Source organism: Streptomyces sp. NPDC012510, assembly GCF_042955065.1.
Taxonomy (GTDB): domain Bacteria; phylum Actinomycetota; class Actinomycetes; order Streptomycetales; family Streptomycetaceae; genus Streptomyces.
Window position 1 is genome coordinate 111,170 of sequence record NZ_JBIBEN010000006.1, and the last position, 57,671, is coordinate 168,840.

A 57,671-nucleotide genomic window follows, 5' to 3' on the forward strand; every position below is an offset into this window, starting at 1 on the left:
GAGAGCGGACCCGCGCGCGTGGTCCACCCGCGGGACGGCGGCCCGACCGAGGAGCCGCACGACAAGGTGCACGAGCCGTCACCCACCGAGCACTTGAGCTCGCACGACGCGCCGCAGGACACATCGGCCTCCGACCCGGCCCATCCGGCAGGGCCTGCCGCCGAGGAGGGGGAGTGATGACGTTGGCAACCGAGATCAAGGGCACCAGCCCGGAGAAGCTGCTCGCACCCGTGCTGTCGGCCTTCTGGGACGAGGACAAGCCGTGGTCGCTGGACGTCTACCGAAGGCACGAAGGGTACGAGGGGCTGCGCAAGGCGCTGGCCATGTCACCGGACGACGTCATCGCGTACGTCAAGGAGTCCGGACTGCGCGGCCGAGGCGGCGCCGGATTCCCCACCGGAATGAAATGGCAGTTCATTCCCCAGGGTGATGGAAAACCGCATTATCTTGTTGTCAACGCCGACGAGTCGGAGCCCGGAACGTGCAAGGACATTCCGCTCCTCTTCGCGAACCCGCACAGCCTCATCGAGGGCATGATCATCGCGTGCTATGCCATTCGGTCTTCGCATGCCTTCATCTATCTGCGGGGTGAAGTCGTCCCCGTCCTGCGGCGGTTGCACGAGGCCGTCCGCGAGGCCTACGAGGCGGGCTTCCTCGGCGAGAACATCCTGGGCAGCGGACTCGACCTCGACATCACCGTGCACGCGGGCGCGGGCGCGTACATCTGTGGTGAGGAGACCGCGCTGCTCGACTCGCTCGAAGGCCGCCGTGGTCAACCGCGGCTGCGTCCCCCCTTCCCTGCTGTCGAGGGCCTCTACGCGTGCCCGACTGTCGTGAATAACGTCGAATCCATCGCGTCAGTTCCCGCCATCCTGCAAAAAGGCAAGGAATGGTTCAGGTCGATGGGCAGCGAGAAGTCCCCCGGCTTCACGCTCTATTCACTCAGCGGCCACGTCGCCAGCCCCGGCCAGTACGAGGCCCCGCTCGGTATCACCCTCCGCCAGCTCCTGGAGATGAGCGGCGGCATGCGACCCGGGCATCGCCTCAAGTTCTGGACGCCGGGCGGTTCCTCGACCCCGATGTTCACCGACGAGCACCTCGACGTCCCTCTCGACTACGAAGGAGTGGGCGCCGCGGGTTCCATGCTCGGCACCAAGGCACTCCAGTGCTTCGACGAGACCACCTGCGTCGTACGGGCCGTCACCCGCTGGACCGAGTTCTACGCCCACGAGTCCTGCGGCAAGTGCACCCCCTGCCGCGAAGGCACGTACTGGCTGGTCCAGTTGCTGCGTGACATCGAGGCCGGCAAGGGCGTCATGAGCGACCTCGACAAGCTGAACGACATCGCCGACAACATCAACGGCAAGTCCTTCTGCGCCCTCGGCGACGGCGCCGCCTCGCCGATCTTCTCCTCCCTCAAGTACTTCCGCGCGGAGTACGAGGACCACATCAAGGGCCGGGGCTGCCCCTTCGACCCGGCCAAGTCGACCGCCTGGGCCGACAAGGACAAGCACGCGGAGGTGAACGCATGACCGTACTGCCATCGACCAGCGGCTCCGCCGCGGGCGAGCGCCCCTCCGGGGGCGGCGAGGCGACGGTCCCGCCGGAGGATCTCGTCTCGCTGAAGATCGACGGTGTCGACATCAGCGTGCCCAAGGGCACCCTGGTCATCCGGGCCGCCGAACAACTCGGCATCGAGATCCCCCGCTTCTGCGACCACCCCCTGCTCGACCCGGCCGGTGCCTGCCGTCAGTGCATCGTCGAGGTCGAGGGCCAGCGCAAGCCCATGGCTTCCTGCACGATCACCTGCACGGACGGGATGGTCGTCAAGACCCACCTCACCTCCCCGGTCGCGGAGAAGGCCCAGAAGGGTGTGATGGAGCTCCTGCTCATCAACCACCCGCTGGACTGCCCGGTCTGCGACAAGGGCGGCGAGTGCCCGCTGCAGAACCAGGCCATGTCGCACGGTCATGCAGAGTCCCGCTTCGAGGGTCGCAAGCGGACGTACGAGAAGCCCGTCGCGATCTCCACACAGGTCCTCCTCGACCGCGAGCGGTGCGTGCTGTGCGCCCGCTGCACCCGGTTCTCCAACCAGGTCGCCGGCGACCCCATGATCGAACTGATCGAGCGGGGCGCCCTCCAGCAGGTCGGCACCGGCGAGGGCGACCCCTTCGAGTCGTACTTCTCCGGCAACACCATCCAGATCTGCCCCGTCGGCGCGCTGACCTCGGCGGCGTACCGATTCCGCTCCCGCCCCTTCGACCTCGTCTCCACGCCGTCCGTCTGCGAGCACTGCTCCGGCGGCTGCGCCACCCGCACCGACCACCGGCGCGGCAAGGTCATGCGGCGGCTCGCCGCCGACGACCCCGCGGTCAACGAGGAGTGGATCTGCGACAAGGGGCGGTTCGCGTTCCGGTACGCGCAGCGGCCGGACCGGCTGACCACCCCGCTCGTCCGCAACCCGGAGGGCGTCCTGGAGCCCGCGTCCTGGCCGGAGGCCCTGGAGGCCGCCGCGCGGGGTCTGCTGGCCGCGCGCGGCAGGGCCGGTGTCCTGACCGGAGGCCGGCTCACCGTCGAGGACGCCTACGCGTACAGCAAGTTCGCGCGCGTCGCCCTCGACACCAACGACATCGACTTCCGCGCGCGCGTGCACAGCGGTGAGGAGGCCGACTTCCTGGCCGCCCGGGTCGCCGGACGCGGACGCGACCTCGACGGGACGGGCGTCACGTACGCCTCCCTGGAGAAGGCGCCCGCGGTGCTGCTGGTCGGGTTCGAGGCCGAGGAGGAGGCGCCCGGCGTCTTCCTCCGGCTCCGCAAGGCCTGGCGGAGGCACAAGCAGCAGGTGTTCGCTCTGGCCACCCACGCCACCCGTGGTCTGGAGAAGGCCGGCGGCACCCTGCTGCCCGCCGCACCCGGCACCGAGACCGAGTGGCTGGACGCCCTCGCCAGCGGGTTCGGCCTTGAGGGAGACGGCACCAGGGCGTCCGAGGCGCTGCGCGCCGAAGGCGCCGTGATCGTCGTCGGAGAGCGGCTCGCGGCCGTCGCCGGCGGGCTCACCGCCGCCGTACGGGCCGCGTCGCTGACCGGCGCGAAGCTGGTGTGGATCCCGCGCAGGGCCGGTGAGCGCGCCGCCGTCGAGGCGGGCGCGCTGCCGTCGGTGCTGCCGGGCGGGCGCCCGGCCACCGAGCCACGCGCACGCGCGGAGGTCGCCGCCGCCTGGGGCGTCGCCGAACTCCCCTCGCGATACGGCCGGGACACCGGCCAGATCGTCGAGGCCGCCGCCACCGGAGAGCTCGGGGCCCTGGTGGTGGCGGGCGTGGAGGTCGCCGATCTGCCCGACCCGCAGCGCGCGCGTGAGGCGCTGTCCGCGGTCGGCTTCCTGGTGTCGCTGGAACTGCGGCCCAGTGAGGTCACCGAACGGGCGGATGTCGTCCTCCCGGTCGCCGCCGTCGCCGAGAAGGCGGGCACCTTCGTCAACTGGGAAGGCCGCGTGCGCATGTTCGAGGCCGCGCTGAAGCCCGACCAGATGACCCGCCCGGTGGCACCCACCGACGGACGGGTGCTCCAGATGCTGGCCGACGCCATGGACGTCCACCTGGGGCTGCCCGATCTGCGCACCGCGCGCGCGGAGTTGGACCGGCTCGGGGCATGGGACGGGCCGAGGGCGTCGGAGCCGGTGGAGGTCGCGGCCGCACCTCCGCGTCCCGCCACCGGGGAGGCCGTACTCGCCGGGCACCGGCTGCTGCTCGACCAGGGCCGCCTCCAGGACGGCGACGAGGCGCTCGCCGGGACACGGCACTCCGCCCACGCGCGCGTGTCCGCCGCCACGGCCGCCGAGGTCGGCGTCAAGAACGGCGACGCCCTCGCGGTCAGCGGTCCCGCCGGAACCGTCGCACTGCCGCTGCGGATCACCGAGATGCCCGACCGCGTCGTCTGGCTGCCGCTGAACTCCACCGGCTCGGGCGTCGCCTCCGACACCGGGGCGCTGCCCGGCGCACTCGTCCGTATCGGCCCCGCGACGCTCGCCGCCGAGGCCCCCGAGGAGGTGGAGGCGTGAGCCCCTTGTACCTCGCCGCGGAAGACCTCTCGATGTTCGGCCGCGACCCCTGGTGGCTGGTCGTCGTCAAGGCGGTGTTCTGCTTCGCCTTCCTGATGATCACCGTGCTGTTCTCCATCGTGTGGGAGCGCAAGGTCGTCGCCTGGATGCAGCTGCGCGTCGGCCCCAACCGGCACGGCCCCTGGGGCATGCTCCAGTCGCTCGCCGACGGCATCAAACTGATGCTCAAGGAAGACGTCATCGTCAAACGCGCGGACAAGGTCGTCTACGTCCTCGCGCCGATCGTCGCGGCCATCCCGGCGTTCATGGCGATCGCGGTGATCCCCTTCGGCCCGGCCGGCAACGAGATCTCGATCTTCGGCCAGCGCACCACCATGCAGCTCACCGACCTGCCGATCGCGATGCTGTACATCCTCGCGGTCGCCTCGGTCGGCATCTACGGCATCGTCCTCGCGGGCTGGAGTTCCGGATCCACCTATCCGCTGCTCGGCGGACTGCGTTCCGCCGCCCAGATGATCTCGTACGAGATCGCCATGGGCGCCGCGTTCGCCTCGGTCTTCCTCTACTCCGGATCGATGTCGACCTCGGCGATCGTCGAGGCGCAGCAGGACCGCTGGTACATCGTGCTGCTGCCGGTCTCGTTCGTCATCTACATCGTGACCATGGTCGGCGAGACCAACCGCGCCCCCTTCGACATGCCGGAGTCCGAGGGCGACCTGGTCGGCGGCTTCAACACCGAGTACTCGTCGATCAAGTTCGCGATGTTCATGCTCGCCGAGTACGTCAACATGGTGACCGTCTCGGCCGTGTCGGTGACGCTGTTCCTCGGCGGCTGGCGGGCCCCCTATCCCATCAGCACCTTCTGGGAGGGCGCCAACCACGGCTGGTGGCCGATGCTCTGGTTCGTGGTGAAGGTGCAGCTTCTGCTGTTCTTCTTCATCTGGCTGCGCGGCACCCTCCCGCGCGTCCGCTACGACCAGCTGATGAAGCTCGGCTGGAAGGTCCTCCTCCCGGTCTCCGTGGTCTGGCTGATGCTCGTGGCGACCGTACGGACCCTCAGGAACGAGAACTACGACTTCGCCGAGATCGCCCTGTACGTCGCCGGGGCAGTCGTCGTCCTGTTCCTGCTCTCCGTCGTCGCGGACATGTTCCGCGACCGGCGCGAGGCGCGGGACAAGCCGGCCGAACCGGCCGGCTTCGACCCCATGGCGGGCGGATTCCCCGTGCCGCCCCTGCCCGGACAGACCCTCCCGCCGGTGCCGCGAAGGCGTCCGCGCCGGGAGCGGGAGCTGATTGTCAGTGGCGGGTCCGATACTGACAGTGACGGATCTTCGAATGGGAGGGAGGCGTCCGATGGCTGAGGAGCCGAAAGAGAGCAAGCAGGGGTTCCAGAACCCCGTCGCCGGCTTCGGCGTGACCTTCAAGGCCATGTTCAAGAAGCGGCTGACCGAGCAGTATCCGGAGCAGCAGAAGACCACGGCCCCGCGGTTCCACGGCCGGCACCAGCTCAACCGCCATCCGGACGGCCTGGAGAAGTGCGTCGGCTGCGAGCTGTGCGCCTGGGCCTGCCCCGCCGACGCGATCTACGTGGAGGGCGCGGACAACACGGACGAGGAGCGCTACTCGCCGGGCGAGCGGTACGGCCGCGTCTACCAGATCAACTACGCCCGCTGCATCCTGTGCGGTCTGTGCATCGAGGCCTGCCCCACGCGCGCGCTCACCATGACCAACGAGTTCGAGCTGGCGGACAGCAGCCGCGCCAACCTCATCTACACCAAGGAACAACTGCTCGCCGGCCTGGAAGAGGGCATGGTCGACACGCCCCACTCGATCTTCCCGGGCACCGACGAGCAGGACTACTACCGGGGCCTGGTCACCGAGGCAGCACCCGGTACGGAGCGTCAGGTCGCCACCTCCAAGGGCGAGAAGCCGCAGGACGCGGACTCCACCGCCGGTGAGGGCGAACCGGCGTCGGAGAAGGTGATCCGCCGATGACGCAGCAACTCGCCGCATACACGACCTCCACCGGTGAGGCCTTCCAGTTCTGGGTGCTCGGCACGATCGCCGTGATCGGCGCCCTGTGCACCGTCTTCATGAAGAGGGCCGTGCACAGCGCGCTCTGCCTGGCCGGCACCATGATCATCCTGGCGGTGTTCTACCTCGCCAACGGCGCCTACTTCCTGGGCATCGTGCAGATCGTCGTCTACACCGGCGCGATCATGATGCTGTTCCTGTTCGTGGTGATGCTCGTCGGCGTCACCGCGGCGGACTCCCTGAAAGAGACCATCAAGGGCCAGCGCTGGCTGGCCCTCCTGTGCGGCATCGGCTTCGGCATCCTGCTGATCTCGGGCATCGGAAACGCCGCGCTGACGGAGTTCAACGGCCTCGGCACGGCGAACGCGGGCGGCAACGTGGAGGGCCTCGCGGCCCTGATCTTCACCGACTACGTGTTCGCCTTCGAACTCACCGGCGCCCTGCTGATCACCGCCGCCGTCGGCGCGATGGTCCTCACCCACCGTGAGCGCACCGAGCGCGCCAAGACCCAGCGCGAGCTGGCCGAAGAGCGCGTACGCGAGGGCAAGCACCTCCCGCCGCTGCCGGCGCCCGGCGTGTACGCCCGTCACAACGCGGTCGACATCCCGGGCCTGCTGCCCGACGGCACCCCGTCCGAGCTGACCGTCAGCAAGACACTGCGGGACCGGGGCCAGATCCGCGACGTGTCGACCGAGGCGCTGAGCGACCTCAAGGCACTGGAACAGCGCGCCGAGGACCGCCTGGAGCGCTCCAACAGCGGAAGCAGCGGGAAGAACGGGGAGGCATCGAAGTGAATCCCGTCAACTACCTGTATCTCGCCGCCCTGCTGTTCACGATCGGCGCTACCGGCGTCCTGATCAGGCGGAACGCGATCGTGGTGTTCATGTGCGTCGAGCTGATGCTCAACGCCTGCAACCTCGCCCTGGTCGCCTTCTCCCGGATGCACGGCAATCTCGACGGCCAGATCATCGCCTTCTTCACGATGGTCGTCGCCGCGGCGGAGGTCGTGGTCGGCCTCGCGATCATCGTGTCGTTGTTCCGGTCCCGCCACTCGGCCTCGGTCGACGACGCCAGCCTGATGAAGCTGTAAGGGGTCGGAAGAATCGTGGAGAACATGATTGCGCTGCTGGTCGCGGCGCCCCTGCTCGGAGCGGCCGTCCTGCTGTGCGGCGGCCGGCGCCTCGACGCCGTCGGCCACTGGATCGGCACGGCACTCGCCGCCGCCTCCTTCGTCATCGGCGTCGTCCTCTTCGCCGACATGGTCGGCAAGAACGCCGAACACCGCGAGATCGGCCAGCACCTGTTCAGCTGGATCCCGGTCGAGGGCTTCCAGGCCGACGTCGCCTTCCAGCTCGACCAGCTGTCGATGACGTTCGTCCTGCTGATCACCGGAGTCGGCTCGCTCATCCACGTGTACTCCATCGGGTACATGGAGCACGACGAGCGCCGACGCCGCTTCTTCGGCTATCTCAACCTGTTCCTCGCGGCGATGCTGCTGCTGGTCCTCGCCGACAACTACCTGCTGCTGTACGTCGGCTGGGAGGGCGTCGGCCTCGCCTCCTACCTGCTTATCGGCTTCTGGCAGCACAAGCCCAGCGCCGCCACCGCCGCGAAGAAGGCCTTCCTGGTCAACCGCGTCGGTGACGTGGGCCTGTCCATCGCCATCATGCTCATGTTCACCACCTTCGGGACCTTCGCCTTCGGGCCCGTCCTGGAGGCCACCGGTGAGACGAGCGAGGGCACGCTCACCGCGATCGCCCTGATGCTGCTGCTCGCCGCCTGCGGCAAGTCCGCCCAGGTGCCGCTGCAGTCCTGGCTCGGGGACGCGATGGAGGGCCCGACCCCGGTCTCGGCCCTCATCCACGCCGCGACCATGGTGACCGCCGGCGTCTACCTGATCGTCCGCTCCGCCGACATCTTCAACGCCGCCCCGGACGCACAGCTCGTCACCACTGTCGTCGGCGCGGTCACGCTCCTCTTCGGTGCGATCGTCGGTTGCGCGAAGGACGACATCAAGAAGGCCCTCGCCGGCTCGACGATGTCGCAGATCGGCTACATGGTCCTCGCCGCCGGCCTCGGCCCCATCGGCTACGTCTTCGCGATCATGCACCTGGTGACGCACGGCTTCTTCAAGGCCGGCCTGTTCCTCGGCGCCGGCTCGGTCATGCACGGCATGAACGACGAGGTCGACATGCGCAAGTACGGCGGCCTCCGCAAGTACATGCCGGTCACTTTCGTCACCTTCGGTCTCGGCTACCTGGCGATCATCGGCTTCCCCGGTCTGTCCGGCTTCTTCTCCAAGGACAAGATCATCGAGGCGGCGTTCGCCAAGGGCGGCACCGAGGGCTGGATCCTCGGCGGCGTGGCCCTGCTGGGCGCGGCCATCACCGCGTTCTACATGACGCGCGTGATGCTCATGACCTTCTTCGGCGAGGAGCGCTGGCGCAACCAGCCGACCGCCTCCCCGGCGGAACCGGACGTGGAGCCCGCAGCCGCCGAACACCACGGCGCGGCCGCGTCCGGTCATGTCGCCGCCGCGACGGCCGAACCGCACCCGCACGAGTCGCCCAGAGTCATGACGATCCCCATGATCGTGCTGGCCGTCGGATCGGTCTTCGGCGGCGCGTTCTTCAGCATCGGTGACCGGTTCATCCACTGGCTGGAGCCCGTCACCGAGCACGCTCACGGCCACCCGCCGATCAGCGCGGCGGCGGTCACCACCGCCACGGTCGCCGTGATGGTCATCGGCGTCGGCCTCGCCTGGCTCCAGTACGGGCGCAAGCCCGTCCCCGTCGTCGCCCCGCGCGGATCACTGCTCACCCGGGCCGCCCGGCGCGACCTCCTCCAGGACGACTTCAACCACGTCGTCCTCGTACGCGGCGGCGAGCACCTCACCCGCTCCCTCGTGTATGTCGACCACACCCTGGTCGACGGCGTCGTCAACGGCACGGCGGCCTCCATGGGCGGCCTCTCCGGGCGGCTGCGCCGCATCCAGAACGGCTATGCCCGCTCGTACGCGGTCTCGATGTTCGGCGGCGCTGCGATCCTCATCGCCGCGACCCTGCTGATGAGGGCGGTCTGATACCGATGTCCTTTCCTCTTCTGACAGCGACGGCGGTGCTCCCGGCCCTCGGGGCGATCGCCACGGCCGCCGTACCGGCCGCGAAGCGCACCGTCGCCAAATGGCTGGCGCTGGTCGTCTCGCTGGCCACGCTCGTGCTCGCCCTGACCGTCCTGGTCCGCTTCGACCCGGGCGGCGACCGCTACCAACTCACCGAGTCCCACGCCTGGATCGCGGACTTCGGAGTGCGCTACGAACTGGGCGTGGACGGCATCGCGGTGGCGCTCATCGCGCTCACCGCCCTGCTGATCCCGTTCATCCTCCTCGCCGGCTGGCACGACGCCGACCCCGTGGAGACGGGCGCCGCGTCTCTCAGCAGCTTCGCTGCGGGGCGGTGGCGGCCGACCCAGGGTTACTTCGCCCTGGTCCTGGCCGTCGAGGCGATGGTGATCATCTCCTTCGAGGCCACCGACGTCTTCCTCTTCTACATCTTCTTCGAAGCCATGCTCATCCCGATGTACTTCCTCATCGGCGGCTTCGGGGACCGTGCCCACGAGCACGGCGAGAAGACGGCGTCCACACAACGCTCGTACGCCGCCGTGAAGTTCCTCCTCTACAACCTGGTCGGCGGCCTGATCATGCTGGCCGCGGTCATCGGGCTGTACGTGGTCGCCGGGAACTTCTCCCTCCAGGAGATCACTGAGGCCCGCGCCAACGGCACGCTGGAGATGGCGACCACCACCGAACGCTGGCTGTTCCTCGGATTCTTCTTCGCCTTCGCGGTGAAGGCCCCGCTGTGGCCGCTGCACACCTGGCTGCCCAACGCCATGCAGGAGTCCACCGCGCCGGTCGCCGTCCTCATCACGGCGGTCGTCGACAAGGTCGGCACCTTCGCCATGCTCCGCTTCTGCCTCGGACTGTTCCCCGAGGCCAGCAAGTGGGCGACGCCCGCCGTCCTCGTCCTCGCCCTCATCAGCATCATCTACGGGGCACTGCTCGCCGTCGGCCAGCGTGACATCAAGCGACTGGTGGCGTACGCGTCGATCTCGCACTTCGGGTTCATCATCCTCGGCATCTTCGCGATGACCAGCCAGGGCCAGTCGGGCGCAACGCTCTACATGGTCAACCACGGGATCTCGACGGCCGCCCTGATGCTGGTGGCGGGCTTCCTGATCTCCCGGCGCGGCTCACGGCTCATCGCCGACTACGGGGGCGTGCAGAAGGTCGCGCCGGTACTCGCCGGCACGTTCCTCATCGGGGGTCTCGCGACCCTGTCACTGCCCGGCCTCGCCCCGTTCGTCAGTGAGTTCCTGGTCCTGGTCGGCACCTTCGCGCGCTACCCGGTGATCGGGATCATCGCCACCGTCGGCATCGTCCTCGCCGCGCTCTACACCCTCGTCCTCTACCAGCGGACGATGACGGGCCCGGTGAAGGCCGAGGTCGAAGGGATGCCCGACCTGAAGGTCCGGGAGCTCGTGGTGGTCGCCCCGCTGGTCGCCCTGCTGATCTTCCTGGGCGTCTTCCCGAAGCCGCTCACCGACATCGTCAACCCGGCGGTCGAGCACACCATGTCCGACGTCCAGAAGAAGGACCCCCAGCCCGAGGTGGAGGCGGCCAAGTGAGCGCATCAGCCGTCCACAGCCTGTGGACAAACGCGGCCGACCCGATCACCAAGATCGACGCGCCGAAGATCGAATACGGGCAACTGTCGCCCACTCTGATCGTCATCGGAGCGGCGATCATCGGGGTCCTGGTCGAGGCCTTCGTACCACGCAAGGCCCGGTACTACGCCCAGGTGTTCGTCTCCGTCGTCGCCCTCGCGGCCGCCTTCGCCGCGGTCGTCGCCCTCGCGGCGGGCGGATACGGCACCACCAAGGCCGGCATCGCGGCGATGGGAGCCATCGCCGTGGACGGACCGGCCCTCTTCCTCCAAGGCACCATCCTGCTGGCCGGCATCCTCGGCGTCTTCACCTTCGCCGAACGACGCCTCGATCCGGCAGCACACGGCAACAGGGTCGACTCCTTCGCCGCACAGGCCGCCTCCGTGCCCGGCAGCGACAGCGAGAAGGCGGCCCTGAAGGCCGGGTTCGCCACCACCGAGGTCTTCCCGCTGCTGCTCTTCGCGATCGGCGGCATGCTGATCTTCCCGGCGGCCAACGACCTGCTGACCCTGTTCATCGCCCTGGAAGTCTTCTCCCTCCCGCTCTACCTGCTGTGCGCCGTGGCCCGCCGCAAGCGGCTCATGTCCCAGGAGGCCGCGGTCAAGTACTTCCTCCTCGGCGCCTTCGCCTCCGCCTTCACCCTCTTCGGCATCGCCCTGCTGTACGGCTACGCGGGCTCGGTGAAGTACGCGACGATCGCCCAGGTCGTCGACGGCACCGTCGGAGAGCTCAACCCCGCCCTCGCCGGCACCATGGGCAACGACGCGCTGCTGCTCATCGGCGCGGCGATGGTCGTCATGGGCCTGCTGTTCAAGGTCGGCGCGGTGCCGTTCCACATGTGGACGCCCGACGTGTACCAGGGCGCGCCCACACCCGTCACCGGGTTCATGGCGGCGGCGACCAAGGTGGCCGCCTTCGGGGCGCTGCTCAGGCTGCTGTACGTCGTCCTGCCCGGTCTGCGCTGGGACTGGCGGCCGGTCATGTGGGCCGTCGCCATCGTCACCATGCTGGGCGGCGCGATCGTCGCCATCACCCAGACCGACATCAAGCGACTGCTCGCCTACTCGTCCATCGCCCACGCCGGCTTCATCCTCGCCGGTGTCATCGCGGCCTCACCCGACGGCGTCTCCTCGGTGCTCTTCTACCTGGGCGCCTACTCGTTCGTCACGATCGGCGCGTTCGCCGTGGTGACGCTCGTGCGGGACGCGGGCGGCGAGGCGACCCACCTGTCCAAGTGGGCAGGGCTCGGCCGCAGGTCACCCCTGGTCGCGGCCGTGTTCGCGGTCTTCCTGCTGGCCTTCGCGGGCATTCCGCTGACCTCCGGGTTCGCCGGGAAGTTCGCCGTGTTCAAGGCAGCGGCGGAGGGCGGCGCCGGCGCGATCGTCGTGGTCGGTGTGATCTCCTCGGCGATCGCCGCGTTCTTCTACATCCGTGTCATCGTGCTCATGTTCTTCAGCGAGCCGAGGCCCGAAGGGCCGACCGTCGCCGTGCCGTCCCCGCTGACCATGACCGCGATCGCCGTGGGTGTGGCCGTCACACTGGTGCTCGGTGTCGCACCGCAGTACTTCCTGGACCTGGCGGGACAGGCGGGAGTGTTCGTGCGGTAGTGCTCCGCTCGGTCGTTCGCATGCGGCGGGACCCGGCCCCGGAGGGCCGGGTCCCGCTGTCCGTACCGGGCAGGCCAGACAGGCCCCCTACGGGTGGAGCCTGTGGATAACTCCGAGGCTGTCGGTGCGGGCGCCTATCGTGGCAAGGGCTGGAGGAACGCGGGCGACACAGGACGTAAGGGCGCGGGGGGACGAACCATGATCGGGACGGGCGGGACGAGCGTGACGACGGACGAGGGCAGGACGGCCGGGCCGGGAGCGGACGAATCTTCTGAACCGGGGAGCGCCGTAGGCATGGGGCGCGCAACGGAGAGCGAGGCGCTGGCCGTGCTCCACCGGGTCTTCGGGTACGACGCCTTCCGGGGCGAGCAGGAAGCGGTCATCGAGCATGTCGTCGCGGGCGGCGACGCCGTCGTGCTCATGCCGACCGGCGGCGGAAAGTCCCTCTGCTACCAGATCCCGTCCCTGGTCAGGCCCGGCACGGGCATCGTGGTCTCCCCGCTGATCGCGCTCATGCAGGACCAGGTGGACGCGCTGCGGGCGCTGGGCGTGCGAGCCGGGTTCATCAACTCCACACAGGACTTCGACGAGCGACGCGTCGTCGAGGCGGAGTACGTCGCCGGGGAGCTGGACCTGCTCTACCTCGCGCCGGAGCGGCTGCGGCTCGACACCACGCTGGACCTGCTCTCCCGCGGCAAGATCTCCGTCTTCGCCATCGACGAGGCGCACTGCGTCTCGCAGTGGGGCCACGACTTCCGGCCCGACTACCTGGCCCTGTCCCTGCTCGGCGAGCGCTGGCCGGATGTGCCGCGCATCGCGCTCACGGCCACCGCCACCCGTGCCACCCACCGGGAGATCACCGAACGGCTGGCCATGCCCGGGGCCCGGCACTTCGAGGCCAGCTTCGACCGGCCCAACATCCAGTACCGGATCGTGCCCAAGGCCGATCCGAAGAAGCAACTGCTGTCCTTCCTGCGCCAGGAACACCCCGGCGACGCGGGCATCGTCTACTGCCTCTCCCGTAACTCCGTCGAGCGGACGGCCGAGTTCCTGAGCAAGAACGGCGTGGAGGCGGTGCCCTACCACGCGGGCCTCGACGCGGGCACCCGCGCCGCCCACCAGTCGCGGTTCCTGCGCGAGGAAGGCCTCGTGGTCGTCGCCACGATCGCCTTCGGCATGGGCATCGACAAACCCGACGTACGGTTCGTCGCGCACCTCGACCTGCCGAAGTCCGTCGAGGGCTACTACCAGGAGACCGGCCGCGCCGGCCGTGACGGTCTGCCCTCCACGGCATGGATGGCGTACGGCCTGAACGACGTCATACAACAGCGGAAGATGATCCAGAGCGGCGAGGGCGACGAGGCGTTCCGCCGCAGGGCCGCCGCCCACCTGGACGCGATGCTGGCGCTCTGCGAGACCGCCCGGTGCCGGCGCGGCCAGCTCCTCCAGTACTTCGGCCAGGAACCTCAGGCCGACGGCTGCGGCAACTGCGACACCTGCCTGCTGCCGCCGGAGACCTGGGACGGGACCGTCGCCGCGCAGAAGGTCCTCTCCACGGTGGTGCGGCTCCAGCGGGAGCGTGGACAGAAGTTCGGCGCCGTGCAGATCGTCGACATCCTGCTGGGGCGTCGGACCGCCAAGGTCATCCAGTTCGACCACGACCAGCTCTCCGTCTTCGGCATCGGAGAGGAACTGGCCGAGGGCGAATGGCGGGGCGTCGTCCGACAGTTGCTCGCCCAGGGTCTCCTCGCGGTCGAGGGCGAGTACGGCACGCTCGTGCTCACCGAGGAGAGCGGGGCGGTGCTGCGGCGTGAGCGGGAGGTGCCGCTGCGCAAGGAGCCCAAGAAGCCGGTGACCACGCGGTCCGCATCCGGGTCGGCCGGGTCCGCCGGGTCCGGCTCCTCCGGCGCCGGCCGGGGCGACCGCAAGGCCAAGGCGGCCGCCGTCGAGCTGTCGGACGAACTGGTCCCCGTCTTCGAGGCGCTGCGCGCCTGGCGCGCCGAACAGGCCCGTGAACAGGGCGTTCCCGCGTACGTCATCTTCCACGACGCCACCCTCCGCGAGATCGCGGCCATGGGCCCGACCTCGGTCACCGAACTCGGCACCATCAGCGGAATCGGCGAGAAGAAGCTGGCGACGTACGGGGAGGGGGTGCTGGGTGTGCTGGCCGCACTGGGTGGCACCGACGAGGCGGCTTCGGCCGGGGGAGCGGCTTCGGGAGCGGCTGCGGTGAACGGGAGCATGTCCGCCCCCGCTTCCGCGGGAGGCACGGGACAGGACTTCGACTGGCCCGACGTGGAACCGGAGCCCGAGCACGATGACTGGGCCTAGGACTGCGAGCGGACGGAACACCACGATCGAGGATGGTTCGGTGGAACTCATACGCCTTGCCGACGATGAGAACAGCGTCGTGGTTCGCCTGGTGGGACCGGCTGCCGAGGGCCCGCCGCAGGACGGCTTTCTCGACGTCGAGATCGTGGTGACCAGCGATTTCGCGAACGGCCACCTCACGGAGGTGTATCTGCTGCCTGAGGACCTGGAGGACTGGGCACAAGCGCTGGATTCGCTCGCCGAGGGCCGACCGGTCGTGTGGATGGATGACGGGCGCAATCCGGAGTTCCGGATCACACCGGTAGGCCCGTACCACTCCCAGGACGGCGTCCTCAACGCCGTCGAGGTCACGGTGCGCGACCCGGTCGTGTCCCTTACCTCGGTCCGTGTCCTGGTGCGGTTGCCGGACGACTGGGTCGACTCCCAACGCCTCCGACTCGCCCAGGTCCGCGAGACTCGGCCCTTCCCGCCGGGCTGACCCTCTCCTCCTCCCTCCTCGTCGGTGGGTGCTGTGGCCGTCTCGGCCGCGTCGAATCCATCAGGTGTGTCGGGCGCCGCGGGGGGGCGCCTCCAGGATCGGGCACCAGGCGACGGGCGGACGCACCGGTACGCCCCCGATCCGGCTTCGTGGAGGTGGCCCAGGCATCCGGTCTCCGCCGTCACCCGCCCGTCAGTCCCGAGCCGTCACCTGGCCCTTCAGTCCCGAGCCACCACCTGGCCCCTCAGTCCCGAGCCACCACTCGGCCCGTGACCTCCCCCAGGCCCACTTTTGTTCCGCCCGGTCCGGGGGCCCAGGCCGTGAGGGTCACCTCGTCGTCGTCTTCCAGGAAGGCGCGCTTGCCGGTGGGGAGGTCGAGGGGGTCGCGGCCGTTCCAGGTGAGTTCGAGGAGGGAGCCGCGTTGGCTGGGGGAAGGCCCGCTGACCGTGCCGGAGCCGTAGAGGTCGCCGGTGCGGAGGGAGGCCCCGTTGACGGTCATGTGGGCCAGTTGCTGCGCGGCGGTCCAGTACATCGTGGCGAATGGCGGCTCGGAGACCACCTGCCCGTTGACCGCGACGCTGAGGTGGAGGTCGTAGCCGCCGGGGTCGACCTCGGGGCCTGAGTCGTCGAGGTAGGGGAGCAGGGGGTGGGTGCGGTCCGGCGGTGCCACCCTGGCCTCGTCCAGGGCGTCCAGCGGAGTGATCCACGCCGAGACCGACGTGGCGAACGACTTGCCGAGGAAGGGGCCGAGGGGGACGTACTCCCAGGCCTGGAGGTCGCGTGCGGACCAGTCGTTGAGGAGGCAGACCCCGAACACATGGTCGCGGAAGTCCCCGAGCCCCACCGGGCGCCCCCGCTCCGAGGGCACCCCCACCACGAAGCCGACCTCCGCTTCGATGTCCAGGCGCACGGACGGCCCGAAGACGGGAGCGGGGTCGGCCGGGCCCTTGCGCTGGCCGGAGGGCCGTACCACCTCCGTGCCGGAGACGACAACGGTGCCGGATCGGCCGTGGTAACCGATGGGCAGATGCTTCCAGTTGGGGGTCAACGGGTCCGGAGAGTCGGGACGGAAGATCTTCCCCACGTTCCGGGCGTGGTTCTCGGAGGCGTAGAAGTCGACGTAGTCCGCGACCTCGAAGGGCAGGTGGAGGGTCACGGAGGACAGCGTGTGGAAGTGCGGGGCGATCGTCTCCCGGTGGGAGGGGACCGTCAGCCAGGCCGTCAGCGCCCGCCGCAGGTCCGACCAGGCCGTACGGCCCGCCGCCAGCAGGGGGTTGAGGGTGGGGTGGGCGAGGAGTGCGGCGTACGGGGAGCCGAGGGCTCGGGCGGCCGCGGCGGCGTCCAGGACGTGGTCGCCGAGGCGGACACCGACCGTGCGGGCGTTGTCGGGCCCGGCGGGGGAGAAGACGCCGTAGGGGAGGTTGTGCGGACCGAACGGGTGGCCCTCGGGGACATCGAAGGGGTGGCCCTCGGGGACATCGAAGGGTTCGCCTTCGGGGACATCGAAGGGGGGCATCGGGTGGTGCCTCGCTCTCGTGCGTTCCGTCGTTCCACTGGTCGCGGCACACGTTACGGGGCGGTGACGAGATCGGGGAGTGCCTAAAGAGTTCGTAATGTCCTGATAGGAGAGGGTCGGAAGGGTTGGTTCCGGCTTAGCGTCCTCTGGGGGACGCGGACGGGGTGGGTCCGGGTCCGGTAGGGGGGACACGTGGGGGGACCCGTGGCCAGGGGTGCTCGGGGTGCGCCGGTACAGGCGGACCGAGGCGTTCCGGGGCTTGTCGTGAAGCTCGGCGACTATCCGCTGCACCACGGCGGCGTCGGAGCCATCCGCAGTCTGGGACGGCTCGGCGTGCCGATGTACGCGATCACGGAGGACCGGTACACACCGGCCGCCGTCTCGCGCTATCTGCGGCGGGCGTTCGTATGGCCCACCAGCGGGACGGAGGAGCCCGAGTGGTTGGTGGAGGGTCTGCTGCGCATCGGGCGGCGGATCGGGCGGCCCGCCGTTCTCATCCCCACCGACGAGGAAGCCGCGGTGCTCATCGCCGAGAACCAGGAGCAGTTGGCGACCCGGTTCCTCTTTCCCCGCGTGGAAGGGAAGCTGCCTCGCCGGCTCGCCAGCAAGCAGGGCCTTCATGAGTTGTGCGTGGAGCACGGGATCCCCAGCCCCGTCAGCTCGTTCCCGCAGTCGTACGACGATATCGAGCGGTTCGCCGAGCGGGCACGGTTCCCGGTGGTGGCCAAGAACCGGGAGGCGTTCGTACGGCGCCGGCAGCCCGCGGTCAACGGGACCACGCGGATCGCGGACCGGGAAGGGCTGCTGCGGCTGGCCAGGGGGTGGGGCGAACGACCCGGCGTGATCCTTCAGGAGTACCTGCCCCGCGAGGACGCCGAGGACTGGATCGTGCACGCGTACTTCGACGCGGACTCGACCCCGCTCGCCATGTTCACCGGCGTGAAGGTGCGGTCATGGCCGCCGCACGCGGGGATGACGGCCAACGCCTATGTCGTCGACAACCCCGAACTCGCGGACATCGCCGCACGGTTCATCAAACAGATCGGGTTCACCGGCGTCATCGACCTCGATCTGCGCTTCGACCGACGTGACGGGCGGTACAAGCTGCTCGACTTCAACCCGCGGATGGGCGCGCAGTTCCGCCTCTTCGAGAACGAGGCCGGTATCGACGTCGTGCGCGCCATGCATCTCGACCTCACCGGGCGTCCGGTACCGGAAGGGGAGCAGCTCGCCGGACGGCGGTACATCGTGGAGAACATCGATCTGCCGGCCCTGCTCGCCTACCGGCGCAGCGGGTACACCACGCCGCACGCGCCGGCGCGCGCGAGCGGTACGGAGCTGGCGTGGCTCGCGGGTGACGACCCGCTGCCGTTCCTCACGATGCTCGCGCGCTTCGTTCGACCGGGCGCGAAGCACCTCTACCAGCGGTGGCGGGCCAACCGCCTCGGCAACGCCCATGAGCAATGACTGGGACGACCAGAACGAACGGGGGCGAAACACCCCCGGGGCGACGAGGAACGACTAAGCACGACTAGGAACGACACGAAGTAGGCACATCGGTCCTGGGGAGGGACTTCGTGATTCAACCGGTAGCAGTCATCGGTGCCGGGCCGTTCGGCCTGTCCACCGCCGCCCATCTGCGGGCGCATGGCATTCCGGTCCGTGTCTTCGGTGAACCCATGGTGAGTTGGCGGGACAGCATGCCCGCCGGAATGCTCCTGAAGTCGACCCCGGTGGCCTCGAACATCGACGCCCCGCAACGCGGCCACACCCTGGCCGACTACTGCGACACCGTCGGCATCCGGCGGCTCGTCACGGACGAGGACATCATCCCCGTCGAGACGTTCATCTCCTACGGGGAGTGGTTCCAGCAGCGGCTCGTGCCCGAACTCGAACGGGTACGGGTGGTCTCCGTGGACCGGAGCAAGGGCGGCGGCTTCGAACTGAAGCTGGACTCGGGTGAGTTGTTCGCGGCGCGGGCCGTCGTCGTGGCGAGCGGGCTGTTCGGACTGGCGCATCTGCCGCACGAACTGGGGGGTGCGGCCGCCGACGGCCCCACCCCCACGGGGCCCGTCTCACACAGCTCCCAGCACCATGACCTCAGCCGGTTCAAGGACAGGGAACTGGTCGTGGTGGGCGCGGGGCAGTCCGCCCTGGAGACGGCGGTGCTGGCGGCCGAGGCCGGCGCGCGGGTGCGTCTGGTGGCGCGCGGCCGGGGCGCGGTGGCCTTCGGCGCGCCCCCGTGGCAGCAGCCACGGCTGCGCCCGGAGTCGCCGTTCGGGCGGGCCTGGTCGCTGTACGCGCTCAGCTACTACCCGCACCCCTACCGGTACCTCCCCGCCGCCACCCGGCACTATCTGGTCCGGCGGGTGCTGGGGCCGCTCGGCGCGTGGTGGCTGCGGGAGCGGTTCGAGGAGCGGGTCGAGGTGCGCGAGGTGGAGCGGGTCGTGCGGGCCGGGGTCATCGACGGACGGCCCCGGCTGGTGCTGCGCGGGTACGACGGCCGTACGGAGGAGCTGGCGGGCGACCACGTCATCGCGGCGACCGGGTACCGGGTTGACCTGGGGGCGATGGGGTTCCTGGGGCATGAACTCCGTACGGAGCTGGGGACGAGCCGGGGGACGCCGGTCCTCGGGGCCGGGTTCCGGTCGTCGATACCCGGGCTGTACTTCACCGGGTTGCCGGCGGCGGGGTCCTACGGGCCGGTGATGCGGTTCGTGTGCGGGACCGAGTTCGCGTCGCCTCGGCTGGCTCGGCATCTGGCTTCGGCGCACGGGTGAGACCGGGGCGTCGGGGCGCCGGGGGCTCGGTCGCGAAGCCCCCGCGACCCTTCCGGGCCCTCGGCGCCTTCCGGGCCTTCGCCCCCTTCGAGGTCGGCCCTGAGGCCTTGCCGGGCGGAGGGGCCGGGTCGGCTGTCAACAGACCGCTGAACTTTCATTCTGTGAAGGCGAGTTGACGTACGGCCCACTGGGGCGTCGGGATGCCGGACGTCGTCCGGTTCGCGTCGAACCGATGGGGCGCCGCATCCGTATTCTCTGATCATGGCCGCTCCCACCGCATATTCACTCATCGCCACTGACCTGGACGGAACGCTCCTGCGCAGTGACGACACGCTCTCCGACCGGTCCCTCGCCGCGCTGGCGCGGGCCACGGAGGCCGGTGCTCAGCACCTTGTGGTGACGGGACGGCCGGCGCCGAGAGTACGACCGCTGCTGGAGGACCTCGGCGGCAGGGGGCTCGCGGTGTGCGGACAGGGCGCGCAGTTGTACGACCACGGCGCGGACCGGCTGCTCTGGTCCGTCACCCTGGACAGGGAACTCGCCGAGACCGCGCTCGGCAAGATCGAGGCCGAGGTCGGACAGGTGTACGCGGCCGTCGACCAGGACGGGGTCGACGGCCTCACCCTGATCGAGCCCGGCTACCTGATGCCGCACCCCACGCTGCCCGCCGTACGCGTGCCGCGCCGGGACGACCTGTGGTGCGAGCCGATCAGCAAGGTGCTGCTGCGCCACCCGTATCTGTCGGACGACGACTTGGCCTCGGCGGCGCGTACGGCGGTGGGTTCGCTGGCGACGGTCACCATGTCGGGGCCCGGCACCGTCGAACTCCAGCCATGCGGCATCACCAAGGCGACGGGCCTCGCCCTGGCCGCCGAACACCTCGGGCTGACCCCGGACGAGACCATCGCCTTCGGTGACATGCCCAACGACATCCCGATGTTCGACTGGGCCGCCCGCGGGGTCGCCATGGCCAACGCCCACCCCGAACTGAAGGCCGTCGCCGACGAGGTGACCCTCTCCAACGAGGACGACGGGATCGCGGTGGTGCTGGACCGGCTGTTCCGTTGAACGCGGCGTTCCCCTGGGCCCGCCGGCCCAGGGGAACGAGGAGGGGAGCCCGAGGGCTCGGTGGCCTCAGTAAGGACCGAACACGTTGTCGATCGAGCCGTACCGGTCGGCGGCGTAGTTGCACGCCGCCGTGATGTTCGCGACCGGGTCGTAGGGGTCGTACGGGGTGCCGGAGACGTGGTACGCGGCGAAGGTCGGGTCGATGACCTGGAGGAGGCCCTTCGACGGGGTGCCAGCGGCGGCGTTGGAGTCCCAGTTGTTGATGGCCTGCGGGTTGCCCGACGACTCACGCATGATGTTGCGGTAGATCCCGTCGTACGTCCCGGGAATTCCCTTTTGCTCCATGATGTCCAGCGACTCGCGGATCCAGCCGTCGAGGTTGTTCGGGTACGTCTTCACCGTCACCTGTATGGGCGTGGAGGCCTTGGACGTCGTCGAGGACTTGGCGGCCGTGGACGACTTCGTCGACTTCACCTTCAGCTTCAGGCCGGGGCGGATCAGGCCGGGGTCGTCGCCGACCGCGGCGCGGTTGTCCTTGTAGAGCCGCTGCCAGCCGCCGCTCGTACCGTGCTTGCGGGCGATCGACGAGAGCGTGTCACCGGAGACCACGGTGTGCGTCACGGACTTGGCCGCGGCGGCCGGCGCCGACTGCGGGGCGGACTGGGGGGCGGTGGCGGCCTGGGTCGGGGCCGCGGCGTTCGCGGTCGTGGCGACCGTGAGCGGGAGGGCGAGTGCGGCCCCTCCCGTTCCGGCGGCGATGACGCCACGGGTCAGCGCGTTGTTTCTGGGACGACGGTGTTTGCCTCGTGCGGGCATGGCGGATTCCTCTCCGTCGCCTGCGAGGTGAGCTGTCGGGTTCGGGCTGGAGATGCCCGGCCGTGCGCGTCGTCCGGCGGCCGCCTGTGCGTGCGGCGTCCGCCGGGCTACCCGTGCGGCTTCACCCCGAGCCGGTCCGATGGGGAAAGACGGACCGGCGGCTTGCCTGGGTCCCCCGCTCCTGCCGTGCGTGGATGAGTGGTGATGGGTGGGGAGTCCGGGCGGCGGCAGGATTCGGCGGTCCGTCCGGACGGGGTGTGAACGTATGCGAGAGCACACGATCGGAACAAGTCCTGGTTTGGCGGTTTGGTCCAGTTGACCTTGAGTTTGCTGTGATTCGACCCCGGTTGGGGGTGTGAATTTTCGGCTCAACTTGCCTACCGCAAAGGAGAAGCGGTCGGAGTGGGGTAAGAGTGTGACGCAGGGGGCGGGTGACCCAACTCACGGGAGGAGTGGGGCGAAGTGCGGATTAAGTGGCAAATCGGGCAACTTGGACCGGGTGGCGAGCGTCGTGGGCACGGCTCGGTCGACCGCGGGGAGCGAGGCGTCTGTGGAGCGCGGGCGGGCACCCGGGGCCTCGCGCGCCGGCGCCGTACGCGCGTCGGTGGATATCGGCGCGTACCAGTTGATCAAGAATAGGGAGCGTGCGGTCCCATACCACCCGGGGCGAAGCCGTGGGCGCTCGTGGTGATCGAAAGGTGACCGGATACGCTGACTCGGGTGATGGCAGCGACAGATCGACAAACTTTGTCATCGACCGTGAGACCGACCTAGACCGACCGTGTGACCGTCAGCAGACGTCAGCAGACAGGAGAACCCTCGTGACCGTCGTCGAGCCGTTTGGGCTGAGCGCGCGGGACCAGGCTCTCGAAGCCGATGTCCAGGCCGGAATGGTGGCCGTCGAGGAGGGTCTGCTCGAGGCCACCAAGAGCGAGGTCCCCTTCATCCAGGAGGCTGCCCAGCACCTGCTGCGGGCGGGCGGCAAGCGGTTCCGGCCCCTGCTGGTGATGCTCGCGGCGCAGTTCGGCGACCCGTACGCGCCGGGTGTCGTGCCCTCGGCGGTGGTGGTCGAGCTGACCCATCTGGCCACGCTGTACCACGACGACGTGATGGACGAGGCCGAGGTGCGCCGGGGCGTGCCGAGCGCGAACGCCCGCTGGGACAATTCGCTGGCCGTCCTCACCGGTGACTTCCTCTTCGCCCGCGCCTCGCACGTCCTCGCCGACCTCGGCCCCGACGCCGTCCGCATCCAGGCCGAGGCCTTCGAGCGGCTGGTCACCGGACAGATCCTGGAGACCGCCGGACCGCGCGACGGACGCGACCCGATCGAGCACTACCTCGACGTCCTCGGAGGCAAGACCGGATCGCTGGTCGCGGTCGCCGGGCGGCTCGGCGCGCTGATGGCGGGGGCCGACGAGACCGTGGTCGACGTGCTGACCCAGTACGGTGAGCGGCTCGGTGTCGCCTTCCAGCTCGCCGACGACGTCCTCGACATCGCCTCCGACTCGCACGAGTCCGGCAAGACGCCGGGCACGGATCTGCGCGAGGGCGTGCCGACCATGCCGGTGCTGCGGCTGCGCGAGCGGGCGGGGCGGCTGGGGCTGCCGGACGACATCGCCCTCTGCGAGCTGCTGGACTCCGACCTCACCGACGACGCCCGCCACGCCGAGGCGCTGGCCCGGCTCCGCGTCCACCCCGCGCTGGAGCAGGCCCGCCGCGACACGATCCGCTACGCGGAGGAGGCGCGGGCGGTACTGGCGCCGCTGCCGGAGTGCGACGCGAAGGCGGCGCTGGTGGAGCTGTGCGACGCGGTGGTCCACCGGGCGGGTTAGGCACCCGGCGTCGGGGTGGCCCTCGCCTGGGGGCTGCGCCGTAAGCCCCCTCTGCAAGCTCGCTCTGTGAGCCCGCCTTGCAAGCCTCCTCTGCAAGCTCGCTCTGTGAGCCCGCCTTGCAAGCCTCCTCTGCAAGCTCGCTCTGTGAGCCCGCCTTGCAAGCCTCCTCTGCAAGCCCGCTTTGTGAGCCCTGACTGCGTCACGACCCCTACGGGTTCGGGGAGGTGTCGCCTCGCCATGTCATCCCGTAGCAGTACACGGAGTTGAGTCCGGAGTCTGACGATTCCCGTCGGCCGATTTGGTCAGATGGGTATCACCACTCCTCACCGATTCGGGTGAGAATGGCGGCTCCGAGCAGACGCCGCCGCCGACGACGGAGGTAAGGCACACATGGCACCGTACGAAACCGACGACAGCGCCCGGACCGGCGACGCCGCCGCGCTCGCGGCCGAGGCCGAGGAGATGCGCTCGGCACGGCGACGCAAGGCCGCACGGTACGTCGTCCCGGTCACCGTGCTGGGCGTGGCGGCGGCGACCATCGGGCTCGTCCCGGCCTTCGCCGGCTCCGGTGACCCCGATCTGCCGAAGATCAGCGCGCAGGAACTCATCGAGAAGATCGCCGCTTCGGACGTTCAGCAGGTGTCCGGCACGGTGAAGATCACCACAGACCTGGGCCTGCCCGACCTGGGTGGCCTGGCGGACAGCCTGGTCTCGCAGGCGCCGTCCGGCGGCGACGGCGGTTCCACCGCCGACCCCTCCGCCAAGCTCCTCGAACTCGCCACCGGCACCCACACGTTGCGGGTCGCCACCGACGGCCCCGAGAAGCAGAAGCTGTCGCTGCTGGACGACGCGGCCGAGTACAGCGTCATCCACAACGGCGACGACCTGTGGGCGTACGACAGCGCCTCGAACGAGGTGTACCACGCGACCGACGCCGGCCCGCAGGGTGAGGACAAGGGCGGTGAGGGCAAGGGCGGCGAGGGCAAGGGCGGTGAGGACAAGGGCGGTGGCGCCCGCGAGGACGCGCCCGGCGGCGTCGAGGACGTTCCCGCCACGCCGCAGAAGCTCGCCGAGGAGGCCCTGAAGGCCGTCGACGACACCACGTCCGTGGCCGTGGACGGGACCGCGCAGGTCGCCGGGCGGGACGCGTACAAGCTGGTGATCAAGCCGAAGCAGTCCGGTTCGACGGTCGGGGCGATCTCGATCGCCGTCGACGCGAAGACGGGGCTGCCGCTGAAGTTCACGCTCACCCCGGCCAGCGGCGGCGCGGCCGTCGTGGACGCGGGATTCACGAAGGTCGACTTCGGCAAGCCGAGCGCGTCGACGTTCGACTTCACCCCGCCGAAGGGCGCGAAGGTCACCGAGGCCGACCAGGTCGAGGGGTCGGGCGACCACGAGTCCGGGTCCGGTGAGTCCAGGTTCGAGGAGTCCGGCAAGGGGCTCAAGGGACCCAAGGGACCCAAGGGCGCCGAGGGCTCGGAGGAGGAGTTCGCCAGCGGGCTCGACGGGCTGAAGACCATCGGCAAGGGCTGGAGCACCATCGCCGAGTTCGACAGCGGCTCCGAGGGCGGCATGCCCACCGGCGGCTCCGACTCGACCGGCGACGCCCGGGTCGACGGCTTCCTGAACTCCCTCGGCGACCAGGTCAAGGGCGACTTCGGATCCGGTACGGTCTTCAAGACCCGGCTGATCAACGTCCTCTTCACCGAGGACGGCAAGGTGTACGCGGGTGCCGTCACCAAGGACGCGCTGGTGAAGGCGGCCAACGAGGCGAAGTAGCAGCACCTGGCCTGCGGGCCGGGAGGGCGACCACGCCGTCCCGGCCCGCCGGTCGTATCCGAGGAGAGCCATGACGGACGAAGCGGCCATTCACACCCGGGGGCTGACCAAGACCTTCCGCGGCGGCCAGGTGGCCGTGGACCACTTGGAGCTCACGGTTCCCAGTGGCAGCGTCTTCGGCTTCCTCGGCCCGAACGGCTCGGGCAAGACCACCACCATCCGCATGCTGATGGGCCTGATCGAGCCGACTTCGGGCACCGCCCGGGTTCTCGGCCGGCCCATGCCGCGCTCCACCCGGACCGTGCTCCCGCAGGTGGGCGCGCTCATCGAGGGACCCGCCCTGTACGGGTTCCTCTCCGGCCGCGACAACCTGCTCCGCTATGACTCAGCCGACCCGGCCGCCGACCCGCGCACCCGGCGTACGAGGGTCGCGGCCGCGCTCGACCGGGTGGGGCTCACGGCTGCCGCGGGCAAGAAGGCGAAGGCGTACTCGCTGGGCATGAAACAGCGGCTGGGGCTCGCGGCGGCCCTCCTCCAACCCCGCCGACTCCTCGTCCTCGACGAGCCCACCAACGGGCTCGACCCGCAGGGCATGCGCGAGATCCGGACGCTGGTGAGGGAGCTGGCCTCGGACGGCACCACCGTCTTCCTCTCCTCCCACCTGCTCGACGAGATCGAGCAGGTCTGCACGCATGCCGCCGTCATGGCCCGGGGACGGCTCATCACCCAGGGCCCGGTGGGCGAACTGGCCGCCGGAGCGCGCGGCCGCCTTGTCGTCACCACACCCGACACGGCGGACGCGGCCCGGGTGCTGAAGGAGCAGGGGGTGGGGGACGTGGTCGTGGCGGACGGGGACGGCAGGGTCACGGCGGAACCGCCGCCGCCCGACCGCGATCTCGCCGAACTGAACGCCGCACTGGTCACCGCGGGCGTCCGCGTCCGCGGCTTCGGCCTCGAACGGGCCTCGCTGGAGGACGCGTTCGTGGCGCTGACGGGAGAGGGTTTCGATGTCGCGGGTTGACGACGGGTCCCGGGCGGAGGCGGCCGGGGCGGAGGCTTCCGGGGCGGAGGCGGTGCCCGGGGCCTCGGCAGGGGCCGCGCCCGGAGGCGCCACGTCGGCCGCCCGTACGCCCAGCCTCCTCTGGACGTTCGGGCTGTTCCGCAACGAGCTGCTGACCACGTTCCGCCGGTGGCGGACACTCGCGCTGCTGGCCGTGCTCGCGGCGGTGCCGATCCTGGTCGGGATCGCGGTGAGGATCGAGACGGGCGACGGATCGTCGATGGGCGGCGGACCCGACGGTGGCGGCGGAGGCGGTGGCGGCGGGCCCGCGTTCATCGCCCAGATCACCAACAACGGGCTGTTCCTGGTGTTCACGGCCCTGGCCGCGACGCTTCCCTTCTTCCTGCCGATGGCCGTCGGTGTGATCGCCGGAGACGCCATCGCGGGCGAGGCGAACGCGGGCACCCTGCGCTATCTGCTGGTCTCCCCCGCCGGCCGGACCCGGCTGCTGCTCACCAAGTACGCGACCACCATGACCTTCTGTCTGGTCGCCACACTCGTCGTGGCGGCCTCCGCGCTGGCCGTGGGAGCTCTGCTGTTCCCTCTGGGCGACCTGACGACGATCTCCGGTACACGCATCAGCTTCGCCGAGGGGCTGCTGCGGGCGCTGCTGATCGCGCTGGCGGTGGCCGCGTCACTGATCGGGATCGCGGCCCTGGGCCTCTTCATCTCGACCCTCACCAACAGCGGCATCGCCGCGATGGCGACGACGGTCGGGCTCCTCATCACCGTCCAGATCCTGGACCAGATCCCCCAGCTCGACGCCCTCCACCCGTACTTCTTCTCCCACTACTGGCTCTCCTTCGCCGACCTGATGCGCGAACCGATCTACTGGGAGGACCTCCAGAAGAACCTGGGCCTCCAGGCCGTGTACGCGGCGGTGTTCGGCTCGGCGGCGTGGGCGAGGTTCACGGCGAAGGACATCACCGCCTGACGCGACTCACGCGGCGGTGTCCTCCGTGTCGTGAGGGAAGCGTGCGTACGGCGGTTCCTCGGCGAAGAACGTTTTCGCCCTGACCAGGGCTGCCGTGTCGCGGAGTACGTCGCCGGGCTTGCTGCCGTTGCCGATGAGGACCCCGCCGAAGCGCATGCCCAGGTACGCGGCGGAGTTGTTGAGCGTGCCGATGAGGGGCTCGGTGACCTCCTCTTCGTAGTGGGCCTGCGCGGTGACGCCCCAGAGAGTGTGGCCCGCCATCGTCTTCTTGAAGTCGAGACCGGGGGTGCGCAGCCAGCCCGACCAGTGGTCGAGGTAGCGCTTGACGTGGGCGGAGACGGAATACCAGTACAACGGCGACACGATCACGATGTCCGTGGCCGCGAGCGTGGCATCCAGCAGCAACGCCCTGTTGTCCCCTTCCGGTCGTACATGGTCACTGTCGTGACGCAGATCCTCGAAGTCCGGCACCGGATGCCGAGCCAGATCGATCCACACCTGCTCGACATCGTCCGGCAAGTGCTCCGCGGCCGCGCGGGCCAACAGCTCGGTGTTGCCGTCCGGCCGACTGCTACCGAGAACGAACAGGAAACGTCGGGTCATGGGTCCCCCTGGGTATGTGCCGTCCGTGCACGCGACGCACGGGTGTGCGGCGCACGACCGATTACATGCGTAGACAATATGTGTATGTATTGAAATTCCAGAGGGGTCTTCGCGGACGACGCCGCGCCTGCGGTGATCTCCCTCAGCCCTCGGCAGCCGCGGGCTCGACCTTCGTGTCACTCCGTGGTCGAGGTAAGGGCACGTCCGCGGACTCCGCAGCAGCAGATGGGTCCGCGCGGTCCGCCGGTTCCACCCGCTCCCCAGGCTCCGTCGGGGCGCAGGCTCGGTGGGGTCTGCCGGTTCCACGGCTTCCGTGGACTCCGCCAACTCCGTGGGCTCCGTCCAAGCGGTGGGCGCCGACGACTCGATGGGCTCTGTCGGCGGACCGGACTTCCTGGCCTGCGCGGGGTCAGGTACCTCCGTGCTCTCCACACGGGCAGGTGCCTCCGTGGCCTCCGTAGCGTCAGGTACCTCTGGTTGAGGCCGGCGCGTCGGTCGACCCCTGGGCTTCCGTGGGTATCGGAGCTCGCAACGGCTCCTCGGCGTCCGCTGTCTGCGGCGCCTCCGTCGGATCCGGGCGTGCGCTCAGTCCGGGGCCCTCTGCCTGTTCGGCTCCTTCGACAGTGCCTACCGATGGATCACCCTGGCCCAGGGGTATGACAGTCAGTCACCGACCCGACACGGGTGCTCCGTTGCCGTGTCCAACAGCAGGGCCATGACACCGACCAGAGTGGCGCTGCTGACGATCTCCCGGCGGGTGATCAGCGCGGGCACGTCGCTCAGGGGGATCCATTTCAGGTGGTCGGACTCGTTCCGTTCCGTGGGCTCGCCGATGCGTCGTGCGTCGTCCGTGCGGAAGAGGAAGTGCTGGGTGTCCGTGATGCCGGCCGCAGGCTGCGCGTAGAGCAGTTCCCGGAGCGACCCCGGCCGCCACCCCGTCTCCTCCTCCAGCTCCCGTGCCGCCGCCTCCTCCGGCCGCTCCCCGTCCTCGACCAGGCCCATGGGCAGCTCCCAGGCCCAGGTGTCCGTGACGAAGCGGTGGCGCCACATCATCAGGACCCGGTGCCGGTCGTCGACCGCCGCCGTGACGGCCAGGTCCCGCAGCCGGACTACGTGGTAGTCGCCGCGCGTGCCGTCGGGTTGCTCGACGTCCAGCGAGCGCAGCCGTACCCAGGGGGTGTCGTGGATCGTGCGTTCGCCGTGAACGGTCCATCTCATGCGGGGGTCTCCTGCTCTGGGTCGGGATAGGGGTGCGCCCGGGCGACTTCGGCGGCGCGTGCCACGCGGAGCAGCAGGTTCTCCCCGCCGTGCCGGGCCACTAGTTGGAGGCCGACCGGGCAGCCGTCGGGGTCGAAGCCGGCCGGGATGCTCATGGCCGGGTGACCACTGAGGTTGAACGCCCAGGTGAGAGCCGTCGAGTAGCGGTCACCGGGGCCGTCGTGGCCGTGAGGGGCGTTGGGGGTGGTGGGGGTCAGGATCAGGTCGGCATACTGGAAGAGAGAACCCAGCCGCCGGTCATTCGTGACGCGAACGCGCTGGGCCGCCGCAAGGTCGTCGGCCGTGGAGTCCGGTGATCTGAGAGCGAGCCAGGCGGTCCCGGGGTCGTCAAGACGCAGCGGAAAGGGCAGCAGCCGTACGACGCCCTCGTCCACCAGCCGCAGGGTGGCGCCGTACGCGACGGCGAGGAGGTCGGGATCGACGTCGGTGAAGCCGAGGTCGGGTGACCAGACTGCGGTGAGGGGTTCTCCTGCGGACATGTGGGCTTCGTCCCCGGCCACCACCCGCCAGTAGGCCTCTGCGTCCGTCGCGTCCCGGGCCAGCACGCCGGGCGCCACCAGCCCGGAACGACGATGCATGGCAGGCAGACGCCCGTTCGTCGCCTTGAGCCCGACGACCCCGCACCAAGCCGCCGGTATCCGCACCGACCCCGCGCCATCACTGCCGGTCGCCAGCGGCACCAGGCCGGCCGCCACGGCTGCCGCGGAGCCGGCCGAGGAACCCCCTGGCGTACGGTCGGCCCGCCACGGATTGACAGTGCGGCCGAACCGTCCAAGTCCCCACGTCTGCCAGGCGGTTCCGCTCCCGGGCACGGCTGTGGCGCCCACGGGCACACACCCGGCGGCGATCAGCGCCCCCGCCCCGCGCAGCCCGTACCGGCCCTTCACGCCGATCGGCACGCCGGCCAGAGGCAGCGACTCGCCGGCGCCGACCCGAACGTCCACCTCGGCGGCCCGTCGCAGCGCCTCTGTCTCCCACACCTCGGCGAAGGCACACAGGACGGGGTCGGTCCGTTCTATGCGTTCCAACGCTGCCGCTACCTCGTCGACGGCTGTCGTCTCGCGGGCTCGGACGGCTGCGGCGGTTTCCGCGGCGGTGCGGGTTGTCTCCTTCACCGGACGTCACCGGAATCCTCAGCGGCCGGGCGCGCCCGGACCGTTCCCCGGCTGCGGAGGGCGCGGGATGCGCGGAGGCTGGGCGGGGGTGCCGGTTCCGGGCGCCGGCCTAGAGGCGGGACCCGGGGTGGACGACCTGCGGATGGACTGGAGGCGGGCCGAGCCGGCGATTGGATTGACGGACTGCGTCCCGGTGGACGGACCCTGAGATGTCTGCTCCGCACGGTGCTTGGCCAGGTTGGCTCCCTGAAGGGCGGAGGCCATGAACCCGGCGGCCACGTTTCCGCTCTCCGCCGGTGCCGTCTTGCGGTCGATGACGGCCAGTCTGGCCATGTCTTCCCGGCTGAAGACGTTGCCGGGCAGCATGCGGGAGGCCGCACCGGTCACGTCGACGGTGTGCCGACGGTCTTCGGCCTGGAAATGGAGCCGGTAGCCGAGGTACTGCTCGTTCTTGTCGAAGAGCAGTTCGCCCCTGATCTGGCCGCCCTGTTGCCGTGCCCACTGGTCCAGGGTGTCCGCAGCCTGCGGCAGCCGAGCCACCCGGCCGAGGCAGGCGACGTACGCGTCACCCTCGACGTGAAGGGCCTTGAGCCGGACCTCACCCTCAGGGGTGCGGACCGTCTCGACGGCGCCCAGCCGTTGGTTGGCCACGGTGACCAGGCGTCCGTTGCCGCCGAGTTCGGCGTCGTACTGTCGGCGCATCGCCAGGTACTGGGAGTCGTTGTGGAGGACCCAGGGCGCGGCGGTTCCCACCATGGTCACCCGGGCGTTGGGATTACCCTCCAGGATGATCTCCGTGTTGGCGATGGCACCGCCGCCGATACCGGCGATCACCCAGTTGTTGGCGACAGTCGGGTCGTAGTTCCCGTCGCCCACCTCGTCACCCAGCAGGACCCGGCCTGGCGCGGCGGCACTGGCCTGCTCCCACTTGGCGGTCGCTTCCAGAGTCGTCCGGGCACCGACGACCCTGGGGTCGGACGCGGTCTCCAGGGCGTTCGCCACCCGTGGGTCGGTCAGCGCCTCCAGCGACGCGGCCGCGCGGCCTTCTCCGGCCGGCAGCGAGGCAAGCCGGTCACGAGCCTCCAGCGCCTCGGGAGTGCCCAACTCGGTGAGGTGGCTGCTCAGCACCTCGGTGGCCTCCGCCACGGTCGGTACCTGCCGGTCGACTCCCGGAACGACCTCGGGCGGGACCCCAGTGGCCACGAGCGGTGTGCCCACCACCTCCACCCGCACTGGGGGTGACCCGTCCATGGGCGTGATATCGGCGAGCAGGCGGTCTCCCTCGCCCAAGGACAAGGTCGCCCGCCCGTCGACGAGCGGGCCCCGTGCGGCCGCCGTGTCCTCCCAGAGTTGCAGGGCGGACAGTGAGACACGGTCCTTCGGGTCGCCGAACTGGTACGGATTCCAGCCCACTTCCCTGAGATGGCGCACCTGGTCCGCGGACTGGACGATGCCCTTGATGGGATCCACGTGCCACCGGCCGCGCGAGTCGACGAGCAGCACGTCGGGGTCGCGGCCCGCGAGCGAGGCTCCGCCGCCGATCATGATCTGGCGTTGCGGATACCGCCCGTCGGGCAGCGTGGCTGCTTCCGCGCGGAGCTGGTCCAGCGTCTCCTGGCCGACTGAGGTGCGCTGCCGAGCGGCTTCGTCCCGCGCGGCACTGAGTTCCTCACGGGTGAGGGGCGTGCCGTCGGGACGCAGGCCCGGGAGTGAGAAGGAGGGGGACGTGCCCAGCGGGGGCTGAGTCGTGCGGGCTTGGGCAGCGCGTGCCCGGTGGTCCAGGACGACCTGGGCGTCGGCCGTGCCGAGCTGTTCGACGGGCCGCCCGAGTTCACGCACGCCACGGGCTGCTTCCGTCGTCAGATGCGGACGTACCGTGTCGGCGCGGATCTTGGCGGCGTACTGCTCGACCGCGCGGGACGCGGTGTCCTCGGCGGGTGAGACGGGGCGCAGACCCGTGTGGTCGATCAGCTGGGACAGTTCTCCGCGAGCCTCCGCACGCTGGTCCGGGGACAGAGCACCGCTGTTCATGCGGGCCGCGAGGTAGTTCAGCTCACCGATCCGGCCCAGATCCTCGTCGGAGAGTTCACGCCGTGCGGGCAGTGTCGCGCCCCGGGCCAGCAGGTCCTGGGCAGCCGGTGCCTGGGCACGGGCGGCGCGCTCTCGAACGGAGAGGAGTTCGTTGACCTCGTGGCTCAGGGCCCGGCCGATCTGGTCGGGCGCGATACGGTCCGAGATCTGGACGACATGGTTGTCGGACGCGGTGTTGACGAAGGTCCGGGCCACAGTCCGCTCGGGCAGGGACGTGGTCTCCAGCCGGATGGTCAGCGACTTGCCGCGCTCGTCACCGAGGGCGAAGAAGCGGCGGTCTCCTTCTTCTGTGAGCCCGTGCGAGCGCAGTCGGTTGGCGTACAGGCCCTGGATCACCACGGGTAGTGTGGCCTCGGCATCGGCAAGGACGCGTTCCGGAGCACGCGTGCCGCTGTCGGCCTGGAAGCTGGTGCCCAGAACATCGGTGGCTGTGATGACGACCTCTTCAGGACGCCTTGAATCGTTGTCCTGGTTCATCGACGTCTCCCCCTCCGACGATGTGAGTCCGTAGGATCATGTCATGTTGATCGCTCGTTCGATGCAGGAAGCGCACCTCTACATGGACCTCCACGCCTGTGACTGCGGCGCGGAGGAGTTCGCGAGGGAACACCGCCTGGAGGACCGGGACGGAGTACTGGTCGCGGTGTACGAGGGCGTATGTCCCCAGTGCGGTCGTACGCGGTCGTTCGAGTTCAACATGTCCGATGAACTGCCGCCCGCCCCCCCTGCGTTCGGCGGAGACGAGCCGTCGCGCATCATCGACCCGGGCGAGTTCATGTGGGCCGGCGATCGGGCGTCGACCGATTCCGGGCTTCGCCTGTTGAACACGCCGCTCGCGGAGCACCGGGAGATCCGACCGCAGACGGCGTACGCGATCGCCGCCTTCGAGGAGGTCGCCAAGTTCCTCTCGGAAGGCGATGACCGTATCCCGGAGGACCGGTTCACATCGCGGCGCGGACGGGAAATGTACGCGAAGGACCCGGAGCGGTTCACGCGCGAGGAAATCGTCGCCGCGCTGGAGTTGAAGCGGTCCATTCTCGCCGATATCGACCGCTTCAGCCCGCCGCAGGGCTGACGTCCTGCAGCCGAGCCATGACGCCGACCAGCGTGGCACTGCTGACGATGTCCCGCCGGCCGTATTCGATCAGCCGCATGGGCAGTGCTCCCACGCCCAGGTCTTTGTGACGAACGGCGGTGCGACATAAGGCATTCCGCCGTACCGAGATCAGCAGACCCGCCCCGTTCTCCCGCAGGGTGAACAGCGCCGCGTCCTTCAATACCGCAGCCGGAAGCAGAGTCTCCTCGGCCGACACCTCGGCGTGCCGTCGCTCACCTTCAGCTTGATCACGGGTCGACGCCGCTCTCGGCGTCGGTCTCGCCGTAAGCGAAGCCGTCGTCCGTGAGAGCGCGGATCTTGATGCTCCGCCGGGTGTCGTCGCCCTCAAGGCAGAGCCCGGTGCCCGACTTGACGTCGAAGACGACGGAATTGAGGTCGCAGTGGGGCAACGGATGAACCGGAGGAGTCCATCGCGTAGAGGTCGATCTGCACCACTTCCTGGCTCTTGGCCAGGGCATCCCCTTCCTGCGTGCCATGTGCCCAGGCGGCAAGATAGGTGCGGCCCCCCTACCGCACGACGGTCACCTGCGGAATCTCAGGGCTGTCCTCGGAGTACCCCAGGTTCGGTTCGTCGAGGATCGCTGTCGGCACCTGATACCGAGCGCTCGTCCACCGCACCTTGCCCGTGGCGCTGTCGCGCGCCTCGACCGCGTATCCGTCACCGGACCGGAGGATGTACGCGACCGTCTCCCCGTCGGTCGTCACCGGCATCTGCGACTCGGTGCTCTCCGGAACCCAGTCGACTTCCTGATCCCAACCTCTGGCTCCGTCGTACGCGGAGGGCAGGGTGAGCTTCTCCAAGGAAGGGGCCGCCGTGCCGGAACCCTTGTCGCCCTTGCCGGTGTCCGAACCGCCGTCACCATCCGAGCTGCATCAGGCGAGCAGCATTCCTGTCAGGGGGCATGGCCACGGCCACGACTGCCTTCGTCCTGTACATCTTCTGTTCCTTCTCGTCGCGTGGGGAGTTCTCGCCGGCACCGACTGCCTTGGGCGATCTTCGCACCGAGCGTCGCTCGAACGTCAGCCGTTGTACGCCTCCACCACCGGTACCGCCTTCGCCCGGTGACTCCCCTGCTTGCAGCCCGCGAACGGGCCCGTGGCGGAGCGGAGTTCGGCGAGCACGGGCCCGAGGTGGTCGCGGTGCCAGACGGCGGGGCCCGAGGCGCCGGCCGCCGGGTCGGTGCACTCCTGCCAGGCCAGCCACAGGCCGTGCAGCCGGGCCACCGCCTCCAGGTGCTCCCACCAGCGCGGGCACCAGGGCTGCTGGGAGGTGACCTCGCGGCCGTACACGGGCAGCAGGAGGTCAGAGACCCACAGGGCCAGGTTGCGCATCTCCTCGGCGTAGTCCTCGCCGTCCAGGTAGAGGATGAACAGCGGTGCGTCGGCTTGTTCCTGAGCGGTGGTCACTGGTGGAAGGCCTTCTCTGCGGCGCGGGCGGTGATGGCCTTCACTTCGGCCTGGGCGGCGGCCTGGATACGGTCGGCGCCCGGTTCGGCGTACCAGGGGCGGAGCCTGACCATGGCGGGCTTGATGCCGGTGGCCAGCAGCAGCGCGGTGCCCTTGGGGAGGGCGCGGATGCGGTCGGCGGGCAGGATGCGCTCCAGGCGGTAGGAGGTGGAGCGGGAGCGGCCGTCCTTGCTCCTGGAGTAGCTGACCGTCGACACGTCGTGCTCGCCGACCAGCCGGGACACCTTCTCCACGAAGTCCGCGTCGTCGAGGCCGGCGCCGAGGAGCTTGATGGTGGCGGCGCCCCACAGGGCGTCCATCCCGGCCTCGCCCCAGACCCGTACGCCCTGGCGGTAACTCTGCAGCAGCGTCACGATGTTGATGCCGCGGGAGCCGAGGTGGGAGTAGAGGTCGGGCAGGTCGGAGATGCGGCAGACGTTGGCTGCCTCGTCGAGGATCGCCGTCATGGGCGGGTCGAGACGGCCGCCCATGCGTTCGGCGGCGACGACACCGGCGCGCAGCACCGAGTCCGCGGCGGCCGCGATGACGCCCGCGGCCGAGCCACCGCCGTCCTTCGACAGCAGATACAGGGTGTCGGTGGAGAGCGCGTGCTGCTCCGGGATGAACTGCGGCATCTGCGGGTCGGGGGTCACCCAGGCCGCGATGGCCGGGTCGAGGAGGCAGGCCGCGCACTGGCGTGCGGTCTCGTAGATGCCGTCCCGGGTCTCCACGGCGCCCTGGATCGTGCCCTGTAGTTGGTCGGCGAGGGCGGGCATGGCCGCGTCGCGCAACAGGTCGATGGGGGTGCGGTCGGCCGGGTCGGCCAGCCAGGCCAGGACTTCGTCGATTCCGCGCCCGCCACGGTTGGCCGCGTGGAAGAGCGCGGTGAGCGTGTTCTGCGCCGCCGAGATCCAGAAGTCCCGCTTCGAGGCGTCGTCGTTGACCGCGCCGACGAAGTGACCGGCGAGACGGCGGGCGCCCTCGATGGTCGCGGCGTCGGCGAGCATGTCCCACCACATGCCGCGAGGGGTGTGCGCGATGCCCTGTGGGTCGAACACCCAGACCTGGCCCGTACGTTCGCGTTCCGCGCGGGTGACGCTGTAGACGTCCGCCTTGTTGGAGGTCAGCAGGACGCTGCCCTGGGCCCGCAGGACGCGGGGTACGGCGATGCCGGTGGACTTTCCCGCGCGTGGTGCCATCAGGTCCAGCTCTACGTCCTCGTAACTGGAGCGCAGCTCGGGCCCGCCCGGCTCCAGATTGCCCAGGAGGTTGCCCGTCTGGTCCGGCTCCAGCTTGGCGGACTTGGCGAGCGAGGGGCGCAGGGCGCGCGCCCGCTCGGCCGCGCCCTTGGGGAGCATGCCGGCCAGTTCCTTGCGGCCGGCGAGGCCGTCGGGGCGCTTGACGCGGCCGCGCACAAGGATGATCAGGGTGATCACCAGCGCGACGAACATCCCGAAGACGGTGGCGATACCGGCCGTCACCGCGCCACTCGACGCGGTGGGCCACAGCTCCTGCGGGCCGTCCTTGACCAGGGTCGCCAGGGTCTCCAGTGAGAACGGCGGCGGGTTCCAGCCCGCGCCGGACACGGCAGCGCCAAGTGTGCCGCCCAGCCAGGCGCCGGCGAAGGTGCCGCCGACGAGGACGGCCACGCCCGGGATGATCCAGGGAAGCAGGTCGTCACCGGAGGACTGACCTTTGCGTGCCGGGCGCGTGCTCATCTCGACGCCTCCGTGGGCTTCTTGAGGTTCAGTGCGTTCCCGGTCCATCGGGTGTTGGTGTTGTGCAGGTTGCGTTCGGTCTCCGTGATGGACACCTTGATGGGGATGCCGGGACGGCCACCGACCTTGATCAGGAAGCGGCCTCGGCCCGGCGGCTCCTCGTTGCCGCCGGTGCTGGCCCAGCCGGGCGGCGAGGACCAGGACGAGACCAGCTCGATCTCCCGCTCCGACATGCCGACGATCTCGCCCAGCTCGCGCATCTCGGTGCGGGGCAGCCCTGCGCACACGACCATTCCGGCCCGCTCGACGAAGCCGCGCGCCTTGGCCCGGTCGGCCTCGCTGCCGAGGGCCTCCGCGTCCTTGAGCGTGTGGGTGATCTTCGCGTCTCCCAGCCCCAGGGACCGGTTGAGACGGGTGAGGGCGTCGATACGTTCGACGATGCCGGAGGCGGCGCGCAGGGGTCGCCACAGCTCGTCGAGGACGGTGAAGAACCAGCGCTGGGGGGCCAGGCCGGCGTCCGCGAGGGCGTGGGCGGCGGCCACCGTGCCGAGGCCGTCCGACCAGGCCGCCAGCATCGCAGCGGCGGTGAGCTGGGTGTCCGCCTCGCCGATACGGGAGATGTCGACGCAGACGGCGGGCGAGGCGGGGTCGATACGGGTCGAGGTCTCGGACGCGAAGGTGTCTCCCAGGGGGCCGTCCAGGACGCCGAGGAGCGAACGGTGGAGGGGGTCGACCGCCTCCTGGTAACGGGCGTCGTCGCCACGGTCGAGAGTGACCGCACGAACGCGGTCCGGGCCCTCGTCCAGCACCCTCAGCAGATCGGGCAGCAGAGGCGCCCGGCCCGGCTTCGTACGCTCCGTCAGATGGTGCAGACAGGCGGAGAGGACGGACTGCTCGTGGTCGTCCATCGGGCGGCCGCGGACGATGGTGATGAGCGCCGCGACCATGTTCAGGACGCGGCCGTGTGCCTCCGCCGCCAGGACCCGGCCCCGCTCGCCGCCTATCCGCTCCGCCGCCTCGCCCATCGCTCCGGGGTCCAGGACGTTGATGCCGCCGACACCTCGGCCGATGGAGATCACCTGGCCGCCGAGCGCCCTTACGGTGTCCGCGTAGTCGGGCTTCAGGTCGCCCAGGACGAGCGGCGTGATCCCGGTCGCCGACATGCCGATCAGCATCCGGTTGACCAGCGTGGACTTGCCGAGGCCGGGCATGCCGAGCATGAAGAGGGAGGGGTTGGAGATGTAACGGGCGCGGGTGAACCAGGAGATGGGGTCGCCGCACACGGTCGCACCGGTGTGCAGATGCTGGCCGAGCGGTACGCCGGTCATGGGAGCGCCCGATCCAGCCGCGAAGGGCCAGAGGCCGCACGCCTGCACGGTGGTCGCCCGCCACATCGAGGGCGGGTCGACATGGCCGACCTGGCCGCCGCCCGGCCCGTACCAGCCGCGCGGTGGTGCCATGGCCGGGCGCGGCGGTCGCTGCTGCTTGCCCTTGCTCACAACGCCTCCCTGACCTGGTACGGAACGAGGGTGTGCTCCCACGGGAGCAGGCCGACCGGCAGGGTGCAGGTGAACGCCGACGCCTGCATGCGGTCGGCCGGGCGCATCAGGATGCGCGAGGACGCCTGGAGATTGCGGACGGTGATCGACGCGTCCGGCAGCTCCTGCTCGCTGTCGACGGTGACAGTCACCATCAGGGAGAACTCCACGAGGCCCGCACCGGCCGCTTCCTCGGCCGCGGTCTGCTCCGCCGCGCGCACCTCGGAGGTGGCACGCGCCTGGACCAGGCCGCCCCGCGAGCTCGCCATGAAGTGGGCGGAGCGACGGTCGGACTCCACGATCCGGGCGGAGGTCGCCGGGTCGATCGGCCGGTAGATCAGCGAGACCCGCTTGCGGCGCGTGCCTGCGGCCGGTTCCAACAGACCCCGTAGGACGCTGGAACGGACGGTGCCCCGTGGCGCCAGGGTCAGCATCCAGGTGCGCGAGACACCGGAGTCGTGCTTGTACGCGTTGACGGTCTCCACCGTGGCCGCGGGACCGGCGTCCTCCCACTCCAGGCCGGTGGTGGAGTGCTCGGCGCGGGCACTGAGCACGTCCGGGGCGATGGCTGGGTCGTAGGCCACACGGACGACCTCGGCGAGACGTTCGGCCGACAGCGGGTACGCGGATCCGCCACCGGCGGCGACAAGGCCGGACAGCAGGCCGGGAAGCCGCATGGACAGGTCGGTGATCACATCGTCGACGTCACGCCTGGGGCCGCCGGTCGGACCGTAGGTCAGCGCGATGTAGGTGTGCATTTCGGAGGACGCGGACGGGTAGCGCTGGACGACCTCCTCCATCACGGCGCGGGCCGCGGCGGGGGCGTCCGGTGAGATACGGGGGAGGACCTCGGCGGCGAGGCGGGTGCCGGTGTCCGGAGCGGTCTCGACGACGACCTGGGCACCGCGCAGACCGGGCTCGTGGGACAGCCTGGACAGCCAGTCGCCCCAGGACGCCACCCAGACGTCGACCTGCTCCGGGTCCACCAGCGAGCCGCCGTCGGGCTCGCAGGCGAGCACCACGGTGTAGAGGTTGCGGCCCGGGTGGTGGATCACGCCGAACGCACGGTCGTAGGCGTCCCGGCCCTCGTGCATCTTCGTACGGGCGAGCAGACCGGGGGGCTGGAAGCGGCCTCCGGGGCGGCGGGAGAGCGGGCCGGACACGTAGGTGGTCGAGCCGTTGGCCTTCCGCTTCATCCAGCCGATGCGGATGGCGAGAAGCTGGTAGATGTTGCGGCCGTCCACCGTGCGCAAGGCCAGCGGGGCGAGGAAGAGCCCTACGGGGACAAGGACGGCGATGGCGGCCATGAGGGAGACGAGCGAGGCCAGCAGCGCCACCAGGAGTCCGCCGAAGGCGACGACGGTACCGAGGAGGCCCAGCGGGCCGAATCCGGGGCGACGAGGGCGCCGCCAATTCCCGTACGTGGGACGCGTCATGGCGTCGGAGGACATGGGGTTTCCTTCTTCCGGCTTGCACGGCGTTATGGCTGGCACAGAGAGGCGAAGCCGGGCCAGGAGGGTTCCCGGCCCGGCAAGGACCGGTGTCGGCGGTCCAACGTGGTCATCGGTTCCGACGGGTTATTGGTTGTGCCCCTTCATCCCGTCGTTGTCATCAAGGGAGTTGGCCACCTCGCTCGCGGCGGCGATCGTGGTCTGCGCGGCTACCGCTGCGGCCTGGACAGCCACGGACGCCCCACCCGTCGCGGCGCCTGCGGCCGCTCCGGCTGCGGCACCACCGCCGGCTCCGCCCGCACCGGCTCCGCCCGCACCTCCAGCGGGGGTGCCGGCTCCGGCGGATGGAGAGCCCTTCGGCCCGGACCCACCGGCCTGAGGTGTTCCGCCACCGCCACCGCCCCCGGACCCTCCGCCCGCACCACCGGCGATGCTGACCGCGCCGCTGGCCACGTTGTTGACGGCGTTGAGGGTGACCGTGCCGCCGGACGTGCCGCCCAGAGCGGCGGTGGCCGGGACGATCAACTTGAGCAGGGCGGGCAGGGCGAAGACGGAGAGGATGAGCATCCCCATACCGGCGATGGTCTTCTCCAGGTCCTTCGTGTCCCTGGTCATTGCGGTGGCCGAATAAATGATCAGAGCCGCCGCCGGTTTGTACAGCAGCCAGGCCGCTAGCCAGCCGATGTGCTTCTTCCACCAGCCCTCGCCCCACCCGGTCATCGAGGAGACAGCGGCGAGCGGCAACGTACCGACCAGCATGATGAGCACGCCGATGCGTATGTACATAAGGCAGATCTGGACGAAGGACGACAGCATGACCAGCAGTCCGAAGACGAGGACGAGACCAGGTGAGGACAGGTAGGTCACGCCGAGAAGCGTGGTTGCCGTATCGCCGAGATTGGACTTCGCGTAGACGTCCTTGGCGTAGGCGTCCGAGGCGGTGGAGAGCGCCTGCACCGTGGGAACCGCGAGCCCTCCCACCAGGAGGACTTTCCACATGCCCATGAACGCCTGCTTCATGGGCTCGCCTCGCCGGTCGAGGGCCATCTTTATCGCCGCGATGAGAAGGCTTGCCACGGCCACGTAGCCGACCAGCCAACCGGTCGTGTCGTAAATGTCGGTAATGGGCTTGTCCGGCTCTTCGAGCCTGACCTCCATCCAGATACCGTTAAGCACCTGGAGCGTCTCCGACGCGGCGGTACCGATCGCCTTGGCGAAGGCCTCCACGGCGCCGCCCGCAGCGGTCTCACCGACCTTTTCGAAGGGGTATTTGATGCCGTCCTTCAGGCATTGCAAGGGCGCGTCGAGACAGTCCGCCATCTCATGTCCCCCATGTGATGAAGCCGTTGGTCCCGTCGGTGTATGACACGCCGCCATAGATCGTGCCGTCGGGGTCGGGGAGCACCTTCCAGTCGCCGTCCTGCCAGCGCAGTGTCACGGAGAGGGAGCCGTACCTGTCAACGCTCGGAACGCGCCCCAGGATCATCACCGTCGATTCCTTCTCGTTGTACGCGAGGACGGTGAAGCCGGCGAAGGTTTCCTCACTCGGTTGGCCCGCAGCCGACTCTTTTTGTTGCTTTGAGCGTTTGGCGATGTACGCGTCCCGTCCCGCACCCGGGACAACTTGCCGTTCGACGACCTCGCGCCAGCCCTCAAGACCGAAGTTGTTGGTGATGGCGTGGGCCGCGAACACCGCCCCCATCGGGGTGTGCGCGAAGCAGGACCACACCGGCCCGTCGAACTTGAGGGGCCCGGCGGACTTGGAGACCGGCACCAGGGTGGTTCCGCCGGCCTTCCAGTACATGTCCTTGGGAGCCGAGGTCGGCTTGTCCTGCTCGCTGTCGTCGGTGCGGCACCCGGCGGGGCGGTCGTTCTCGTTCCCGCTCTCGTCGCCGTCGGAAGCCGTGGCGGTCGGGGCAGGGGAACCGGAGGCCTCCGATGAGTCGTCGCCGCTGGTCATCAGGGTGACGGCGGCAAGGACGACCAGCACCAGCAGGAACCCGGCCGACAGGATCCAGCCCCGTTGCTGCCAGAACGGCTGCTCCCACTCTCCGCTGCCCCCGCGGGACCGGCCGGAGTTCACCATGGTGGTACTTCCTCTCTGTCCTGGCCCTGGCCGGATCAGCTGAAGACGAAGGTCACGACCGGGCCGGCCGAGGCCACCAGGACACAGCCGCCGAGGACCATGCCGAGCCGGCCCATGTGCTCCGAGCCCTCGCCGCGGCGCATGGAGATCGCCATCATCGCTCCGGTGATCAGGACGCCGGCCACACCGGCCGCTGTGCCCACCCAGGCCAAGAGGCCGAGGACGGTGTCGACCTTTTCGGTGAGCGCCCCCGGGGCTTCCTTCTTGGGGTTCGGAACGTCGCCGTTCGGTGGGGGGTCAGCCGCCAGGACGATGTGCTGGTGGGCCTTGTGGGCAAGGGACTTCAACATTGTTTCTCCCCGATACGGTCGGCTGCCGGGCCGACGGCTTTCTTGCAGGTTCGGTGGGCCGACCGGTCCTGAGGCCGGCCCGTGGTGGCGAAGTGAGCTTGGCCGTGGAAATCCCGTAACACCAAGGGCTGTACGGAATCTCCAACAGGTAATGGCATGTTCGTGACAATTGCCGGAGGTGACGCCTCGGCACGGTCACTCAGGGACGTACCAGAAATTCGCCACTTCCAGGAACGTCACGATGGGCCCCGCGCAGGCTCCGATGACACACGCGCCCAGCACGATGAGGTACTCGCGCAGATGCTCCTCGGCGTTGCCCGTCTTCAGCGCGACGGCCATGCGGGAGCCGACGATCAGTAGGCCCGCCACGCCTGCAGCAGTGACAAGCCAGGCGATGTAACCGAGGACCTGGTCCAGCCCCTTGGTGGTTTCCGCCGGGGGGGTGTACGCCAGGGTGGCCCACGTAAGTCCGGCGTTCATCGGTCACTCCTCGTGTGTGTCTCTTGTCCAGGCGGAGTGACCAGGGCTGCGAGCCTGGCTGTCTCCCGTGGCGGAGGGGCGGTGAGATCCCCTGTCCGCCAGGCGGGCACCCAAGGCACCCGGTGGATCTCGATCGCCGAACCGATCACCTTGATGCGCTGGAGCAGTTGGCGGGGCAGGCGCCCCGGCGCGTCCGCGACCAGCACCACGGCGACGAGTTCAAGTCCCGGTGGCTGCTCGCCGCGGCGGAAGAGATCGAGCGTCCACGACACCGCCTGCAGACCGGCCGCGTGCGTACGGGCCACCAGAAGCACGGAGTTCGGCTCCCCTTTGTCGGGGCGGGGCCAATTACGCCCGGCGTCGATTCCGCCGAAGACAGCGGCCAACGTCGAGGCGCCCGCTCCGCCATGCGCGGCCATCCAAACCAACCGGTGTGGAGTTGCGTGCACTTCGGCGGCGAGTGGAGCGGGCGCCGGTTGCTCGGGTGTGGTGACCGGCCCTCGAAGCCAGATCTCCGGTCCGCTCGGGGTATTCCCCTGCACCGCCAACTCCCCCTCAAGTCCAATCAGCGGCTTACGGTTTGATCATCTCTGATGGCAGAGTGGCGGGTGACGCCACTGGACACCTTGGGACAGTTTCGTGACCGGGTGGTTACTTACGCGAAGGTTGTCGCCCGTGAGACTCAAGTGGCCGCACCACATTACAACTTGACGCTGAGGGGAGCGGATGGCGCAGAACGGGGGAGGCGCCACGGCTTGGGTCGTGGGTGGCGGCGTCGCGATGGTCTTCGTGCCGCTGATCATGATGGTCGGTGTGGCTGGTGGAGATGACGCCGCAGCCGAGGGAAGCGCCGTTGGCGGAGGCCTCAACGACGGCACGGTGCCTGCCCAGTACGTCCCGTGGGTCCTCAAGGCCGGAGCGCAGTGCGACGCGATCAAGCCGGCCGTCATCGCGGCCCAGATCGAGGCCGAGTCCGGCTGGAATCCCAACGCCAAGTCACCGGTGGGTGCCGAAGGACTGTCCCAGTTCATGCCCGGAACCTGGAAGACCTGGGGCAGGGACGACGACGGCAACGGCAGCGCGTCGCCGTACGATCCGGGTGACGCCATCATGGCCCAGGGGCGCTACGACTGTGCCCTCGCAGAGGACGTCGAGGGGTACAAGAAGGCCGGGGTGGCCTCCGGCGAGACCCTCGACCTGACGCTCGCCGCCTACAACGCCGGCCCAGGGGCTGTCGAGCAGTACGGCGGTATACCTCCGTACACCGAGACCCAGAACTACGTCGCCCGCATCAAATCGCTGATACCCAAGTACGAGTCGGTCGACGACCCGCAGGGCGAGATCCCCGAAGGTCAGCGGATGGCCATGCCTCTACCCGGCGACCCGATCGTCACTTCTCCCTACGGCATGCGTATGCACCCGACTTTGCACGTTCGCAAGCTACACACCGGCATCGACCTCGCGGCCCCCGCGGGCACGCCGTTCCGAGCGGCCAGGGACGGCAAGGTGACCTTCGCGGGATGGTCCAACGGCTACGGCAACCGAGTGGTCATCTCGCACGGCACCATCAACGGCAAGAAGGTCACCACCACGTACAACCACATGATGGCCATCAGCGTCTCCGTGGGGCAGCAGGTGAAGGTCGGACAGCGGGTCGGGGCGGTCGGCTCCACGGGCTTCTCGACCGGCCCGCACGCTCACTTCGAGGTCACGGAGAACGGGCAGTACGTCGATCCCGCACCGTGGCTGGGGCTGAAGTAGTGGAAGCGGGACGAATAGTGGGTGGCGGGGCCCGGCGCGAGAAGGAATCTCGGGCGGGTGGGGCCGCCGTCGGGACATATGAGAGGGACGTCATGCGGACGGCCGGAACCCGGGTGCGACAGCGGACGTCAACGGTGTCATGGACACGGGCGAACCGTTCCGGACGCGTGCCGAGCAGGGCCGTGGCCGGGCTGCTCGCGTCTGCCACCGGCCTTGTCCTGCTGGCGGGTTGTGGACTGCCCGATCACCGGCAGGGCCCGACCGGACAGGGCGGCCCATCGGCGTCGGCGGAGCCCTCCTTCACTCCCAAGGCGCCGGTGCCGTCTGGAAAACCGTTGGGCCCCGACGCACACGTGCCCGATCCGGGAGCCGTGGACGACAGCGACCCGACCGCGGTCTCCAAGGCGTGGGCCGAGATGACGTACAGCTACGACACCAAGTACGACACGAGTCCGCACGACGCCGGGCTGCGGGCGGTCCGCTGGTGTTCGAAGCGGAAGGCCGACGCCGAGCGGTCCTACCAGTCGGCCAGCGGCCCCGGAGCCGACTGGAACACCTGGGCCCGGCACCGGGCTTGGACCACGGTGACGGTGAGCATCGAGTTGGAGGACGACTCACCCAAGGACGGCAAGAAGGTGGCGTACCGCTCGCTCGTCGTGGAGGGCAAGGCCCACGGCCGGGATGGCTGGACGGGCCACGGGCCGCGGCTCACCGCGTATACCAAGCTGGTACGTTCGTCCGCCGGCGAACCGTGGCGTGTGGACGACGTCATCGTGGTCGAGGCTGTGGCACCGCCGAGCCCCGAGGAGCCGTCGGCCTCGGCTGCCGACCCGTCCGCCCAGTGAAGGAAGCGATGTCCAGATTCAGCCGCGGCGAGAAGAAACGACAGCGGATCCAGCCCGGGGCGGGAGAGGCCTCTACACCAGGGCTTAAGCCCATCGAAGTCCATGTGTCCGTGGACGGGCAGGCGACGGTGGGCGGCATGCCCGTCGTCGCGGGCCCCGGCGAGAGCGTGCAGGGCGCGGTCCTGAACTATCTCCATCGCCTGGTCCTGGCCACGGGGTACGCGGTCGCCGCCACGGTCCACGATGAACGCATCGGGTTCCGCACACCACTGCAGGTCATGGCCGACGGGTCCAGCCGTTTCACCGGCGAGCCGAAGCGGTTGGCAGCGGGCGCGACGGCCGCGACGAGGCCGCCGACGGTGGGCCCGGTCGGGAGTACGGCGGAGCAGGGCGTGGGGCCTCGACAGTCTGTGGACGCGCAGGCCACCGTGGCGCCGCAGGAACAGCGAGAGCAGGACACGAACGGGACCACACGGCTGCTGCGGGTGGCACCAGGTACGGCCGCACCATCGGCTGGGCCGGCCCATGAGGTCGCGCCCGCGCCCACACCTGTCGATGGTGAGCACGTGTCAGCCGGAGCACAAGCATCCGTTCTGACTTCTGGTCCGGCGTCGGAGGCGGTTCCCGAGCTGACACCAGCCGATGCCCCGCCCGCGCCACCCGCAGCGACGGCGGTACCGGCCACTGCCTCCCCGGTATCCGCTCCGGCGCCCGAGGTCCCCTTGACACCTCATGCGGCGCCGTCCCCCGCCGCCGACCACGCCGTCGCCCCCTCCCTTCTCGCCGAGCCGGTGCTGCGGATCAACGAAGCCCTGCAGATGGGCCGGATCGAGACGGCGGCAGCGATGGCGGAGCAGACCATCGCATCGGCGACGAAGACGTTGGGCAAGGAGCACCCGGAGGTCCTTCAGCTCCGTGAACTCGCCGCCTACATTGCATACTTGGCAGGCGATGCGCAGCGCTCCTTCACTGCGTCCATGGATCTCGCCAAGATACGTATGCGGCGGCGGGATACGCGGGCCTACGCCAATGTGCAGAGTGCGGCCGCCGCATGGCGAGCTGTGCGGGATCCGTCTCTGGGGCTGGCACTCGGGCGTGAACTCATGACCCTTTGGAGTGAGTTGGTCAACGAGGGCGGCCCGGCCTCAGTCGACGCCCATCAGCTCGAGGCGGCCCGCGCCCGCATGGACCGTCTCGCCGAACGCGCACGCGTCTTCGCGGACGACCCTTACGCACGCAAGCCCTACGGCCACTGACGCTGATGCCCGCCACCGCTGGGCGACGCGTTCGCGCGACCGATGGTGGGTGCCGCCGCCCGTCCTCGCCCCAGCTCGCTCCAGGCGAGCTGCGGCGAGGGGCAGCAGGGGTGAGCTGGATTCCGTGGTTTCTCCTCATCTGCGTCCGTCTCACCGCAGGCTGGCGGTGCCGGGACTTCGGTGTCCAAGGCAGCGGGACTCCATCGCAAGGGAAGGGCTCAGGGGGCCCCTGGCTCGCAGAGCGCCTCGAACAAGCAGGCCGGCAGGACGACCGGTTCCGCGCCCTGGCGGGTACCCCGGCAACCCGGCCCGACACCGCCGGGGAGCAATACCAGCGGCCCGAAGCGCTGATCCTTCGCCGCACGGGCGGGTGGAGCTGTGGGCCGGGCATCTGGGACGTGGCTGTGACGTCATGGTGACGTGAAATGGTGGAGCTGACGGGAGACTTGGCACCAAGCGCGTGGGGCCGGTTCCCCCGGCACATCACAGTGAGGGAACAGATGCGTCGACCCAGCCGAGACAAGAAGCGGGAACAGAAGCGCTCGGCGTCCTCTGCCGCCCCGGCGTCGGTGGCGGTGCCGGTCGACGTCCATGTCCCCGTGGCGGGCCCGGGCGTGGGCACTGCGTCGATCGGCGCCGTGCCCGTCTTCGCGGCCGACGGAGAGGAGATCCAGGATGCCGTCCTGCGTCATCTCCACCGCATCGCCCTTGCCACCGGTCACCCCGTCCATGCCACGGTCCACGATGAGCGCATCGGGTACGTCGTGCTGTTGCGGGTGTGCGCGGACGGGGCCAGTCAGTTCGCGGGGGAGCCGGTGCGGATGGATTCGGCGGCGCCGATGGGGGAGCCGGTGCGGATGGATGAGCCGTGGGGTGACGCCGCGTCGAGGGACGAACGGCGGGCGGCTGCGGCTCCGGCCGTAGCGGCGGTCGCGCCCGAGGCTGTCGCCGAGTGCCCCTCGGGGGCTCCGGTCGCAGCCGTGCCGCCGGTCGCCGCCGTGCCTCCGAGGGCTCCCCAGGCACCGCGTCGTGACAAGCCGACCCACGCACTCCGTGCCGTTCCGGAGTCGGCGATGCCGGAACCGGCGGTCGAGCCCGAGGGGGTGTCCGCGCACCGGGCCGCGCCTGAACCGCGGCACGAGTCCGAGGTACGGCCCGTGCCGAGCCCGGCGGCCGAGCGGTCCGCTTCGGCCGGAGGGGTCGCTCAGGAGTCCGCCCCCGCTGTGCTGCCCTCTCCTCAGGCGGCTCCTCCGGCCGCGCCGCCGGTGGCGTCCCAAGCCCCGTCCGCGCGGACACCGCTGGGCGGGCCGGGACCGGTCGATCCCGCTCCTCGGCCCAGGCGGGAGCCGAGCACGATGCGGCTGTCGGCCGCGAAGCCGGCGGACACGTCGGAGACGGTCGCTCCTGCCGTACTCGAGCGACTCGCGCGACCCGAGCGATCCGAGCGACCTGGGCGAGAGCCCCGGACGATGCCGCTCACGGCGGCCAAGGAAGGACAGCCGGAGTCGGTGGCCGGTGGTGTCGCACCGTCGACGTTCGTCCTGCGTGCCGTTCCGGAACCGAAGGCCGGACCGCTCGCGCGGTCCGGCCCCACGCCGGGCCTCCCCTTGACGCTCCCGGGTATCCCGGTGACGGACGACCACCACACGCCTCCGGCACCCGAAGCCGCCCGCGACGAGGCCTGCTCCACCGGCACCGTTTCACCACCCACAGGTGAGTTCGGCCCGGTCACAGTGCAGCCCATCCCCACCCCCACCCCCATCCCTGTTCCCGAACCGCACCAGGACCCGGCATGGTTGACCCCGCCGACCTGGCAGCAGGACCGAGGCGCGCACCCGGAGCCCCACCAGAACACCTCGACGACCCCGGTGCCCGGCCCCGTCTCACTGGAACCGCAGCCGTGGCCCCCGGCCATGCCTCCGACCCCGCGGCCCGCCTCCATGCCCGCCGTGCCCCAGGAGTCCTTCCACGAGGTGACACCGGAGCCGACTGCGCCGCAGCCCGTTGACGCGCCCACCACCCTGGCGCCTCCGGAGGAGTCCGCAGCCGAGCCCTACTCCGCCCCCGAGTGGAAGGTGGTGGAAGAGGACCCCGGCCCGAAGCCCGCCCCCGTGCGCGAGTTCGCGGTCGCCGAGGCCGTGCTGGACCCGGAGGAGACGAGTGGTGACGCCGCCTCCCCCTTCGCGGAGCCCATGTCACGCATCAACGAGGCCGTGAAGCTGGGGCGGATCAATGAGGCCGCGGAGATGGCCGAGCAGATCGTGTTCCAGGCGACTGAAGTACTCGGCCCTCAGCATCCGGAGGTCCTGCGGATCCGCGAACTCACCGCCTACATCGCCTATCTGGCCGGTGACGCACTCCGCTCGTTCCACGTCTCCCTCGACCTTGCCGCCCTACGCCACCGCCTGCACGACCCACGTGCCGCGTACGGCAACATCCAGAGCGCCGCGGCGGCCTGGCGCGCGGTCCGTGACCCGCTCCAGGGGCTCCACCTGGGCCGCGATCTCATCACGGTCTGGACCGAACTCGCCGCCGCCGACGGCCCCGCCGCCGATGATCTGGAGCAGTTGGAGAAGGCCCGTACCCGCATGGGTCGCCTCACCGAACGGGCCCGCGCCCTCGACGCGGCCCCTTACGGCAGGAGCCCACACGCTCATGGTCAGTGACCACGACCACGACCGAGGACGAGGACGAGGAGCGGAAGCCCGACGGATCGCCGGAGCTGAGCAGAGCTCCGGACCCACGTCCGTCGCCGTAGCCGCCCGCCGCCGATCTCCGAGTCCGACATCCGCCCCCGTCGGCCGTCCGCGAGTCGAGGTCTACGTCAACGAGCTCACCGGCACGATGAGTTGGCGCACCACGAGGCAGCCGGTGAGCGGCAGGGCGCCTGGGCGGCATCGGGGAACCGGCCGCGGAACTCCCGAAGCGGTCCCCCGAAGCGCCTACGCCGCGGCCCTCCGCTCCGCCGGACTGGACCCTTCCCGCGCCCCCGCGGAGGGTGCGGCCCCGATCCCGACGCACCCCGCGGCCGTACGTGCCGCCCTGAGCGTCGACACCGCGTCGCTCACCCCCGAGCAGCGACAAGGCCACCTCGCCCGACTCGGCGCCCTGCGCTCCGGAGTGACCGCCGATCTCACGCACGGCACACACATGCCCACCCCGGTCGCGTCCCGCCTCCGATCGACGAGCGCGACCCCGGCCCACGCCCACGCGCTCACACCACACCACACCGCGACGGCGACCCGCCCGCCGGTGTCCTCACCGATGCCCCGAGACCCCGCCCACAGGCCGACGCGGTAACCGGCCGACCCGCACACCCGGGGCCGCCCGCACACACCCGGGGCCCCACACCCGGGGCCGCCCCCCCAGACACGCCCGGGGTCGGCCGCGAACGCACGTCCCGCAGGCCGACCCCGGAGCCACCTCACCTACAGAGCACCGCCTGCGCGGAGCCGCCCTTACTCCGACAGCTCCCACACCGCGTACGCCAGCGCATCCCCGTTGCGGTCCAGCGCCGTGTCGTTGATGTTGGACGTGGTGTCGCAGGAGGAGTGGTAGCAGCGGTCGAACGCCCGGCCCGACGTGCCGCCCCACTTCGCGACCTGCGCGGCCGTCTTGGTGCGGCTCGCCCCCGTGAAGAGGCCGCCGACCGGGACCCCGGCGCTCTTGAACGGCGCGTGGTCGGAGCGGCCGTCACCCTCGGTCTCGATCTCCGTGGGAACGCCGATCCCCGTGAAGTAGTCCTTGAAGGTCTGCTCGATGACGGGGTCGTCGTCATAGACGAAGTACCCGGGGTTCGGTGAGCCGATCATGTCGAAGTTGAGGTAGCCGCTGATACGGGCCCGGTTCGCGGACGACAGGTTGTTGACGTAGTAGCGCGAGCCGACGAGGCCCAGCTCCTCCGCGCCCCACCACGCGAACCGCAGGTGCTTCGTGGGCTGGTAGTTCGCGCGGGACACGGCCAGCGCGGCCTCCAGCACGGCGGCGGATCCCGTGCCGTTGTCGTTGATGCCGGGGCCCGAGGAGACGCTGTCCAGATGTGAACCGGCCATGACAACCTGATTCGGGTCGCCACCGGGCCAGTCCGCGATCAGGTTGTACCCGGTGCGACCGCCGGACGTGAAGGACTGCACGGTGGTGGTGAAGCCCGCCGCGTCGAGCTTGCCCTTCACGTAGTTCAGCGACGCGGTGTAGCCGGCGCGGCCGTGTGCCCGGTTGCCGCCGTTCGCCACGGCTATGGACTGGAACTGCGTGAGGTGCGCCTTGACGTTCGCCACCGGCAGGTCGGGCGCGGCGGCCACCTTCACGGGCGGCGTGGCCGCTCCCTGGGCGGCGGGGGCCGCTCCGGCCATCGATCCGGTGGTCAGCAGCGCGGCAGCCGCCACGACGGTGGTGACGGCGGCCCGCCCCGGTCTGCGGCCGGCGGACATCGGCTTCGTCTTCGGCACGGAGAGCTTCATGTGGGGCTCCGAATTCCATAGGGACCCCATGGACGGCTGGTGGCCGACCCATGGCGCGTCCACAGTGAATGAGGTGCCTGGATGGTGCTGGCGGTACTGACTCTCCGTCAAGAGCGCTATTCGGTCATGGGGTTCGCCAAGGGAAGGCTTCGACGTCCGCGTTTTTTTCGACGTACGTGTTCTCGTCTGCGCCCGAGTTGTCGTTCGTGTCCGTGTCCGTGTCCGCGTTCGTGTCTGTGTCCGTGTCCCTGTCCGTGTCTATGTCCGCGTCCACGGTCCGGGGCGCGTCCACGACCTGTGTCACCTCCACGGCCTGTGTCGCCGCCACGACCCCCACCGTCCCAACCGTCTCCACGGTCCCGACGCACTGCGCGGCGCTCACCCTCTCCAGCCGCCGCCGCGCCACCCGCGCCGTTCGCAGCGCGTCCCACGTCAGCAAGGACAGGGCCAGCCACACCAGCGCGAAGCCCGCCCACCGCTCCGGCGGCATGGCCTCGCCGAAGTACAGGACACCGAGCAGGAACTGGAACACCGGCGCCAGGTACTGCAGCAGCCCCAGCGTGGACAACGGCACCCGGATCGCGGCCGCCCCGAAGCAGACCAGCGGCAGGGCGGTCACCAGACCGGTCGCGGCCAGCAGCAGGGCGTGCCCCGTGCCCTCCGGGCCGAAGGTGGAGTCGCCCCGCGACCCCAGCCACAGCAGGTACCCCAGCGCGGGCAGGAACTGGATGGCCGTCTCGGCGGCCAGCGACTCGATGCCTCCCAGGTTGACCTTCTTCTTCACCAGCCCGTATGTGGCGAAGGAGAAGGCGAGGCAGAGGGAGATCCACGGCGGCCGACCGTATCCGACGGTGAGGACGAGGACGGCGGAGAAGCCGACACCGACCGCCGCCCACTGGACGGGCCGCAACCGTTCCTTCAGCAGGAGGACACCGATGGCGATGGTGACGAGGGGGTTGATGAAGTAGCCGAGGGAGGCCTCGACGACCTGCTCCGTGTTCACGGCCCAGATGTACACGCCCCAGTTGACCGTGATCACCGCCGCCGCGACCGTGATCAGACCGAGCCGGCGTGGCTGCCGCAGCAGCCCGCCGGCCCAGGACCATCGACGCAGCACCAGCAGTGCGAGGCCGATGAACGCGAGGGACCAGACCATGCGGTGGGCGAGTATCTCCACCGCGCCCGAGGGCTTCAGCAGGGGCCAGAAGAGCGGGACGAGCCCCCACATCCCGTACGCCGCGAGGCCGTTCAGCAGTCCTATTCGGTGTTCGCCCCTCGACTGCGCCGCCACGGCCCCTCCTCGTCACCCGGCCGCACCGCCGCGACCCCGGGCCAGACGAAGGTAACGCCGACCGCCCCCGGCTGTCATACCCGTATCGCGATACGGTCATGACAGCCGGGGGGCGGTCGGCTGGCCCGGACGCGCGCCGGCCCACGACTCATGGCCCACGGCAGCAAGGGGCCGTCCACGGCCCACGGCAGCAAGGGGCTGCCCCCACGCCCCGGCGGTCAGCCGATCGAGCCGATCGAGCCGATCACCCCGTTCGCGCCGTTCACGCCTTCAGCGCCGCCGCGATCGACTCCGAGAGCGGCGTCGTCGGGCGACCGATGAGGCGGGAGAGGTCGCCGGAGGGGACGACCAGCTCGCCCTTCTCCACGGAGGCGTCGACGCCCGCGAGGATCGCGGCGAACGGCTCGGGGAGCCCCGCGCCGGTGAGGATGCCGACGTAGGCGTCGACGGGCACCGGGTTGTTCGCTATCTCCTTGCCGGTCTGCTCGCTCAGCTCCGCCGCGTACTCGGCGAAGCTCCAGGCGGTGTCGCCGCCGAGCTCGTACGTCTTGCCCTCGTGACCCTCACCGGTCAGTACGGCGACCGCGGCGGCCGCGTAGTCCGCGCGGGACGCGGACGAGACGCGGCCCTCACCGGCGGCGTGGGTGACGGCGTTGTACTCCAGCACCGGCGCGAGCTGCTCGGTGTAGTTCTCGTGGTACCAGCCGTTGCGCAGCAGCGCGTACGGCAGACCCGAGGCGAGCAGCACCTCCTCGGTGCTCCGGTGGTCGTCGGCGAGCGCGGCGGTCAGTGAACCCGGCGCGCTGGTGTACGCGAGGAGCGAGACGCCCGCAGCCTTGGCGGCGTCGATGACGACCTTGTGCTGACCGGCACGGTCGGCGCCGACCTCGCTGCTGGAGATCAGCAGCACCTTGTCACCGGCGGCGAACACGCCGTCAAAGGTCTCGGGGGCGTTGTAGTCGGCGACGGCGATCTTCACGCCGCGTGCCGCGAACCCGGCGGCCTTCTCCTCGCTGCGGACGACGGCCGTGATCTGCTCGGCCGGGACCTTCTCCAGCAGCCCCTCGACGACGAACTTGCCGAGGTGTCCGGTCGCTCCGGTGACGACGATGCTCATGTTGAAACTCCTCCAGGGGGCGAGTGCTGTACTAACCCTAGGAGGGGCGCTAACTCATCGAAAGTACCCACTTTGAAGTAAGGTACTGGCATGCCCGTAAGTGAGAAACCGGACGGTGAGGCGATGTGCCCCCACCGCCTCGTCCTGGAACATGTCACCAGCCGCTGGGGCGTCCTCGTCCTGATTGCGCTGCTGGAACGGTCGTACCGCTTCGGTGAGCTGCGCCGGGCCGTCGGCCGCGTCAGCGAGAAGATGCTCACGCAGACCCTCCAGACCCTGGAACGCGACGGCCTGGTTCATCGCGACGCCAAGCCCGTCATCCCGCCCCGTGTCGACTACTCCCTGACCGACCTCGGCCGCGAGGCCGCCGAGCAGATCCGCGCCCTGGCGGCCTGGACGGAGCACCGGATGGCCGCCGTGCAGAAGGCCCGCGCCGCGTACGACGAGGCCCGGGCCTGAACCGGCCCGGGCCTGACGCGAAGCGAACCCACCGTGCCCAGCCGACACCCTTGACCGGCCGAACCCAGCCAACCCCGCTCAGGCGACCGGGCTCAGCAACCCCGCTCAGCGGCCCTGCTCGGGTCGGCCCCGCTCAGCCGACCACCGTCCACGTGTCCCCGCCCGCCAGCAGCGACGACAGGTCGCCCTTGCCGAACTGCTCGATGGCGGAGTCGAGTTGGTCGGCCATCTGGGTGTCGTAGACGGGCCGTTCCACGGATCGGAAGACACCGATGGGGGTGTGGTGGAGGGTGTCCGGGTCGGCGAGCCGGGACAGGGCGAAGGCGGTGGTCGGGGACGCGGCGTGGGCGTCGTGGACCAGGATCCGCGACTCGTTCTCCGGAGTGACGGTGACGACCTTCAGATCACCGGTCACCTCGTCCCGTACGACCCCGCGCGAGCCGTCCGCCCCGAACAGGATCCGCTCGCCGTGCTCCAGCCGGATCACGGCCTCCTCCGCCTGCTGCCGGTCCTTGAGGACCTCGAAGGCGCCGTCGTTGAAGATGTTGCAGTTCTGGTAGATCTCGACGAGCGCCGTGCCCGGATGGGCGGCGGCCTGCCGCAGCACCTCGGTCAGGTGCTTGCGGTCGGAGTCCACCGTCCGCGCCACGAACGACGCCTCCGCCCCGATGGCCAGCGACACCGGGTTGAAGGGCGCGTCCAGCGATCCCATCGGCGTCGACTTGGTGATCTTCCCGACCTCGGACGTCGGGCTGTACTGCCCCTTCGTCAGCCCGTAGATCCGGTTGTTGAAGAGGAGGATCTTCAGGTTGACGTTGCGGCGCAGCGCGTGGATGAGGTGGTTGCCGCCGATGGACAGGGCGTCGCCGTCGCCGGTGACGACCCACACGGACAGGTCACGCCGCGACGTGGCGAGCCCGGTCGCGATCGCCGGCGCCCGCCCGTGGATGGAGTGCATCCCGTACGTGTCCATGTAGTACGGGAAGCGGGAGGAACAGCCGATGCCGGAGACGAACACGATGTTCTCCCTGGCCAGGCCCAGTTCGGGCAGGAAACCCTGCACGGCGGCCAGGACCGCGTAGTCACCGCAGCCGGGGCACCAGCGCACTTCCTGGTCGGACTTGAAGTCCTTCATGGACTGCTTGGCCGCGGCCTTGGGCACGAGGGAGAGCGCCTCGATCGTGCCGCCCGTGCCCGCACCTTCCGTGGACCTCTCAGCCATCTCAGCCATCAATGGCCTCCTTGAGCGCCGTGGCGAGTTGCTCCGCCTTGAACGGCATACCGTTCACCTGGTTGTACGAGTGGGCGTCGACCAGGTACTTCGCCCGGATGAGCGTGGCGAGCTGCCCTAGGTTCATCTCGGGGATCACCACCTTGTCATATCGCTTCAGCACGGCGCCGAGATTGCGCGGGAAGGGGTTCAGGTGCCGCAGATGGGCCTGCGCGATGGACTCCCCGGCCGTACGCAGCCGTCGTACCGCCGCCGTGATCGGCCCGTACGTCGAACCCCAGCCCAGCACGAGTGTGCGCGCCTCGTGCGGGTCGTCGACCTCGACGTCCGCTACGTCGATGCCGTCGATCTTCGCCTGGCGGGTGCGGACCATGAAGTCGTGGTTGGCGGGGTCGTAGGAGATGTTGCCCGTGCCGTCCTGCTTCTCGATGCCGCCGATCCGGTGTTCGAGCCCGGGGGTGCCCGGGATCGCCCAGGGGCGGGCGAGGGTCTGCGGGTCGCGCTTGTAGGGCCAGAAGACCTCGGTGCCGTCGTCGAGGAGGTGGTTGGGGCCCTGGGTGAACTGCACGGTCAGATCCGGGAGTTCGTCGATCTCGGGGATGCGCCAGGGTTCGCTGCCGTTGGCGAGATAGCCGTCCGAGAGCAGGAACACCGGGGTGCGGTACGTCAGCGCGATACGGGCGGCCTCGATCGCTGCGTCGAAGCAGTCGGCCGGGGTGCGCGGCGCGACCACCGGCACCGGGGCCTCGCCGTTCCTGCCGTACATCGCCTGGAGCAGATCGGCCTGCTCGGTCTTGGTCGGCAGTCCGGTGGACGGTCCGCCGCGCTGGATGTCGATGACGAGCAGCGGCAGTTCCAGTGAGACCGCGAGCCCGATGGTCTCCGACTTGAGCGCCACGCCGGGACCGGAGGTCGTCGTGACCGCCAGCGACCCCCCGAAAGCGGCCCCCAGCGCCGCGCCGATGCCCGCGATCTCGTCCTCGGCCTGGAAGGTCCGTACGCCGAAGTTCTTGTGCCGGCTCAGCTCGTGCAGGATGTCCGAAGCCGGAGTGATCGGGTACGAGCCCAGATACAGCGGCAGATCCGCCTGCCGGGAGGCCGCGATGAGCCCGTACGACAGCGCCAGGTTCCCGGAGATGTTCCGGTACGTGCCGACGGGGAAGGCGGTGGCGGCCGGCGCGACCTCGTAACTGACCGCGAAGTCCTCGGTCGTTTCCCCGAAGTTCCACCCGGCGCGGAACGCGGCGATATTGGCGGCGGCGATGTCCGGCTTCTTGGCGAACTTGCTGGTCAGAAACTTCTCGGTGCCCTCGGTCGGCCGGTGGTACATCCATGACAGCAGGCCGAGCGCGAACATGTTCTTGCTGCGCTCGGCCTCCTTGCGGCTGAGGTCGAACGCCTTGAGGGCCTCGACGGTGAGAGTGGTCAGCGGCACCGGATGCACGCTGTAGCCGTCCAGCGACCCGTCCTCCAGCGGACTGGTCGCGTACCCGACCTTCTGCATCGCCCGTTTGGTGAACTCGTCCGTGTTGACGATGATCTCCGCGCCGCGCGGTACGTCGCCGATGTTCGCCTTCAGGGCGGCCGGGTTCATGGCGACGAGCACGTTGGGCGCGTCACCGGGGGTGAGGATGTCGTGGTCGGCGAAGTGCAACTGGAAGCTGGAGACGCCCGGGAGGGTGCCGGCGGGGGCGCGGATCTCGGCGGGGAAGTTCGGCAGGGTGGAGAGGTCGTTTCCGAAGGATGCCGTCTCGGAGGTGAAGCGGTCACCGGTGAGCTGCATACCGTCACCGGAGTCCCCCGCGAACCGGATGATCACCCGATCGAGTCGACGGACGTCCTTCGCGGACGCCGGTTTGCGCTGTTCCCTCAGTTCTCCCAGAGCGGGCTCGTCGGCCTGCTCCGCTGGGCTGCTGACCTGGCTGGTCACTGAACTTGACCTCCCTTGAGGCGGCTGTCCGGGAACGGCCGTCCCACCGGCCCTCCCAAGACCAACCCTACGTCGGCGAGGGTGGCCTTCCCTCGTCCTTTCGTCTGATGGACGCTGTTTTGAGATCACCGGGCGCCCCGACTTGCCAGGCTTCGCCCGACCCGTCGCCCCCTGGGCCGAGGGGTCGACGGGGTCGACGGGGTCTACGGGTTCGACGGACTAACGGGCCGACGGGGGTGACGGGGTCTATGAGGTCGGCGGGGCGGTGGGGTCGGCGGGGTCTATGAGGTCGGCGGGGTCGATTAGGTCGACGGCGTCCATAACTGACACGGTGTCAGACGATCATGTATTGAGATAGGTGAGCACCGCCAGCACCCGCCGGTGGTCCCCGTCGCTCTGGGACAGCCCGAGCTTCAGGAAGATGTTGCTGACGTGCTTCTCGACCGCTCCGTCGCTCACCACGAGCTGTCGCGCGATCGCCGAGTTCGTCCGCCCCTCCGCCATCAGCCCCAGCACCTCGCGCTCACGGGGGGTGAGCCCCGCGAGCACGTCCTGCTTCCGGCTCCGCCCGAGCAACTGCGCGACCACCTCCGGGTCCAGCGCCGTACCCCCCTGCGCGACCCGCACCACCGCGTCCACGAACTCCCTCACCTCGGCGACCCGGTCCTTCAGCAGATACCCGACGCCCCGACTGGACCCGGCGAGCAACTCGGTGGCGTACCGCTCCTCCACGTACTGCGACAGCACGAGCACGCCCAGCTCCGGATGCGCCTTCCGGAGCTGTACGGCGGCCCGTACGCCCTCGTCCGTGTGCGTCGGGGGCATCCGCACGTCGGCCACCACCACGTCCGGGAGGTCGTCCTGTGCCGCGAACTCCGTGATCGTCTTGATCAACGCGGCCCCGTCACCGACGCCAGCGACGACGTCGTGCCCCCGGTCGGTCAACAGCCGTGTCAGCCCCTCCCTCAACAGCACCGAATCCTCGGCGATGACCACCCGCACCCTGTCCTCCACGCCTCGTCCCCCCACGGCAC

The 57,671-nt window shown here is 69.9% G+C and carries 49 protein-coding genes and 1 riboswitch (1 of these 50 cut by a window edge); of the genes, 25 read left to right on the top strand and 24 right to left on the bottom strand.

Features of this window, described 5'->3' with window-relative positions; all coding sequences use genetic code 11:
• The 12 genes from nuoE to ACFY9I_RS13195 all read left to right on the top strand — a co-directional run.
• Positions 1-177, top strand: the 3' end of a protein-coding gene (gene nuoE, locus ACFY9I_RS13140) for an NADH-quinone oxidoreductase subunit NuoE (RefSeq protein WP_391001438.1). It extends 654 nt beyond the left edge of the window; 177 of the gene's 831 nt are visible here — the last part of the coding sequence; its start codon lies off the left edge, out of view; the stop codon is at positions 175-177.
• Positions 174-1,532 (top strand): NADH-quinone oxidoreductase subunit NuoF, encoded by a 1,359-nt coding sequence (gene nuoF / locus ACFY9I_RS13145; protein ID WP_391000685.1) that lies wholly within the window; start codon positions 174-176, stop codon positions 1,530-1,532. Before nuoE ends, nuoF begins: the two co-directional genes overlap by 4 nt.
• Positions 1,529-4,057: an NADH-quinone oxidoreductase subunit G gene (locus ACFY9I_RS13150; protein WP_391000686.1), complete on the top strand. Its 2,529-nt coding sequence runs from the start codon at positions 1,529-1,531 to the stop codon at positions 4,055-4,057. Before nuoF ends, ACFY9I_RS13150 begins: the two co-directional genes overlap by 4 nt.
• Positions 4,054-5,418, top strand: a complete 1,365-nt coding sequence (nuoH, locus tag ACFY9I_RS13155) for an NADH-quinone oxidoreductase subunit NuoH (RefSeq protein ID WP_391000689.1) — start codon at positions 4,054-4,056, stop codon at positions 5,416-5,418. The genes ACFY9I_RS13150 and nuoH overlap by 4 nt, the downstream gene beginning before the upstream one ends.
• Positions 5,411-6,052 carry an NADH-quinone oxidoreductase subunit NuoI gene (nuoI, locus tag ACFY9I_RS13160; protein ID WP_391000692.1) on the top strand — a complete coding sequence of 214 codons (642 nt, stop codon included), beginning with the start codon at positions 5,411-5,413 and terminating at the stop codon, positions 6,050-6,052. The genes nuoH and nuoI overlap by 8 nt, the downstream gene beginning before the upstream one ends.
• Entirely contained in the window at positions 6,049-6,885 is an 837-nt protein-coding gene (locus tag ACFY9I_RS13165; protein WP_391000694.1) for an NADH-quinone oxidoreductase subunit J, read from the top strand. The genes nuoI and ACFY9I_RS13165 overlap by 4 nt, the downstream gene beginning before the upstream one ends.
• Complete coding sequence (gene nuoK, locus ACFY9I_RS13170) at positions 6,882-7,181, top strand: NADH-quinone oxidoreductase subunit NuoK (protein ID WP_009310327.1); 300 nt, start codon at positions 6,882-6,884, stop codon at positions 7,179-7,181. Before ACFY9I_RS13165 ends, nuoK begins: the two co-directional genes overlap by 4 nt.
• A 15-nt stretch (positions 7,182-7,196) precedes the next feature.
• On the top strand, positions 7,197-9,173 hold the full coding sequence (gene nuoL / locus ACFY9I_RS13175; protein WP_391000697.1) for an NADH-quinone oxidoreductase subunit L: 1,977 nt from the start codon (positions 7,197-7,199) through the stop codon (positions 9,171-9,173).
• A gap of 5 nt (positions 9,174-9,178) precedes the next feature.
• Positions 9,179-10,774 (top strand): NADH-quinone oxidoreductase subunit M, encoded by a 1,596-nt coding sequence (locus ACFY9I_RS13180; RefSeq protein ID WP_391000699.1) that lies wholly within the window; start codon positions 9,179-9,181, stop codon positions 10,772-10,774.
• Entirely contained in the window at positions 10,771-12,420 is a 1,650-nt protein-coding gene (nuoN, locus tag ACFY9I_RS13185) for an NADH-quinone oxidoreductase subunit NuoN (RefSeq protein ID WP_391000702.1), read from the top strand. Before ACFY9I_RS13180 ends, nuoN begins: the two co-directional genes overlap by 4 nt.
• A gap of 294 nt (positions 12,421-12,714) precedes the next feature.
• Positions 12,715-14,751 carry a DNA helicase RecQ gene (recQ, locus tag ACFY9I_RS13190; RefSeq protein ID WP_391000704.1) on the top strand — a complete coding sequence of 679 codons (2,037 nt, stop codon included), beginning with the start codon at positions 12,715-12,717 and terminating at the stop codon, positions 14,749-14,751.
• 40 nt (positions 14,752-14,791) lie between these two features.
• Positions 14,792-15,229, top strand: a complete 438-nt coding sequence (locus ACFY9I_RS13195; protein WP_391000707.1) for a DUF5959 family protein — start codon at positions 14,792-14,794, stop codon at positions 15,227-15,229.
• A 244-nt stretch (positions 15,230-15,473) separates the two neighbouring features.
• Here the strand turns inward: ACFY9I_RS13195 and fahA are convergent, their stop codons facing one another.
• Positions 15,474-16,745, bottom strand: a complete 1,272-nt coding sequence (gene fahA / locus ACFY9I_RS13200; protein WP_391000710.1) for a fumarylacetoacetase — start codon at positions 16,743-16,745, stop codon at positions 15,474-15,476.
• A gap of 192 nt (positions 16,746-16,937) precedes the next feature.
• Here fahA and ACFY9I_RS13205 point away from each other — a divergent pair, with 192 nt between their 5' ends.
• From ACFY9I_RS13205 to ACFY9I_RS13215, 3 genes are all read left to right on the top strand, one after another.
• Positions 16,938-18,212, top strand: a complete 1,275-nt coding sequence (locus ACFY9I_RS13205) for an ATP-grasp domain-containing protein (protein WP_391000713.1) — start codon at positions 16,938-16,940, stop codon at positions 18,210-18,212.
• A 110-nt stretch (positions 18,213-18,322) separates the two neighbouring features.
• Positions 18,323-19,525 carry an NAD(P)-binding domain-containing protein gene (locus ACFY9I_RS13210; RefSeq protein ID WP_391000716.1) on the top strand — a complete coding sequence of 401 codons (1,203 nt, stop codon included), beginning with the start codon at positions 18,323-18,325 and terminating at the stop codon, positions 19,523-19,525.
• 261 nt (positions 19,526-19,786) lie between these two features.
• Positions 19,787-20,593: a Cof-type HAD-IIB family hydrolase gene (locus ACFY9I_RS13215; RefSeq protein WP_391000719.1), complete on the top strand. Its 807-nt coding sequence runs from the start codon at positions 19,787-19,789 to the stop codon at positions 20,591-20,593.
• Between the two features lie 66 nt (positions 20,594-20,659).
• Here ACFY9I_RS13215 and ACFY9I_RS13220 read toward each other — a convergent pair whose 3' ends face one another.
• Positions 20,660-21,409 carry a transglycosylase SLT domain-containing protein gene (locus tag ACFY9I_RS13220; RefSeq protein ID WP_391000721.1) on the bottom strand — a complete coding sequence of 250 codons (750 nt, stop codon included), beginning with the start codon at positions 21,407-21,409 and terminating at the stop codon, positions 20,660-20,662.
• Positions 21,410-21,413: 4 nt separating this feature from the next.
• Positions 21,414-21,616: riboswitch (cyclic di-AMP (ydaO/yuaA leader) on the bottom strand.
• Positions 21,617-22,230: 614 nt separating this feature from the next.
• Here ACFY9I_RS13220 and ACFY9I_RS13225 point away from each other — a divergent pair.
• The 4 genes from ACFY9I_RS13225 (at position 22,231) to ACFY9I_RS13240 (ending at position 27,014) form a co-directional block, all read left to right on the top strand.
• Positions 22,231-23,241, top strand: coding sequence for a polyprenyl synthetase family protein (locus tag ACFY9I_RS13225; protein ID WP_391000723.1), 1,011 nt, complete (start codon positions 22,231-22,233; stop codon positions 23,239-23,241).
• Between the two features lie 390 nt (positions 23,242-23,631).
• Positions 23,632-25,020: an outer membrane lipoprotein carrier protein LolA gene (locus ACFY9I_RS13230; RefSeq protein ID WP_391000726.1), complete on the top strand. Its 1,389-nt coding sequence runs from the start codon at positions 23,632-23,634 to the stop codon at positions 25,018-25,020.
• Between the two features lie 70 nt (positions 25,021-25,090).
• Complete coding sequence (locus tag ACFY9I_RS13235; RefSeq protein WP_391000729.1) at positions 25,091-26,041, top strand: ATP-binding cassette domain-containing protein; 951 nt, start codon at positions 25,091-25,093, stop codon at positions 26,039-26,041.
• Complete coding sequence (locus ACFY9I_RS13240) at positions 26,028-27,014, top strand: ABC transporter permease subunit (RefSeq protein WP_391000732.1); 987 nt, start codon at positions 26,028-26,030, stop codon at positions 27,012-27,014. The genes ACFY9I_RS13235 and ACFY9I_RS13240 overlap by 14 nt, the downstream gene beginning before the upstream one ends.
• A 6-nt stretch (positions 27,015-27,020) precedes the next feature.
• Here ACFY9I_RS13240 and ACFY9I_RS13245 read toward each other — a convergent pair whose 3' ends face one another.
• The 4 genes from ACFY9I_RS13245 to ACFY9I_RS13260 all read right to left on the bottom strand — a co-directional run bounded on the left by ACFY9I_RS13245 (position 27,021) and on the right by ACFY9I_RS13260 (position 32,578).
• Positions 27,021-27,617 carry an NAD(P)H-dependent oxidoreductase gene (locus ACFY9I_RS13245; protein WP_391000735.1) on the bottom strand — a complete coding sequence of 199 codons (597 nt, stop codon included), beginning with the start codon at positions 27,615-27,617 and terminating at the stop codon, positions 27,021-27,023.
• Between the two features lie 663 nt (positions 27,618-28,280).
• Positions 28,281-28,835: an NUDIX domain-containing protein gene (locus ACFY9I_RS13250; protein WP_391000737.1), complete on the bottom strand. Its 555-nt coding sequence runs from the start codon at positions 28,833-28,835 to the stop codon at positions 28,281-28,283.
• Positions 28,832-30,010, bottom strand: coding sequence for an amidase family protein (locus tag ACFY9I_RS13255; protein ID WP_391000739.1), 1,179 nt, complete (start codon positions 30,008-30,010; stop codon positions 28,832-28,834). The genes ACFY9I_RS13250 and ACFY9I_RS13255 overlap by 4 nt, the downstream gene beginning before the upstream one ends.
• Before the next feature lie 18 nt (positions 30,011-30,028).
• Entirely contained in the window at positions 30,029-32,578 is a 2,550-nt protein-coding gene (locus ACFY9I_RS13260) for a hypothetical protein (RefSeq protein ID WP_391000746.1), read from the bottom strand.
• A 220-nt stretch (positions 32,579-32,798) separates the two neighbouring features.
• On the opposite strand from ACFY9I_RS13260, the gene ACFY9I_RS13265 reads away from it, so the two are divergent.
• On the top strand, positions 32,799-33,176 hold the full coding sequence (locus ACFY9I_RS13265) for a hypothetical protein (protein ID WP_391000747.1): 378 nt from the start codon (positions 32,799-32,801) through the stop codon (positions 33,174-33,176).
• Here ACFY9I_RS13265 and ACFY9I_RS13270 read toward each other — a convergent pair.
• The 12 genes from ACFY9I_RS13270 to ACFY9I_RS13325 form a co-directional block, all read right to left on the bottom strand.
• Complete coding sequence (locus ACFY9I_RS13270; RefSeq protein WP_391000749.1) at positions 33,157-33,414, bottom strand: hypothetical protein; 258 nt, start codon at positions 33,412-33,414, stop codon at positions 33,157-33,159. The two genes, ACFY9I_RS13265 and ACFY9I_RS13270, sit on opposite strands and share 20 nt — an antisense overlap.
• A 31-nt stretch (positions 33,415-33,445) precedes the next feature.
• On the bottom strand, positions 33,446-33,607 hold the full coding sequence (locus tag ACFY9I_RS13275) for a hypothetical protein (protein ID WP_391000751.1): 162 nt from the start codon (positions 33,605-33,607) through the stop codon (positions 33,446-33,448).
• A gap of 118 nt (positions 33,608-33,725) precedes the next feature.
• Positions 33,726-34,019: a hypothetical protein gene (locus tag ACFY9I_RS13280; protein WP_391000752.1), complete on the bottom strand. Its 294-nt coding sequence runs from the start codon at positions 34,017-34,019 to the stop codon at positions 33,726-33,728.
• Between the two features lie 219 nt (positions 34,020-34,238).
• Positions 34,239-34,625: a DUF4913 domain-containing protein gene (locus tag ACFY9I_RS13285; protein WP_391000754.1), complete on the bottom strand. Its 387-nt coding sequence runs from the start codon at positions 34,623-34,625 to the stop codon at positions 34,239-34,241.
• Positions 34,622-36,382, bottom strand: a complete 1,761-nt coding sequence (locus ACFY9I_RS13290; protein ID WP_391000757.1) for a TraM recognition domain-containing protein — start codon at positions 36,380-36,382, stop codon at positions 34,622-34,624. The genes ACFY9I_RS13285 and ACFY9I_RS13290 overlap by 4 nt, the downstream gene beginning before the upstream one ends.
• Positions 36,379-37,842: an ATP/GTP-binding protein gene (locus ACFY9I_RS13295; protein WP_391001441.1), complete on the bottom strand. Its 1,464-nt coding sequence runs from the start codon at positions 37,840-37,842 to the stop codon at positions 36,379-36,381. Before ACFY9I_RS13295 ends, ACFY9I_RS13290 begins: the two co-directional genes overlap by 4 nt.
• Positions 37,843-37,877: 35 nt before the next feature.
• Positions 37,878-39,371: an SCO6880 family protein gene (locus ACFY9I_RS13300; protein ID WP_391000760.1), complete on the bottom strand. Its 1,494-nt coding sequence runs from the start codon at positions 39,369-39,371 to the stop codon at positions 37,878-37,880.
• Between the two features lie 126 nt (positions 39,372-39,497).
• On the bottom strand, positions 39,498-40,691 hold the full coding sequence (locus ACFY9I_RS13305) for a hypothetical protein (RefSeq protein WP_391000763.1): 1,194 nt from the start codon (positions 40,689-40,691) through the stop codon (positions 39,498-39,500).
• A gap of 1 nt (position 40,692) precedes the next feature.
• Complete coding sequence (locus tag ACFY9I_RS13310; RefSeq protein WP_391000766.1) at positions 40,693-41,457, bottom strand: hypothetical protein; 765 nt, start codon at positions 41,455-41,457, stop codon at positions 40,693-40,695.
• 35 nt (positions 41,458-41,492) lie between these two features.
• Entirely contained in the window at positions 41,493-41,807 is a 315-nt protein-coding gene (locus ACFY9I_RS13315; protein WP_391000768.1) for a hypothetical protein, read from the bottom strand.
• Positions 41,808-42,002: 195 nt separating this feature from the next.
• The gene (locus tag ACFY9I_RS13320; RefSeq protein WP_391000771.1) at positions 42,003-42,287 is read right to left on the bottom strand and encodes a hypothetical protein; all 285 of its coding nucleotides are present in this window, start codon (positions 42,285-42,287) and stop codon (positions 42,003-42,005) included.
• The gene (locus tag ACFY9I_RS13325; RefSeq protein WP_391000774.1) at positions 42,284-42,706 is read right to left on the bottom strand and encodes a DUF6668 family protein; all 423 of its coding nucleotides are present in this window, start codon (positions 42,704-42,706) and stop codon (positions 42,284-42,286) included. Before ACFY9I_RS13325 ends, ACFY9I_RS13320 begins: the two co-directional genes overlap by 4 nt.
• Positions 42,707-43,013: 307 nt before the next feature.
• On the opposite strand from ACFY9I_RS13325, the gene ACFY9I_RS13330 reads away from it, so the two are divergent.
• The 4 genes from ACFY9I_RS13330 (at position 43,014) to ACFY9I_RS13345 (ending at position 48,815) form a co-directional block, all read left to right on the top strand.
• Positions 43,014-44,048 (top strand): peptidoglycan DD-metalloendopeptidase family protein, encoded by a 1,035-nt coding sequence (locus ACFY9I_RS13330; RefSeq protein ID WP_391000777.1) that lies wholly within the window; start codon positions 43,014-43,016, stop codon positions 44,046-44,048.
• A gap of 167 nt (positions 44,049-44,215) precedes the next feature.
• The gene (locus ACFY9I_RS13335; RefSeq protein ID WP_391000779.1) at positions 44,216-44,893 is read left to right on the top strand and encodes a hypothetical protein; all 678 of its coding nucleotides are present in this window, start codon (positions 44,216-44,218) and stop codon (positions 44,891-44,893) included.
• 8 nt (positions 44,894-44,901) lie between these two features.
• Positions 44,902-46,149, top strand: a complete 1,248-nt coding sequence (locus tag ACFY9I_RS13340) for a tetratricopeptide repeat protein (RefSeq protein WP_391000782.1) — start codon at positions 44,902-44,904, stop codon at positions 46,147-46,149.
• Positions 46,150-46,649: 500 nt separating this feature from the next.
• Complete coding sequence (locus ACFY9I_RS13345) at positions 46,650-48,815, top strand: hypothetical protein (RefSeq protein WP_391000784.1); 2,166 nt, start codon at positions 46,650-46,652, stop codon at positions 48,813-48,815.
• Between the two features lie 792 nt (positions 48,816-49,607).
• On the opposite strand, the gene ACFY9I_RS13350 is transcribed toward ACFY9I_RS13345, so the two are convergent.
• The 3 genes from ACFY9I_RS13350 to ACFY9I_RS13360 all read right to left on the bottom strand — a co-directional run bounded on the left by ACFY9I_RS13350 (position 49,608) and on the right by ACFY9I_RS13360 (position 53,017).
• Positions 49,608-50,609 (bottom strand): M28 family peptidase, encoded by a 1,002-nt coding sequence (locus ACFY9I_RS13350; protein WP_391000787.1) that lies wholly within the window; start codon positions 50,607-50,609, stop codon positions 49,608-49,610.
• A gap of 124 nt (positions 50,610-50,733) precedes the next feature.
• A complete protein-coding gene (gene rarD / locus ACFY9I_RS13355) occupies positions 50,734-51,837 on the bottom strand; it encodes an EamA family transporter RarD (protein ID WP_391001444.1) in 1,104 nt (367 codons plus the stop codon).
• 325 nt (positions 51,838-52,162) lie between these two features.
• Positions 52,163-53,017, bottom strand: a complete 855-nt coding sequence (locus ACFY9I_RS13360) for an NAD(P)H-binding protein (protein ID WP_391000789.1) — start codon at positions 53,015-53,017, stop codon at positions 52,163-52,165.
• Between the two features lie 90 nt (positions 53,018-53,107).
• On the opposite strand from ACFY9I_RS13360, the gene ACFY9I_RS13365 reads away from it, so the two are divergent.
• Positions 53,108-53,476, top strand: coding sequence for a winged helix-turn-helix transcriptional regulator (locus ACFY9I_RS13365; protein ID WP_391000791.1), 369 nt, complete (start codon positions 53,108-53,110; stop codon positions 53,474-53,476).
• A 133-nt stretch (positions 53,477-53,609) separates the two neighbouring features.
• Here ACFY9I_RS13365 and ACFY9I_RS13370 read toward each other — a convergent pair whose 3' ends face one another.
• From ACFY9I_RS13370 to ACFY9I_RS13380, 3 genes are all read right to left on the bottom strand, one after another.
• Positions 53,610-54,698: a thiamine pyrophosphate-dependent enzyme gene (locus tag ACFY9I_RS13370; protein ID WP_391001447.1), complete on the bottom strand. Its 1,089-nt coding sequence runs from the start codon at positions 54,696-54,698 to the stop codon at positions 53,610-53,612.
• 1 nt (position 54,699) lies between these two features.
• Positions 54,700-56,637 carry a 2-oxoacid:acceptor oxidoreductase subunit alpha gene (locus ACFY9I_RS13375; RefSeq protein ID WP_391000794.1) on the bottom strand — a complete coding sequence of 646 codons (1,938 nt, stop codon included), beginning with the start codon at positions 56,635-56,637 and terminating at the stop codon, positions 54,700-54,702.
• Between the two features lie 342 nt (positions 56,638-56,979).
• Positions 56,980-57,639, bottom strand: coding sequence for a LuxR C-terminal-related transcriptional regulator (locus ACFY9I_RS13380; RefSeq protein WP_391001450.1), 660 nt, complete (start codon positions 57,637-57,639; stop codon positions 56,980-56,982).
• Positions 57,640-57,671: the final 32 nt, after the last annotated feature.

Bases quoted from the DNA above. Each gene is read 5' to 3' on its own strand.
- ACFY9I_RS13150 (WP_391000686.1), top strand. From the start codon at position 1,529: ATGACCGTACTGCCATCGACCAGCGGCTCCGCCGCGGGCGAGCGCCCC.
- ACFY9I_RS13290 (WP_391000757.1), bottom strand. From the start codon at position 36,382: ATGAGCACGCGCCCGGCACGCAAAGGTCAGTCCTCCGGTGACGACCTG.
- ACFY9I_RS13305 (WP_391000763.1), bottom strand. From the start codon at position 40,691: ATGGCGGACTGTCTCGACGCGCCCTTGCAATGCCTGAAGGACGGCATC.
- ACFY9I_RS13260 (WP_391000746.1), bottom strand. From the start codon at position 32,578: ATGAACCAGGACAACGATTCAAGGCGTCCTGAAGAGGTCGTCATCACA.
- rarD (WP_391001444.1), bottom strand. From the start codon at position 51,837: ATGTGGGGGCTCGTCCCGCTCTTCTGGCCCCTGCTGAAGCCCTCGGGC.
- ACFY9I_RS13365 (WP_391000791.1), top strand. From the start codon at position 53,108: ATGCCCGTAAGTGAGAAACCGGACGGTGAGGCGATGTGCCCCCACCGC.
- ACFY9I_RS13300 (WP_391000760.1), bottom strand. From the start codon at position 39,371: ATGTCCTCCGACGCCATGACGCGTCCCACGTACGGGAATTGGCGGCGC.
- ACFY9I_RS13310 (WP_391000766.1), bottom strand. From the start codon at position 41,457: ATGGTGAACTCCGGCCGGTCCCGCGGGGGCAGCGGAGAGTGGGAGCAG.
- ACFY9I_RS13265 (WP_391000747.1), top strand. From the start codon at position 32,799: ATGTCCGATGAACTGCCGCCCGCCCCCCCTGCGTTCGGCGGAGACGAG.
- ACFY9I_RS13340 (WP_391000782.1), top strand. From the start codon at position 44,902: ATGTCCAGATTCAGCCGCGGCGAGAAGAAACGACAGCGGATCCAGCCC.
- ACFY9I_RS13165 (WP_391000694.1), top strand. From the start codon at position 6,049: ATGACGCAGCAACTCGCCGCATACACGACCTCCACCGGTGAGGCCTTC.
- ACFY9I_RS13240 (WP_391000732.1), top strand. From the start codon at position 26,028: ATGTCGCGGGTTGACGACGGGTCCCGGGCGGAGGCGGCCGGGGCGGAG.
- recQ (WP_391000704.1), top strand. From the start codon at position 12,715: ATGGGGCGCGCAACGGAGAGCGAGGCGCTGGCCGTGCTCCACCGGGTC.
- ACFY9I_RS13180 (WP_391000699.1), top strand. From the start codon at position 9,179: ATGTCCTTTCCTCTTCTGACAGCGACGGCGGTGCTCCCGGCCCTCGGG.
- ACFY9I_RS13345 (WP_391000784.1), top strand. From the start codon at position 46,650: ATGCGTCGACCCAGCCGAGACAAGAAGCGGGAACAGAAGCGCTCGGCG.
- ACFY9I_RS13320 (WP_391000771.1), bottom strand. From the start codon at position 42,287: ATGAACGCCGGACTTACGTGGGCCACCCTGGCGTACACCCCCCCGGCG.
- ACFY9I_RS13220 (WP_391000721.1), bottom strand. From the start codon at position 21,409: ATGCCCGCACGAGGCAAACACCGTCGTCCCAGAAACAACGCGCTGACC.
- ACFY9I_RS13325 (WP_391000774.1), bottom strand. From the start codon at position 42,706: ATGGCCGCGCATGGCGGAGCGGGCGCCTCGACGTTGGCCGCTGTCTTC.
- ACFY9I_RS13350 (WP_391000787.1), bottom strand. From the start codon at position 50,609: ATGAAGCTCTCCGTGCCGAAGACGAAGCCGATGTCCGCCGGCCGCAGA.
- nuoI (WP_391000692.1), top strand. From the start codon at position 5,411: ATGGCTGAGGAGCCGAAAGAGAGCAAGCAGGGGTTCCAGAACCCCGTC.
- fahA (WP_391000710.1), bottom strand. From the start codon at position 16,745: ATGCCCCCCTTCGATGTCCCCGAAGGCGAACCCTTCGATGTCCCCGAG.
- ACFY9I_RS13370 (WP_391001447.1), bottom strand. From the start codon at position 54,698: ATGGCTGAGAGGTCCACGGAAGGTGCGGGCACGGGCGGCACGATCGAG.
- ACFY9I_RS13295 (WP_391001441.1), bottom strand. From the start codon at position 37,842: ATGGCACCACCGCGCGGCTGGTACGGGCCGGGCGGCGGCCAGGTCGGC.
- ACFY9I_RS13315 (WP_391000768.1), bottom strand. From the start codon at position 41,807: ATGTTGAAGTCCCTTGCCCACAAGGCCCACCAGCACATCGTCCTGGCG.
- ACFY9I_RS13250 (WP_391000737.1), bottom strand. From the start codon at position 28,835: ATGAGATGGACCGTTCACGGCGAACGCACGATCCACGACACCCCCTGG.
- ACFY9I_RS13235 (WP_391000729.1), top strand. From the start codon at position 25,091: ATGACGGACGAAGCGGCCATTCACACCCGGGGGCTGACCAAGACCTTC.
- ACFY9I_RS13215 (WP_391000719.1), top strand. From the start codon at position 19,787: ATGGCCGCTCCCACCGCATATTCACTCATCGCCACTGACCTGGACGGA.
- ACFY9I_RS13245 (WP_391000735.1), bottom strand. From the start codon at position 27,617: ATGACCCGACGTTTCCTGTTCGTTCTCGGTAGCAGTCGGCCGGACGGC.
- ACFY9I_RS13330 (WP_391000777.1), top strand. From the start codon at position 43,014: ATGGCGCAGAACGGGGGAGGCGCCACGGCTTGGGTCGTGGGTGGCGGC.
- ACFY9I_RS13230 (WP_391000726.1), top strand. From the start codon at position 23,632: ATGGCACCGTACGAAACCGACGACAGCGCCCGGACCGGCGACGCCGCC.
- ACFY9I_RS13360 (WP_391000789.1), bottom strand. From the start codon at position 53,017: ATGAGCATCGTCGTCACCGGAGCGACCGGACACCTCGGCAAGTTCGTC.